Here is a 56,378-nt window from a genome sequence, read left to right as displayed (position 1 = left end):
GAGCCTGACCGAGCAGGACCCCTGGAACAATGTGGCCCGCACTTGCATCGAGGCCCTGGCGGCGGCGGGTGGCCACACCCAGAGCCTGCACACCAACGCCCTGGACGAGGCGATCGCCCTGCCCACTGATTTCAGCGCCCGCATCGCCCGCAACACCCAGCTCCTGTTGCAGGAGGAAAGCGGTCTCTGCCGCGTGGTGGACCCGTGGGGAGGCAGCCATCATGTGGAGCGCCTCACCCACGACCTGGTCCGGCGCGCCTGGCGCCTCATCCAGGAGGTGGAGGAGCTGGGCGGCATGGCCCGCGCCATCGAGAGCGGGCTGCCCAAACTGCGCATCGAGGAGGCGGCCGCCCGGCGCCAGGCGCGCATCGACGCGGGCAAGGACACCATCGTCGGCCTCAACCGCTTCCGCCTGGAGCGCGAGGACCCCATCGAGATTCTTGAAGTGGACAACAGCGCCGTGCGCGAGGCCCAGATCGAGCGGCTCAGGCGCCTGCGTGCCGGGCGCGACGAAGCCCGCTGCCAGGCCGCCCTCAAGGCCCTGACCCACGGCGCCGCCCACCCCGGCGGGGAGGTCAACCTGCTCGAGCTGGCGGTGAGGGCGGTGGAGGCCCAGGCCAGCCTGGGGGAGATCAGCCTCGCCCTCGAGGAGGTCTTCGGCCGGCACCAGGCGGTGGTGCGCAGCGTGTCGGGCGTCTATTCGCGGGAGGCGCAGGATATGGCCAACTTCCAGGAGGTGCGGCGACGCTGCGAAGCCTTCGCCGCGGCCACGGGCCGGCAGCCGCGCATCCTCATCGTCAAGCTGGGGCAGGACGGCCACGATCGCGGCGCCAAGGTGGTGGCCACCGCCTACGCCGACATGGGCTTCGACGTGGACGTCGGCCCGCTCTTCCAGACCCCGGCCGAGGCGGCGCGCCAGGCCGTGGAGAACGACGTGCACGTGGTGGGCATGAGCAGCCTGGCCGCCGGACACAAGACCCTCCTGCCCGAGCTGGCCGCCGAACTGAAGCGCAGGGATCGGGAGGACATCCTCCTCGTCGTGGGGGGAGTCATCCCCAAACAGGACTACGACTTCCTCCTGGCCAATGGTGCCGGGGCCATTTTCGGGCCGGGCACGGTCATTCCCGACGCGGCCCTGCGCATGCTGGAGCTGCTGGCGGAGCGTTTCGGTCCCGACCGCCCATGATCAGCCGGCCACCCGATCTGGCGACCCTCGCCGCCGGCATCCTCTCCGGCGATCGCAGCCTGCTGGCCCGCGCCATCACCCTGGCCGAGAGCCGCCGCCCGGAGGACGCCCGCCGTGCCGCCGAGCTGCTCCGCCGCCTGGCTCCCCACACGGGTGGCAGCCTGCGCCTGGGCATCTCCGGCCCGCCCGGCGCCGGCAAGAGCACTCTCATCGACGCCCTGGGCTGCCGGCTGATCGAGGCGGGGCACCGGGTGGCCGTCCTCGCGGTGGATCCCTCCAGCCGCGTCTCCGGCGGCAGCATCCTGGGGGACAAGACCCGCATGGCGAAGCTGGCGGCGCGGGAGGAGGCCTTCATCCGGCCCAGCCCCTCCGGCGGCAGCCTGGGCGGCGTGGCGCGGCGCACGCGCGAAAGCCTGCGGCTCTGCGAGGCGGCCGGCTTTGACGTGGTGCTGGTGGAGACAGTGGGCGTGGGCCAAAGCGAGGTGGCGGTGCGCGACCTGGTGGACGTTTTCCTGCTGCTCCTGCTGCCCTCCTCCGGTGACGACCTGCAGGGGATCAAACGAGGGGTGATGGAGCAGGCCGACATCATTGCCGTCAACAAGGCCGACGGCGACACGCGCCCCGCCGCCCTGCGCACCCAGGCCGACATGGCCGTCGCCCTGCATTTGTCCATGGGGGAGGGCCCGGCCGCCTGGACGCGGCAGGTCCTGGCCTGCAGCGCCGCCAGCGGCGAGGGCCTGGACGAGGTCTGGCGGCAGGTGCTGGCCTGCCGGGCGGCCCGTTCCGCCGACGGGGGCCTGCACGCCCTGCGTCTGGAGCAGGAGCGCCGCTGGTTCCGCCTGATGACCGAGGAGGCCGTGCTCGAGCGCGTCTTCGGACCCCGCCCCATGAGCGACCTGCGCCGCCGCCTGGAGGAGGAGGTGGCTTCAGGCCGCCTGCCCGCCGAGGCCGCCCTCCTGGACCTGTTGGACCAGTGGGACCATCCCGGCGGCCCGCTTCCCGCCTGAAGCCCGACCCGGCCCGCATTGGTTTTGCCGGGCCTTCTCTCTACCTTCCTACCCACGATAGAACAAGACAGGACTCCCCGCACCGGATGCGCCAACTCACCCTTCTGTTCTGGCTCCTCTGCGCGGCCGCCGGCGCCTTCGCCCAGGCCCGCGGCGAAGCCGGCGGACCCACCCTGCTGGGCCTCACCGTCACCGGCAACAGCACCACGGACGAACAACTCATCCGCATCAACAGCGGCTTGCGCGTGGGCTCCGCCCTGCGCGGGGAGGATGTGCAGCAAGCCATCCGCCAGCTGTGGAGCCTCAAGCGCTTCAGCTCCGTCGAGGTGCTGCTGGCCCGCGAGCTGAGCGAGGGCATCTACCTGGAAATCCAGGTGGAGGAGCTGCCCCGGCTGCGCAGCCTGGAGATCGTGGGCAACGACAAGCTGGGCAAGACCCGCCTGCGCGACGCCCTCAAGGGGGTGGTCACCGTCGGCCTGCCCGTGGGCGAGCTGGAGATGTTCAAAGCGCGGCGCACCCTGCAGGATCTGTATGAGAAGGAAGGCTTCCGCCTGGCCGAGGTGGAGGTGGCGGTGCGCAACATCGAAGAGGGGCAGGGCGATCTCCACGTGGTGGTCAAGGAAGGCCAGCGCATCCGCATCGACCAGGTGATCATCCAGGGCAACGAACAGGTGTCCGATGCCAAGCTGATCCGCCGCATGAAGAAGACCCGCCCCCGCATGATCTTCCGCAGCGGCAAGTTCGACCGCGAGGCCTTCGAGGTGGACAAGGGCCTGCTGGTCGCCTACCTGCACAACCTGGGCTACCGGGATGCCCGCGTCCTGTCCGACAGTGTCTGGGTGGACGAGCAGAGCCGGGACCTCAAGGTGCTGGTCCACCTCTATGAGGGCCGCCTTTACGAGGTGGGAGAGATCAGCTGGGCGGGGAACACGGTCTTCACGGTGGAGGAGCTGCAGCGCCAGATCTCGCTGCGGCCGGGGGATCCCTATTCCCGCAAGAAGCTGGAGCAGAGCGTGCAGGAGGGCTTGCACGACCTCTACTACAACCGGGGCTACATCCAAGCCCAGGTCCGCCCCGTGGAGCTGCCCCGGGACGAGGCCGTCATCGACATCCGCTTCGAGATCACCGAGAACAACGTCTTCTCGGTCAAGCGCGTGGATTTCGCCGGCAATGACAAGACCAAGGAGAAGGTCCTTCGGCGCGAGATGCACCTGCGTCCGGGCGACACCTTCGACGTGGGCAAGCTGCGCCGCAGCTTGCGCGATCTGACCATCCTCAACTACTTCGAGGCGGTCAACCCCGATGTGGACATCGCCAGCGCCGACCAGGTCAACTTGACGGTGGAGGTCAAGGAGAAGAACACCGACCAGATCATGATGAGCGCCGGCTACAGCGAGCGTGACAAGCTGGTCGGCTCCATCGGGTTCTCCCTCAACAACTTGATGGGCAACGGCCAGACCCTCTCCTTCGACTGGCAGTTCGCGCGCAGCTACCGCAGCCTCAACCTGGAGTTCCAGGAGCCCTTTCTCTTCGATCGGCCCATCCTCGCCGGCTTCCGCGTCTTCGACATCCAGCGGACCCGCACCTACAACTGGGATTTCGACCAGAAGAGCCGCGGCGGCAGCGTGACGCTGGGCAAGCGCCTCACCTGGCCGGACAACTACTTCCGCGTCTCCAGCACCTACCGCCTGGAGGAGACGGTCTACACCAACTTTGTCAGCAGCTCCCGCGCGGAGCTGAACCGCCGCGGCATCTACGAGGACGATCCCGAGCTGGCCTCCACCTTGTCCGTCTCCCTCGTGCGGGACAGCCGCGACCACCCGGAGTTCCCTCAGAACGGCTCCACCGTGCGCCTGGACAGCGAGATCGGTGGCGGCTACCTGGGGGGGGAGCGCGATTTCCAGCGCTACACCCTGGAGGCCCGCAGTTACAGTCCTTTCCTGGGCAAGTTCATCCACTACAACAGCCTGGAGGCGGGCATCGTGGACGGGCTGGGCGCCCGGGACGAGGTGCCCTGGATCAAGCGCTTCTTCATGGGCGGCAGCGGCCTTAGCCTGGGCACCCCTTTGCGCGGCTACAGCGACCGCAGCGTGGGCACGGGCGAGGACGGCGGTCGCATCAAGTTCAAGGCGGGAACGGAGATCCGCTTCCAGCTCATCCCCAACCCCACGGTCTACGGCCTGGTCTTCGGCGAAGCGGGCAAGGTCTGGAAGAACCTGAAGAGTTCATCCCTGAGCGATCTGGACAAGAGCGCGGGCCTGGGCCTGCGCCTGCACATGCCCATGATCGGCCTCATCGGCCTGGATTACGCGTATGGCTTCGACCGCGTCAGTTCCAGCACCGGCTTGCGCCAGGGCAAATGGGAGTTCCACTTCCAGTTCGGACGGGAGTTCTAGCCGGCAAGCAGCCCACCAACGGCGAGGGCCTCCCTGCCGCCCCCGCGCTTGCCATCCAAACGCAAACACCAACTCGGAAGGAGTCGTCATGAAGAAAGTCGCACTGCCCCTGCTGCTGGCCTTGCTGGTGGTCCTGCCGCCGGCCATGGCCAAGGACCTGCGTCTGGGTGTGATCAACTCCGAGCAGGTTCTGTCCAATTACTCGGAATACCAGACCAGCATGCGGGCCCTGCGGGAGGAGAAGGAGGACTGGGACCGCCAGATCATCGCCCGCGAGGCGGAGATCGAGGCGGAGGTGGGCGACTTCCGCCTGCAGGAGAACACGCTCTCCCCCGTCTCCCGCTCCGAGCGGCGCAGCAACATCGACCGCAAGATCGCCCAGCTGGACGAGTTCCGCAGCGAGATCTACGCCGAGCCGAACGGCCGTTTCTTCCGGCGGAACAAGGAGCTGATGGAACCCCTCGTCAACAAGGTGAACGATGCCATCCGCGTTGTCGCCGAGGAGGAGGGCTATGACATGATCCTCGACAATTCCATGCCCATCATCGTCTATGTGCGCGAGGAGAGCATCGACATCAATCTCAACCAGAAAGTGCTGGAAAAGCTCCAGGGCGGGGCCGGCGCGGCCAAGGGTGAGGGTGCCGCTCCGCGGACGCCCGTCGGCGGCAAGTGACATGCCCCGGTTCTCCCTGGCCGATCTGGCCGGTGAACTGAAAGCGGCCCTGGAAGGGGATGTCGGCCGGGTCATCCGCGGCGTGCGCGGCCTGGAGGAGGCCGGCCCGGAGCATCTCAGCTTCCTGGCCAGCCCCCGCTACCGGCCGCAATTGCCCGCCACCCGGGCGGGAGCGGTGCTGCTGCGCGAGGAGGACCGCGCCCTCTGCCCGGCGGGCTGCGCCGCGCTGGTGGTGCCCGATCCCTACCTCGCCTTCGCGCTGGCCATGCGCCTCTTCCATCCGGCGCCGCCCCACCCCGGGTGGGGACGCCACGACAGCGCCGTGGTCGCCCCGGACGCCCAGGTCCACGCCGAGAGCTGGCTGGGGCCGCAGGTCGTGGTGGAGGCGGGGGCGGTCATCGGGCGGGGCAGCCGGCTGCTGGGCCAGACCACGGTCTATGGCGGAGCCCACATCGGCGAGGACTGCCTCATCCACACCGGCTGCCAGGTGCGGGAGCATTGCGTCCTGGGCAACCGCGTGCTCCTGCAGAACGGCGTGATCGTGGGGGCCGAGGGCTTCGGCTTCGCCCCCCTGCCCGAGGGCGGCTCCCTGAAGATTCCCCAGGCCGGCCGCGTGGTGATCGAGGATGACGTGGAAATCGGGGCCAACTGCTGCCTGGACCGCGGCACGATGGGAGACACCATCATCCGGCACGGGGCGCGGCTGGACAACCTCATCCAGATCGCCCACAACGTGGAGGTGGGGCCGGGCACCCTCATCGCCGCCCAGTCCGGCGTGGCCGGCTCCACGCGCTTGGGGGCGGACTGCCGCATCGGCGGCGCCACGGCCATCAACGGACACATCCGCATCGGCGACCGCGTGCAGATCGGCGGCGGCAGCGGTGTGACCGGCTCCGTTCCCGACGACCGCATCTACGCCGGATTCCCGGCCCGTCCCCATCGCGAGTTCCTTCAGCAGCAAGCGGCCCTGGCCCACTTGCCGGAGCTGCAACGCCAGGCCCGCGAACTGGGACGGCGCCTGGCCGGGCTGGAGGAGCGTTTGTCCTCCCTTGAGGCAGAAGGCACGGAGGAAGGAGAGGCATGAACCTCAACCAGCGAAGCATCGAGGACTCCGCCACCATTGCGGGGCTGGGCCTGCATACGGGCGCCCCTTGCACGGTCACCTTCCTGCCCGCCCCGGCCGGACACGGGCTGGTCTTCCGCCGGCGGGAGGGGGAGCGCGTCGTGGACATCCCGGCCACCATCGAACACGTGGTGAGCACCGACCGCGGCACGGTCCTGGCGGTGGACGGCGTGCGTGTCCACACCGCCGAGCATCTGCTGGCGGCCCTGGCCGGGCTGGGCATCGACAACTGCCTGATCGAGATGGACGGGCCGGAGCCGCCCATTCTCGACGGCTCGGCGGCGGCCTTCATCGCCGTGCTGCAGCAGGCCGGCATCCGCGAGCTGGAGGAGCCGCGCGATTTCCTCAGCGTGGATCGCACGGTGGTCTACCATGACGACAGCGGCATCGACATCGTGGTCGTGCCCTCCGAGGAGTTCCGCGTCACTTACATGGTGGACTACGCCAACCCGGCCCTGGGCACCCAGTACACCAGCATGTACGGCTGGAGCGAATTCATCCAGGAGTTCGCCCCGGCGCGCACCTTCTGCTTCGCCAGCGAGCTGTTGGAGCTGCAGCGCCGCGGCCTCATCCAGGGCGGCAGCCTGGACGCCGCCCTTGTCTTTCTTGACGTGGCCGACCAGGACCTCAGGAGCCTGGAGCAGCATTTCTCCGTGACAATCGATCGCGAGCGGCTGGCCGCCGGCCGGCGCATCCTGGGCGATCAGGAGCCGCACTGGCCCAACGAACCGGTGCGGCACAAGGTGGTGGATCTGGCCGGCGACCTCTGCCTGCTGGGCCAGCCCCTCAAGGCCCATGTCCTCGTCGCCCGCGGCGGTCACACGGCCCATGTCGCCCTCGTCCGCCAGCTGAAGCAGGAGGCCGTGCGCAAGAGCCTGCAGAAGGAGTACCAGCAGCGCCTGAGCGAGGAGGTCTTCGACGCCGCCGCCATCGAGCGCATCCTGCCCCACCGCTATCCCTTCCTGCTGGTGGACCGCATCACCGAGTTGAAGCCCGGCGAGTTCGTGCGGGGCATCAAATGCGTGACCATCAACGAGCCCTTTTTCCCCGGCCATTTCCCGGGGCATCCCATCATGCCCGGCGTCCTCATTGTGGAGGCGATGGGACAGACGGGGGGCATCCTCCTCCTCAACAGCTACGACCGGCCGGAGGAGAAGGTGGTCTACTTCACCGGCCTGGACAAAGTGCGCTTCCGCAAGCCGGTGCGTCCGGGCGACCAGCTGGTGATGGAGTTGACCATGCTCAAGCAGAGGCGCGGCATGTGCCTGATGGAGGGCAAGGCCTACGTGGACGGGCAGCTGGTCACCAGCGCCGAGATGAGCGCCATGGTGGTGGACAAGTGAGCCCGCTCATCCATCCCAGCGCGGTGATCCATCCCGCGGCGCGGCTGGGCGCCGGCGTCGAGGTGGGTCCCTTCGCCTATGTCGAGGAGAACGTCGAGCTGGGGGAGGGCTGCCGCATCGGGCCCCACGCCGTCATCCATGCCGGTGCCCGCCTGGCCCGGGGCGTGGAGGTCCATCAGGGGGCCAGTGTCTCCTGCCTGCCCCAGGATCTCAAGTTCGAGGGGGAGGACAGCCTGCTCGAAGTAGGGGAGCGCACGGTCATCCGCGAGTTCGCCACCCTCTCCCGCGGCACGGCCGAATCCGGCGCCACGCGGGTGGGGGCGGGCTGCCTCATCATGGCCTACGTCCATCTGGCCCACGACTGCCAGGTGGGCGACGGCTGCATCCTGGTCAACGGCGTGCAGGTGGCGGGCCACGTCCACATCGGCCAGCGCGTCACCCTGGGGGGTCTGGTGGCCGTCCACCAGTTCGTCCACATCGGCGACCACGCCTTCGTGGGCGGCGGCATGGAAGTGACCAAGGACGTCCCGCCCTTCGTCCTGGCCAACGGCAAGCCGCTCAAGTACTGCGGCCTCAACCTGGTCGGGCTCAAGCGCCGCGGCTTCGATCCGGAGCGCCTGCGCCGCATCCGCGACCACTATCGCCTCTTCTTCGGCAAGGGAAGCCACAATGCAAGCCAGGCCCTGGCCCGCCTGCGCGAGGAAGCGGCCGGGGAAGCCGACGCGGACCTGATCATCCGCTTCGTGGAACAGTCCGAGCGGGGCATCCTGCCCGGATGAAAGGCCGCTGGCTGATTCATCCGGAAGGCGAAGGCCTCTGGAACATGGCGGTGGATGCCGTGCTGGCCCGCGGCGGCGGCGCGCCCCTCACCCTGCGCTGCTACTCCTGGCGTCCCGCCACCCTCTCGCTGGGCCACAGCCAGGCCTGGACGCCGGAGATGGCGCGCCGGGCGCGGGAGGCGGGCATTCCCGCCGTGCGGCGCGAGACCGGCGGCCGGGCCGTGCTCCATGACGAGGAGCTGACCTACTGCGTGGCCATCCCCGCCCACTCGCCCCTGCATTGCGGCAACCTGCCCCAGGCCTATCAGCGCATCAATGCCGCCCTCGCCACGGGCCTGGCCGGCCTGGGTCTGGAACTGAGCCAGGAGGCCCGCCGGGTGGACATCGCCGCCGCCTATCGGCGCGAGACGGGCGGCCTCTGTTTCGCCGCCACGGCCCAGAGCGAGGTGCTGTGGCAGAACCGGAAGCTGGTGGGAAGCGCCCAGCGGCAACTGCGCGAGGGCCTGCTGCAACACGGCAGCGTCATCATCGGGCCGGGACACCTGCGCATCGGCGCGCTCTTCTTCGATGAGCCGCGCCTGCGGGAGGCAGCCGCCGGCAAGCTGGCCCGCGAGACGACCTGCCTGGCCGAGGCGCTGGGTCGCCCTCCAGCCTTCCCGGAAGTGGCCGCCGCCTTGCGGGAGGGCTTTGCCGAGGTCTTCGGCTTGGACCTGGAGGACCGCGCCCTGGACGCCGGGGAGATGGAAGGGGCGGCCCGCTGGCGGGAGGCCTTCCGTCCGGAGCGCGAGGCGATGCGTCTGCCCTGAGATGATGCCGGAGGCGTGGTGGAACTGGCTGCCTTGCTGGAGGACATGGTCCGCCTGGAGGAGGGCGCCTGGAGTGATCGCCTCCTGCAGGATGGCTCCACCGCCGGCGCGGCCTCGGCGCGCCGCACGGCCCTCGTGCGCTATGGGCTGGAGGAGTGGCGCCGCCACGACTGGGTCCTGGCCGCCCGGCTGCGGCGGGCGCCCCGCCCGCGGGTGCAGGCCGCCCTGCGCCTGGGCCTGGTGCTGCTGGAGATGGGACATCCCGCCCATGCCGTGCTGGACAATCTGCTGGAAACACTGTCTGGGGTGTCGGCCACGGAGCGGGGACTGGTCAACGCCGTGTTGCGGGGACTGGTCCGGGACAACCAGCCGCTTGCCCCGCTGCCCGGACCCCAGACCGCCCGCAGCGCCGAGGAGCGCCGCCTGCTGGGCGTGGCCTTCTCGCTGCCCCCCTGGTTCCTGGACCTGATCGGGCGGCTGGAGGGTCCCGCCGCCTGGCAGCGCCCCTTTCTCCACCGGCTGCGGCAGGATCTCTACCGCGGCCGCGGCCTGTGGCTGCGGGTCAACCGGCAACGCTGGACGGCGGCGGAGGCGGAGGAGGATCTGGCGCGCCTTGGGCTGGAGCCCTCGGCCGCTCCTGAATGTCCCTTTTTCCTGCGCCTGGGCCGGATTCCCGCAGCGGGCCTGGCCCAGTTGCCGCCCCTGGCCGATGGCCGCCTGCACGTCCAGGACCTGAGCGCCTGGGGCGCGCTGGACCTCTTGGACCTGATGCCGGGCATGCGCGTGCTGGATCTGTGCGCGGCCCCCGGGGGCAAGTCCCTGGCCATGCTTGAGGCCTGTCCCGGAGTGGAGCTGACCGCGGTGGAGGCCCATCCCGGCCGCGCCCGCAGCCTGGAGCGGCGCCTGGCGGGCCGGGCCCGCCTGCGGCAGGAGGATGCCCGCGCCGTGACGGAGAAGGGTTGGGATCGCATCCTGTTGGACCTGCCCTGCTCGGGTTCGGGCACGGTGGGGCACCGCCCGGACATCCTGCGCAAGGAGGATCCGGTCAGTCCGGAGCTGCTGGAGCTGCAGGCGTCGCTCCTGTCCCACGCCACGGGGCTCCTGGCGCCGGGCGGGCGTCTGGTCTACAGCACCTGCAGCATGGACCCCCGCGAGAACGGCCAGCAGGTGCTGCCCCTGGCGGAACGGGAAGGGCTGCGGCCCAGGCCGGATCTGGTGCCCGCGGAGTCCCTGGTGGACATGGGGCGAGAATGGCGACCTTGGCGCAGTCTGCGTCCGGACCAGCCCGGACGCCCTGGCGCAGGCGGCGCCTGGGCCATCGCCCTCGACAAGCCGGCGCGAGGTGGGAGCTGAAGGCCGGAAGGAAGAGGTGTGATGCGGCCGGGAGAGGTGGACGATGAGGCGTGATCAGGTGGCGTCAGCGCCAGCGCGACGATGGCGGCGCCTGGGCCTGGCCCTGTTCGCCCTGCTGGCGGGATTTCTGCTTCTGCTCGTGGCCTTCGATCAACTGCTGATGCCGGCCCTGACCCGCCAGGGCGAGGTGGGGCAGTGTCCGCGCGTGCTGGGCCTGGAGTGGAACGAGGCGGAGATCCTGCTGCGGCAATCCGGATTCGAAGCGGTTCAGGCCGGCCGCCGGCCCGATCCCAGCGGCCTGTTCCCGGCCGGCGTGGTGATGGAGCAACATCCGCGCGCCGGTCGCATGACCAAGACAGGGCGGCGCATCCACGTGACGCTCAGCTCGGGCAGCCGCCAGGTGCCGATCCCAACCCTGCGGGGCGCGACCCAGCGCCAGGCCCAAAGCCTCCTGGCGGATGTCCAGCTGGACTTGGACACCCTGCGGTGTCAATGGCGCCACGACGCGCGCTTCGGCGAGGGAACCGTGCTCAGCCAGGTGCCGGCCGCCGGGGACAGCCTGCCGCCGGGAGGCCTGGTGGCCGTGGTGCTCAGCCTGGGCCCAGCCCCCGATTGGGTGCCCGTGCCCGACCTGACCGGCATGACCCTGCGACAAGCCAGGAGGACCCTGGCCCGCGTCGGTCTGGCCAGCGCCCAGGACAGCGGCCTGTCCGATGCCCAGGCGGTGGTCGGGCAGAATCCGCCGGCGGGCCTCCAGGTCCGGCCGGGCGCGACGGTGGACCTGCGACTGCAAGAAAGGAGCCTGCCATGATCCGCCTTGCCCCATCCCTGCTCGCCGCCGACCTCTTCCGCCTGGAAGTGCAGTTGGCGGCCTGTGCCGCCGGCGGCGCCGACCTGCTGCACCTGGATGTGATGGACGGCCACTTCGTGCCGAACCTGAGCTATGGACCGGATTTCGTGCGGGCCGTCCGCACGCGCAGCACCCTGCCGCTGGACATCCACTTGATGGTGGCCGAGCCGGCCGGCTTCATCGAGCCCTTCGCCGCGGCGGGAGCGGACTGGCTTTCGGTCCACCTCGAGGCGGGCCCCCATCCGGACCGCCTGCTCCAGCAAATCCGCGCCCACGGCTGCCGCGCCGGGCTGGCGCTCAATCCCGGCACCGACATCGCCCCGCTGCGCTGGTTGACGCCCCACCTCGATTTCGTCCTGCTCATGAGCGTCAATCCCGGCTATGGAGGACAGGCCTTCCACGCACCCGTGCTGGACAAGATCCGCCGCTTGGGCCAGTTGTGGCGGGAGCTGGGCGTGGCCATCCCCATCCAGGTGGACGGGGGTCTGGATGAGGTCCATGGCCCGGCCTGCGCCCGGGCGGGGGCGGAGATCCTGGTGGCCGGCTCCCACCTCTTCCGCCAGCCCGACCTGGCGGCGGCCATCACGCGCCTGCGCCGGGCCTGTGCATCCCACGAAGCGTGAAACGTGGCCCAGGCCGGGCTTGTGTTGCCTGCCCTTGGGCGAATCGCTACACTTTCGACCGTGCAAAGCAGAGAGCGGCACCCGACATGAACCTCATCCTTCTCGCCTTGCTGGTGGTTGCCACCGGCATGGATCCGGCTCTTGCCCAGGACTTCGAAAAAAGCCGCGCCGCCCAGGAAGCCGCTCCGGCGGCAGTCCAGGCCGCCCGCGTGCAGCTGGAGACCGGGCTGGGGCTTGTCAGCTTCCGCGAGGGTCTGCTGGCCCGCCGGCCGGGCGAGCTGCCCGATTGGTTGGACGCGCCACTGCGCAGCCGGGTGGAGGAGGGAGACCGAGTGCGCACAGGCAGCCAGGGCCGAGCCGAGATCGAGTTCCTGGACCGCAACGTGCTGCGCCTGGCGCCCGCCACCACCCTGCGCCTGGCCCGCCTGCTGGAGGAGGAGCGCGAGGCGGCCATCAAGGTGGACCTCGAGCTGGAGGAGGGGGACATCTGGGCCGAACTGGACGACCTGGACGAGGGGGACTCCTTCACCATCCGCTCCCAGGTCATGGGTGCCGCCATCACCGGCACGGCGCTCAAGATGAGCGTGGCGGAGGGACGTGAAACCGTGCTCACGGTGATGCGCGGCGAGGTGCGCGTCGCCTCCGACGCCGCCGGCCTGGTGGACCCGCGGCCGGCCATCGACATCGACTCGCTGGGCGCCCTCCTGGCCAGGCCCAAGGCGGCGCCCCCCACGCCCGGCGCTCCCGTGCCCGTGGCCGGACCGGTGCCCGTGGCCGGACCACGCGAGGTCAGCCTGGCCGAATGGCTGGTCATTGTGCGGGACATGCAGGAGATCCGGATCGGGGCCGACGGCCGGATCCAGACCGCCGGGCGCATCGAGTCTGCCGGCGATTCCGACTGGGTACGGTGGAACCTGGAGCGTAGCCGGGCACGCCAACCCCGCTAGTTTTTTTGGATCGATCAAGGCCCGCCACCCGGCGCGGGCCGTTCACACTGGCAGAGAAGGAGGACTCCATGCGTCGCTGGATTGGTCTGACCGTGCTGGCCACCCTGCTGGCTTCCTCGGCCATCCTGGCCCAGGTCATGCAGGAAAGCGAGAGCGGATCGGTGGACTGGCAGTCCCGCATCATCCGGGCCAAGGGAGTTGGCATCCCCAGCGCGGTGGGCGGCCGGCCCGGCCAGATCCGCGTGGCCCGCGCCGATGCCCTGCGCAAGATCCTCGAAACGGTGGAGGGCATGACCCTCACCTCGGAGACGACCGTGCAGGATTTCATGTTGGAGAACGACCGCATCATCACGGAGGTGCGTGGCGTCTGCCGCAACTTCCGCGAAGTGGGTGAGCCCATCTACATGAGCGACGGCTCCATCGAGTTGGTGGTGGAAATGGTGATCGGCCCCGACCTGAGCGATGTCCTGCTGGGCGGCATGCCCTTCCAGGACGGCATGCCCACGCCCATCCAGTACAGTGACATCAATCCCCTGGGGTCCGTCTACACCGGGTTGATCGTTGACTGCACGGGTCTCGAACTGCGCCCGGCCATGGCCCCGCGCATTCTCAACGACTCCGGGGAGGAAATCTACAGCAACGCCTGGGTGGATCGGGAGTGGGCCCTGCGCAACGGCATGGTGGGCTATGTCAAGAACCTGGAGCAGGCCCGCCAGCAACAGGACCGCATCGGTGCCAAGCCGCTGCTGGTCAAAGCGACGGACGTGCGCGGCAGCCACAAGGCGGACATCGTCATCCCGGACCGGGACGGCAAGATCCTGCACGCCCTGAGCGAGAATCTTTCCTTCCTCTCCGAGTGCCGCGTCCTCGTGGTGGTCAACTAAAGGTCGGAGGCAGACATGAACACCTTGCGTCGATGGTTGGCCCCCGCCCTGCTGGGAGCCATCCTGGTGGCGGGCCTTGGTGGGTGCGCCAAAGCTCCGCTCAAATCCGAGTCCCTCCTGGATACACCGCAAACCCATGTCGATCAGGGCCTTCGCCTGCTGGATCGGGGCGAGTTGGAGGCTGCCGGGCGGGAGTTCGACCGCGCCCTGGCCCTGGATCCCAAGTATTTCATGGCCCACGCCGCCCGCTCCCTGCTTATGGCGGAGTCGCCGGAGGCAGGGCGGGAGGCCTTGAAGACGGCCGCGAAAGCGGTGGACATGGCAGACAACCGCTGGCAGGCCTGGATGATCCAGGCCCGCGTGCTGACGCGCGTCCAGCCGGATGATTGGTACAACAAGTCCCTCAAAAGCCTGGAGAAGGCCGCCAAGCTGGGGGCGCCGGCCGAGCAGGTGCACTTCTGGCGGGGTCGCGCCGCCATGGTCAACCTGGATTTCCAGACGGCGGTGGGCGAGTTCGGCCAGGTGGTGGCCCAACGCGGGGATTGGTCGGCCCCGGCCGACCGGGCGCTGGAGACCTGCAACAAGATCATTCGCGCCAGGCCCGGCACGCGGGTCAGTTCCAAGATCGCGTTGGAGGACGCCATTGATCGCGCCGACATGGCCGTCTTGCTGGTGGAGGAGCTGAAGCTGCCCGAGATCCTGTCCAAGCGGGCCAAGGTGGACAAGCCCCGCTTCAACGAACCGGGCAGGGCCGACGACTCCCCCCAGCGCCTCAGTCCGGACGACATCCAGGACCACTGGGCCCGCACCTGGATCGAGGATGTGCTGCGCGAGGGCGGCATGGGCACTGGTCCGGGTGGCGCCTTCATGCCGGAAGAGCGGATCAGCCGCGGTGAATTCGCCTTGACCGTGGTGGACATCCTGGTCTCGGTCACGGGCGACGCCAAACTGGCCAGCCAGCACTTTGGTGAGACCAGCATCTTTCCCGACATGAACTCAAGTCATCCGTCCTACAGCGCGGCCGCCCTTTGCACGGCGCGGGGCATCCTGCAGGCCGACCTGCAAAGCGGGCGCTTCAACGCGACGGGGACGGTCAGCGGCGCCGATGCCCTGCTCAGCCTTAGGCAGTTCCAGAACATCTTGAGGCAGAACTTCTAAGGCGGCAGATCATGAAGAACGTCCATGCCTTGCTCACGGCCGGACTCTGCGGCGCAGTCTGCCTTCTGCATACCCACTGCGCGGGACCGCGGAGTGGTGGAGCGAAGAGGATCGACCAGCCGGCCTGGCTGGAGGCGCCGGCCCGGCGGTTGACCGATTCCTCTGCCGACCAGACCGCACCCAGTTTTTCCCCGGACGGCCTGCAGCTGGTGTATCAGAACAACGGCGATGGCAACTGGGAATTGTACACCATGCAGGTCTCCGACGGCCGTCCCACCCGCTTGACCGACACGCCCGAGGCGGAAGAGGATCCCAGCTGGTCGCCCGACGGGCGGTGGATCGTCTGCACCGTCCATGCCCCCAGCCTGGACGCCTCGCCCCCCCGGGACATCCTGGTCATGGCGGCGGATGGCCGCCAGCGGCGAATTGTCGCCGCCAGCGGCGCGGACGACTGGCACCCCCGCTTCAGCCCCGATGGAAAGTCCATCTATTTCGTCTCCGACCGGGTTGATGAGCGGCGGGACCTGGGGGACGCCGAGCGGAGGACTGCCGTTTTCCGCTTTGATCTTGAAAGCGACAATCTGGTCCAATTGACCGGGGCCGGCATCTACAGCAGCCCGCTGCCCACCAGCCAAGGCCTGGCGCTGCGCATGGGCAACCATCAGTTGGGCTGGCTGGAGAACCAGGATCCATCCGTGCTGATGGTCGACTCGCTGCGCATCCTGGGCCAGCCTGACTGGCATGCCGTCGCCGGCTGGGCGGTGAGCGAGATCACGGTGGAGCGGGACGGCCTCATCCTGGTGCGCCCGCCCCAATCAAACCAGTGGTTGCCCCTTGGTCCAGAGGGGCGTGAAGCCGATCAACTGCCCGCGTGGTCGCCCGATGGTCGACGCCTTGCCTTTGCCGGGCGGCAATCGCAGCAGTGGGACATCTATCTGAAGTCCATGGACGGACAGCCCTGATCACAGGTGGTGGATCGGCCACGCCGCGGCGGGCGGACGAGGTCGGATTCCAACCATATGAATGTCGGATAAGATGTATTATGTAAACTTATCTGAGGCTACAGCCCCAGCCAGGCCAGGCTCGCCCTCCGATGCGTGCCTGATGCGGATCCAGTGCCTGCCGCCAAAGTGCCCGGACATCGCCCATGAATTTCCAGACCTGCTTCAACAAGGAAGTCTGTTCCCGTTCACAATCAACGACTTGCCTCTGCAACGTGTCGGGCAGGATTTTGGCGTGGTCATGACCGACATGCTGCCGGGAAGTCGCCGGATGATCTTTAACCCTGCCACTTCCATACCTTGTGCCACAGACTCTGCAGTTGCCAGGAGCCAACGCGGCATGAACCCATCCCAGACGCCACCGGGCCGGTCCCTGTGGCTCAGCATGGTCCTGTTGGTCGTCCTGCTCATCCTGTTCTTTCTTGCCATCGAATGGATGTCCCAATCCTTCAAGCTGTTCGGGCAGGATTTGCCCCGCCTCTTGCTGAACTACACATCCAACCCCCTCGTCGCCTTGTTCATCGGAATTCTGGCCACCAGTCTTATGCAGAGTTCCAGCGCCACCACGTCCATGGTCGTGGCCATGGTGGCCTCAGGGTCCCTGCAGCTGGAACTGGCTGTTCCCATCATGATGGGAGCCAACATTGGCACCTCGGTGACCAACACCCTGGTCTCCATGGCCCACATCAACCGCAGTTCCGAGTTCCGTCGCGCCTTCTCCGCCTCCATTGTCCATGATTTCTTCAACGTGCTCTGCGTCCTGGTCTTTTTCCCCTTGGAGTACTTCACGGGCTTCTTCCACAATGCCGGGCAATGGCTGGCCGGCCTGGTCGCCGACGTTCATGGCATGGAGGTGCTGAGTCCGCTCAAGGCTCTGGTTGAACCGCTGGCCAGAGGTGTCATCACCCAGCTCACCAAGGTGCTGCCGACGGACGGGCCCTGGCACCTGCATGCCTGGTGTTCCCTGTTGTGCGCCTTCACCCTGCTCTTCCTGGCCATTGTCATGCTGACGCGGGTCTTGAAGGGCGTGGCCCTGTCCCGGGCGGAGAACTGGTTCGAGGCCAGCATCTTCCGCTCCTCCATCCGCTCCCTGCTGATCGGCGTCCTGCTCACCATCGCGGTGCAGTCCAGCAGCGTTTCCACCAGCCTCATCGTCCCCTTCGCAGGGGCCGGGCTGCTATCCCTCAAGCAAATCTTCCCCTACACCCTGGGGGCCAACCTCGGCACGACCATCACGGCCATGCTGGCCGCCCTCTCCACCCAGAACCCGGCGGCCGTGGCCATTGCCATGGTCCACACCTTGTTCAACGCGGCGGGGACGGCCCTCTTCCTCCCCCTTAGTCGCCTGCCCATCGGCCTGGCCTCGGGCATGGCCGAACTGGCCCTGCGCAGCCGATTGATCCCCATGCTCTACGTCCTGATGGCCTTTTTCGTCGTGCCCCTTGGCTTGATTTTTCTGCTGAAATAGGAGATCCCCCATGCTGAAGGGCTTCCTGTCCCTCTTCAACAAGGAAAGCCTGCTCGATCAGGCCCTCAAGGACACCCACACCATGCTGCTCCAGGCCGAGACGATGGTCCGGGTCGCGCGGCAGGCCCTGCGCGAGACGGAGCACGCCCCGGCGGAGCTTGACATCAGCAAGATGGACCAGGTGGTGAACCGCTACGAATCGGAGGTGCGGCGCAAGGTCTTCACCCACTTGACGGTGATGGGCAATGAGGAAGTCTATCCGGCCCTCGTCCTGATCAGCATCATCATCGACGTGGAGCGGGTGGGCGACTATGCCAAGAACATCGTTGAGCTGGCGCGGGAGCACGAGCCGCGCCTGCAAGCCGGGGAGTTCGAGACGGAGCTGTGCCGCATCGAGGAGCAGGTGATTGAGCGTCTGCTGCCGCAGGGGCGCCAGTGCTTCCAGCAGAATGACGAGAAGGCGGCCGCCACCCTCATCGCGGACCTCAACTGGGTCAACCCGGCCTGTGACCGCATCACCAACATCCTGGTGTCCGGCCGGCAGCCGGTGGACCTGCCCCCCTTCACCCAGGTGGCGCTGGCCCTCTATGTCCGCTATCTGAAGCGGATCAACTCCCACTGGTTGAACATCCTCACCAGTCTGGTCAATCCCTTCGACCGGATCGGCTTCCGCCGTGCCCCCCTGGATTGATCGTGGCGTGAAGCGGGGTCGACCTTGACATTGGAGGAGGCGGGCGCTACTTTCTTGGCCTGATTTTGCTGCCACTTTAGCTCAGCTGGTAGAGCAACGGACTGAAAATCCGTGTGTCCCCGGTTCGATTCCGGGAGGTGGCATGGACACCGCTGGGTTCGCCGAGGGCGAACCCTTTTTCTTGTGCCTGCTTTGAGCTTGGATGGGTGCGGGTGGGGCCCCTTCAAGGCGATGGCGGCTCCACCTGATCGCCATGCTCCCGCTTGACCAGCCAGGAACCGGCCCAGGCCAGGGGCCAGCCGGCCATGCGCAGGGCGACGCCACCCCAGGCCGGCATCCCCACGACCTCCTGTCGCGCAAAAAGTGCCCGCACCACGCGGTGGACCGGCGCGGGGGCGGGTCGTTGGCCGCCGGGGCACAATGAGGCTTCGAAGCGGCCGGCGCAGGCGCACAGGGTGACCCCCAATCCCTTGGCCCGCAGTCCCTGGCGCAGGGCGGCCAGATAGTTGCGCAGGCCGCCTCCCTGGGCCGAACCCGCCACTGCTCCGGCCGTGGGATGAAGGTGGGATGCCGGGGCCAGCACCAGCAGGTAGCCGTTGCCCTCCCGCAGCATGGCCGGCAGCAGGGCGTCGCGCAGCAGCTCATCCAGGGCGCGCAGGCCGCCCTCCTCCAGACGGCGGACCTGGGCAAGGGGCGCCGCCAATCCCGGATCCCGCAGAGAGCCACCGGCGATGAAGACGATGATGTCCGGCTTGGCGTCGGCCAGGCGGATGAAGGTGAGCAGATCGCTTCTGTCCTCCCGGCGGGCAAGATCGCCCTGGAAGAGGCTGGCACAGGCCCCGGCCGCCCTGCACTCGGAGTGCAGCGCGACCAGTCTGTTGCCCGAGGGGTCGACCAGAAGCAAATCACAGCCTCGTCCGGCCAAGACCAGGGCCAGCGCCCCGCCGGCGCCGCTGCCGGCTCCCAGGATGAGGGCCAGGGGTTTGACGGGCGGTTGAGTCATGGCGCCAACTTAGCACACTGCCCAAGGCCGTGACCCGGCGACAGTCAGCGTTATATTGTCGCATGCACACGTTCGCCCTGGCGCTGCTCAGCTGTGTTGTCTCCCTCCATGCGAGTCCCCCCGAGGTCCTGCGCCTGTGGGGCCAGGTCCGTGACGCGGGCGGCGGCGTGCCTTGCGCCCTGGTGGTGGCGGTTGGGCAGGACAGCTGCCTGACGGATGAACATGGCAACTACGCCTTCGACCGGCTGCCCATGGGTCCCTGCCATCTGCTGGTAAGGGCCCCTGGCCACGAGACGCTGCGCATGCGGTTCTGGCTGCGGCGTGAGGCCTTCCTCCCCATCGAACTGGCGGCGCGGGCCACGCTGGCCGCCGGCTTCGCCGAGGATTCCCTCCGGCTCATCCACCCGGTCACGGCGGGTGGAAGGGTCGACTTGGACGGGGATGGCCGCCCCGACCGGGCGGGGGACAGTCCCCTCCTCCACCCACGGCAGCGGCTGATCGACCTGCTGCCCGCCGAGGACGGCTGGGGCGGCGTCTGGCCGGCCCGGGTCGAGGGTGGGGTCCTGACGCCCGCCGGCGGCCTCCACGCCATGGGCCATCCCACTTTCTTCGGCGTGCGCGTGCGGGAGGGCGTGGACCTGACACCGGAACCGCCCACGGTCCGTCAAGCCGTGTGGATGGAGGCGGCGGGTGGCCGTGGCCGGGAAGGGGGCCTGCACCTGGGGCAATCCCTGGGCGCCTGGCATCGCCTGACACTGGACGCCTCGGTGCGGGCGCAGGAGCCAGTCCCCCATGGTGGCCGCGAACACCAGCACCACGACCTCGCCCTGGGACATCGCTGGCTGGCGGCCCCCCGTCTCACGCTGAATCAGCAGTTCCGCATTGCCCAGTCCCGGCGGGACGACATCACCACGACGCTGCCGGGCCTCTATCTGCCCCTGTGCTCCGCCGAGGAGTGGCGCCAGGTGGATCTCAGCTCCCGCGAGCTGTCCTGGAGCGGGCGGGCGGCCTGGGTGCCTTCCTTTCAGCATCGCAGCGAGGTTCTCCTCTGGGTCCGCCATCGTCGGCAGGAATCCGCAGGATTGGAGCTGGACCGCGTCCTGGACCGCCTGCTGCCCGCCGTCGGCCTCTCCTCCGGCCAGCGCCACCTCTTCTCCACTCGTCGGGAGGACGAGCGGAAAGCCTGGGGCCTGCGCGCCGCCCTGGAACAGCGGCATGTGCGCGGCCGCCTGCAGCTTGGCCTGGAGTTGGAACAACAGGCGCGCACCATGGCGGGCAGCATGTCCGCGGACAGCCTGTTGACCACCGGTCGCCATCCCTGGCTGCAGGTCGAGGAGCAGACAACCAATCTGGCGACCGGACTGCGTGACCGCTGGCATTGGTCCTCCGCCCTCGCCCTGGAGGGGGCGATGGATCTGCGCTACCGCTATTACGAGCTGAGGCGGCGACGAGTCGGCTTGTTCCAGCTGAGCGACGTGCCGGACATCGGCTTCAACCAGGATCTGCTCAGCCTCGACCCTCGTCTGGCCATCCTTGTGGGCGAGGGGGAGCCGCGCCTCGAGGTCTATTGGCAGCGCAGCCGACAGATGAGCACGGTGCCGGGTTGGTGGGACCCGGGCAAGAGCGTGGAATCTCTCTGGGACGGACCGCTCATCGCCGCCGTGGCGGGGGGCGAGATGGAGGGGCTTCTGCCCGCCCCGCTCGTCGACCAGGCCGGGCTGTGGGCCTGGCGTCCGGGTTCCACGCTGGATCTGCGGCTGGGCCTGTGGGGACGCCGTTGGGTGGATCTGCCCATGCCCTTCTGGACTGCCCGTGGCCAGGCCTTGCTGCCCGGCCAGCTCACACGTCCCCTGGACGCCCGAGAAGCCGGCGGCGATCTGCGGCTCGATTGGCGCCTGCCCCCGCTCAGAGGCGCGCTGCAGGGGTCGTGGCGGCGGACCTGGCTGGAGGGCCTGTGGTGGCAACCTGTTCCGGACAGCAGCCAGTGGATCAGCCGCCTGCGCCACCTGGACAAGCTGCCGGGCGTCCCCACCTTCTCCCTGATGGCCGAAGCGGGAGCATCCTGGTGCTGGGGAGGATGGCAGGTGGAGCCGGCCCTGACAGCGCGCTGGCAGGGGGAGCGTGACGCGGGGAACGCTCCCGGCTGGCCCGGTCGCCTGCCCGCCGCCCTGCGCCTGGACGGCGAGGCCGCCTGCCGGTGGCAGGCTTGGTCCGCCTGGCGTCTGACGCTGTGGGCGCGCAACCTGCTGGACGAGGATGCGCCGGAGGCGGCCTGGCTGACCTGGGCGGCGGATCAACGCGTCGGCCGCGTCGTGACCGTGCCTGCCGCCGGACGCGTGGCCGGTCTGCGGGTCGCCTGGAGCCGGCCATGAGCGAATCCGAGCTGCGCCAGGAGCTGGAGGCGGCCGCCCGCCTGCTTCACGCCCGGGGCCTGGTGGCCGCCTATGAGGGCAACCTGAGCGCCCGCCTCTCCCCCGTCGGCACCTCCCACCACCCGGCGCGATCGCTGATGCTGTGCAGTCCCGCCCGCTGCTGCAAGGGGGAATTGAGGGCCCGCGATTTCCTGCGGCTGGACGAGCAGGGCCGCCCATCGGGAGGTGGGAATCCCAGCACGGAGGTGGAGCTGCATCTGGGCATCTACCGCCACCTGCCGGAGGCGGTGGCCGTCGTCCACGCCCATCCGCCCCACGCCACGGCCTTTGCCTGCACGGCCGAGGGACTGGCGCCACTGCTGGTGCCGGAGCTGCACCTGCTGCTGGGGGGACCAGTGCCACTCGCCCCCTACGCCCCGCCCGGCAGTCCGGAGCTCTTTGCCTCGCTGCGGCCCTGGCTGGGCCGCTCGCCGGTCATCCTCCTGGCCAACCACGGCGCCGTGGCCATCTCCACGCGCTCGGCGCGCGATGCCGTCCATCTGCTGGACCAGGTGGAGCAGGTGGCGCGCCTCACCTGGCTGGCCAGGCAACTGGGCTCCCTGCGACTTCTGCCTGGAACGGCGCCATGAGCCGGCGGGCCCTCCCCCGCATCTTGGCCATGGCGCCAGGTCTGGCGGGCCTTCTGCTTGTCCTTTCATGCAGCGCCGCCCCCCGCTTCACCCGGCCTGACCAGCCCCTCCGCCGTCCAGGCCGCTCGGCGCATCTGGAGTCGCCGGCCCCGACAAGCGAAGTGGAGGCGCAGGCGGGGCAGGTCTGGCGGACGCGCGCCTCCTGGTACGGGGATGAGTTCCACGGCCGACCCACCGCCTCGGGCGAGCCCTTCAACCTGGGCGCGGTCAGCGCCGCCCACCGCGAGCTGCCCTTCGGCACCTGGCTGCAGGTGACGAACCTGGCCAACGGACGCAAGTTGGAGGTGCGGGTCAATGATCGCGGACCCTTCAAGGAGGGACGGGAATTGGATTTGAGCCGCGAGGCGGCCCGCCGGCTGGGCTTTCTCGAGGCCGGCACGGCCGAGGTGGAGGTGCGCGTGCTCTCCCTGCCCTGATCCCTACCAGGGCCGAAGGGCACCGATCAACTCCGCGGCGGTGGCCACGCCCTCGGCATCCAGCCACGCCTCGAATTCGGACAGGATCTCGCGGGCCCGCCGCGGCCGGGCGAAGGAGGCGGTGCCCACCTGGACGGCGCTCGCCCCGGCCAGCATGAACTCCACCACATCGCGGCCATGGTCGATGCCGCCGATGCCCACCACCGGAATGCGCACGGCCCGCGCCGCCTGCCAGACCTGGGCCACGGCCACGGGCTTGATGGCCGGGCCGCTGTAGCCGCTTGTGTTGGTGATGGTGCGGGGCCGGCGGCTGCCCAGGTCGATGGACATGCCGGGGATGGTGTTGATGAGGGTGAGGCCGTCGGCGCCGGCCTCCGCGGCGGCGCGGGCCATCTCGCCCACGTCGGCCACCTGGGGCGTCAGCTTGACCAGCAGGCGGCCGCTCCAGATCCGCCGCACACGGGCGACCAGGTCCGCGAGGGGGGCGGGACGGGCCCCGAAACTGATGCCGCCCTCCTTGACGTTGGGGCAGCTCACGTTCAGCTCGATGCCGGCCAGCCGCCGGGCGGCGGGCAGGTCCGCCTCCAACGCCTCCAGGCCGGCGACGACGGCCAGGTAATCCTCCGCCGTGCGCCCCGCCACGTTGACGAAGACGGCCGTGCCGCAGGCGCGCAACCAGGGCAGCTTGTCGCAAATGAAGACGTCCAGTCCCGGATTGGCCAGACCGATGGAGTTGAGCAGACCATGGGCCGTCTCCGCCAGCCGGGGCATGGCATTGCCCGCCCGCGGCTCGGGGGTGACGGCCTTGGTGAAGAGGCCGCCCAACTCGTGGATGGGCAGGAGACCGGCCAGCTCTTGTCCGAAGCCGCAGGTGCCGGAGGCGAGGCAGACGGGATTGCCCAGGCGCAGGTCGCCCAGGCTGACGCTCAGGCGGCTCATGCCAGGCCTCCCGGCACGAGCTCGGTTGAGGGAAAGACCGGACCAGTTTGGCAGGCGAGGGCGTAGCCCCCGTCGGGACGCGGCACGGCGCAACCCACGCAGATGCCGATGCCGCAGCCCATCAGGGTTTCCAGGCTGAGCAGGCAGGGCAGGTCGCGCTCCCGGGCCAGGGCGGCGACCGCCTCCATCATGGCGGCGGGACCGCAGCAGAAGAGTCGGGCCGGCCCCTCCTCCAGCACGTGCGACAATAACTCCGTCACGCGGCCGGGAAAGCCCAGGGAGCCGTCCTCGGTGGCCAGCAGGACCTCGAGGCCGGGATGCAGCCGGGCGGAGGCCTCCGCCGTGGCGCGATCCCGGTAGCCGAAGAGGAGACGCAGGCGCTCCCGGCGGCTCTCCTGCTCCTGCAGGGCGATGAGCGGCGCGATGCCCACGCCGCCTCCCACCAGCAACCAGGGAAGCGTTCTCCCGTCCTCCGCCAGGCGGTGGCGGAAACCGTGGCCCAGTGGCCAGAGGGTGGCCACCCTGTCCCCGGCGCGGCGGCCGGCCAGCCAGGCGGTGCCGGACCCCACCTGCTTCACCAGCAGCTCCAGCTTGCCGTTTCTGCTGCGCAGGATGGAGAAAGGGCGCGGCAGAGCGTGGCCCGGCACGGCCAATTGGGCGAACTGCCCCGCTTGGAACGCGGCGGCCTCATCCGGACCAGGCAGGATCAGGCGCAGCAGGAACAGCTCCGCTCCCAGCGCCTCGCAGGAGTCCACCACAAGGTCCTCATGGCATGGCCGGGCAGTGTCCACGAAGCTCCCCCTTACTCCAGGATCTGGTCCACGCGCAGGCGGCCCAGCTCCCCGAAGCGGCGCCTGAAGTCCTGCAGGCGATCCGCCAGCGGCTTGGCGGGTTCCGGATCGATGAAGCCCCCGCTTTCACTCAAGTGCGCCTCCTCCGTCTGCACAACCTGCCTCTCCTCGGCCACGGCCTTGGCCTTGGGCGCGGCCACCGCCACCTCCTGTCCCAGGCGCCGGCGCAGCTGGGCGGCGGCCGGATGGTCGGGGAAGTCCCGCAGGACACGGCGGAAGGTTGGCTCCCCCCACTCTGGGCGCTCCAGCTCATGCCAGGCGATGGTGCCGGCGGCCAGCAAGGCGGTGGCCGCCTGGGCCGTGGTGGGATGGCGGTCGGCCAGCTCCTGGTAAGCCGCCATCGCGCCCAGCAGGTCGCCTTCGCGCAGCCAAAGCTTCTCGGCCGATTCAAGCAGGACGGTGGCGCTGTCGGCCTCGGTCATGGCGCGGGGTAGACCCAGTCGGTCCCGTGCCGGGTTGGCGGCCGGAGTCTGCGGCCAGGTCTCGACCAGGCCGCGCAGCCAGGCGAGGCCGCTGGTGTCGGCGAACTGGTCCAGGCGCAGGCAGCCATAGGCATAGTGCAGGCGGGCCTGCTGCTCGCGGGTGGCGGCCTGGTCGGCCAGCAGATCGCGCATGAGACTGTCGGCGCGTTGGGGCCGGCTGAGGCGCTTGGCCTGGAACTCCGCCAGATAGAAGCGCTGGTCGAAGCGCAGCCCGGCCAGGCTGTCCGCCTCCGCCACCAGCCGCAGGCTGTCGATGGCCGGATGCCGGCTCAAGGTGTCCAGGACGGCGGTGACCAGCAGGGAGTCGTCCCAGCGCTGCCGGGCCCTCTCCTCCGCCAGGTGCAGGCTGTCTGCCAGCTGTGCGGCGCGCAGGCTGTCGGCCCGCTCCGCCTCCCGCTCCTTGCGCTGAAAATCGAAGAGGCGGACCCGGCCGCCGCGCCGGGCGTCGCGACCGCCCCGCGTGCCGTCCAGGGTGTCGGCGGCCACGACCGGCAAGCCTTCCCTCTCCTCGGTGGCCAGGGCCGGCGGATCCCGCTCCTCCTCCCCGCCAGCCACGACCAGGCTGTCCGACGGCGGCACCTCCAGCTGGCGGAGGGAATCGGCCCGCAGGCTGTCCCGTGTCGCTCGCAGGCGTGGCAGCAGGGCCCGTGCCGCCTCGTGGCGGGCGCTGTCCGGATCCAGCTTGACCAGGCGCACTCGAATGAGATCGTCCAGGCGCTTGATCTCCTTGTGCGTCTTGTCCAGCGACTCGAGCAAGGCCAAGGCGGTGGTGCTGGAGTCGGCCCAGACGCTGCCGGCCTTCTCGCTGGAGGCCCGCTTGAAGTAGGTGCGGGCGCTGTCCAACTGGTCGTCGGCGAAGAGGAAGATGCGGCCAAGCGAGTAGGCCGCCCCGGCCGAGCTCGCGGTGCGTGGGAAGTCCTTGAGAATGGCCGCCCATTCGCCCTTGGCCCGGCCCGGATCACCGCGCTGCTCGGCCAGCCAGCCCTGGCGCAGATCCAGGGCGTGCCGCTCCGCGTAGAAGCGCTCGTCCTTGCGCAGCTTGCGCAGGCGCCGCTCCACGGACTCCAGCCGCCCCAGGCGGAGGTTGTTGTCCAGGTTGCCCAACCAGGAGCGGAAAAGCAGGGAGAAGTTGGGCCGATGGCGCCGCACGGCGTTGTAATGCCCAAGAGCCGCCTCCCAGTTTCCCTCCTCCTCGTAGGTGGCGGCCATTTCCGCGTTGATCTCGGCCCGGTCGGCCTGGCGGCGGGCCGTCTTCAGCAACGCTTCCTGGGATTCGAGCAGGCGCTGGCGGGATCCCCGCTTCCGGTGAAGAGCGCTGGCCACGCGCAGCGCCTCCACCCGGTCGGCGCGATCCATCGTGGCCAGGTCCAGGCGGGCCAGCTCGAGCTGGCAGTCGTCCTCCCGCTCCAGGGCGAGCAGGGCCCGGGCGCGCCAGATGCGTCCCCGGGGGAGGAGGGGCGAGTCCGGGAAGCCGGCTTCCAGCTCGTCGAATTTGCGCAGGGCGCGGTGGTGCTGATCGAGCCGCACGTAGCATTGACCGATGAGCAGGATGGTGTCGTCCACCCAGCGCGACTCCGGGTAGAACTGCAGCAGCTTGGAACTGATGCGCAGGCAGTCGTCATAACTGGCGCGGGCGCTCTTGGCGCCGCTGAGGGCGTAGGTCTGCTCGCCCTTGCGGTAGGCCTTGTTGGCGTTGTAGTAGGTGTTGAAATAGGCCCCGCATCCCATCATGAGGGGAAGCAGGCCAAGGACAAGCAGCGGCCAGAGCAGGCGCCGCCGCCCGGAGGCGGGAGAAGGGGTCATGGGGTGGGGCCTCGCATCAGGGGGCTTCCAGCAAGCGGGGCAACCAGGCCGCGGCGCTGCCTTCCAGCCAGAGATCGCCGTCCACGGCCGCCGCGGGATCGGGATTGACGATGATGACGGGGCAGGCCCGGCGCCGCGCCGTCGCGAGGACGCCGGCCGCCGGCCAGACCAGGGCCGAGCTGCCCACGCCCAGGGCCAGGTCCGCCGCATGGGCGGTCCCATCCATGCGTAGCAGGTGCGCCGGGTCAAGCGACTCGCCGAACCAGACCACGGAGGGGCGCAGGCGGCCTCCACAGGAACAGGTCGGCACGGGATCCGGCGGGAGGGCGGCCATCGCCTGGGAGGCGCCGCAGCGCTGGCAGTGGGCCCGTCGGATGCTGCCGTGCACAGCCATGATGCAGTCCAGGTCCGCGCCCGCCTCGAAAAAGGCCTCCTCGAGCAGGCCGTCCACATTCTGGTTGACCACCGTCACCGATCGGGTCAGGGCCAGGCGGGCCAAGGCCTGGTGGCCGGCATGGGGGCGGGCCGGAGCCAGCTGTTCAAGACGCCAGCGGTACCAGGCCCAGACCTCCTCCGGCATGCGGGCGAAGGCCGTCGGCGTGGCCAGATCCTCCGGCCGGAAGCTCTTCCAGAGTCCCTGCGCCCCGCGGAAAACAGGCACGCCGGACTCCTGGGACAGGCCGGCGCCGACCAGCACGACCAGCCTCTTCGCCACGGACAACCTGGCCCGGGCCTCGGCCAGCACGCTCTCCTTCATCAGCGCAGCAGCAGCAGGCGGACATGGGTCCGGTCCCCGCCGCCGGTGCGCAGCTCGGCCAGGTAGAGGCCGGATGCGGCGCGTCCCAGGTCAAGGCGCAGGTCATGGGAGCCGGCCGCCAGGCGGCCCAGCTCCACCTCCCGCACCAGGGCGCCGGCCATGTTCCAGACCTGCAGCCGCGCCTCGTCCGCTTGCGCCAGGACGAAGCGCAGATGAGTGTCCGGATTGAAGGGATTGGGCCGGGCCTCAAGGGATAGGGCCTGGGGCAGGGCCAGGGGACGGGGCGCGACCCCCACCAGCGTGCCGTTCTCCAGCCAGCCCAGGAAACGCTCCAGGACTGTCGACAAGGGCAGCAGGCTGCCGCCGCCATGGACCGCCTCCAGGCTGACCCCCGCCACGATCAGGCGGCCACCCGCCCAAGCGGCATCCTCGCGGCGCAGGATGGCGCCCTGGTTGCCCGTGCCCCAGCGGGCCAGCAGGATGCTGCCGGCCCGCAGCTGCAGGCTGGTCGCGGGCAGTTGCTGGTTCCAGGCGCCACCGGCGCCGGCCAGCAGGATGGATTCCTGGTCGGCCAGGAGGCCACCCTCGCTCCAACCGCGCAGCAGGGCCGAGCCGCTCCAGGCGGAGCCGGGATCGGCCCCCAGCAGCGCGCGGCCGGCGGAGGACACGCCGTCCAGCAGCCTTTGCCCAGTGAGCAGCAGTTGTCCGCCCTGGGCCAGATAAGCGCCCATGGCGGCCAGGTCGGCGCTTGAGAGCGGCGAGGGCGATGCGGCGCAGGCCCAGATCACCAGGGGGTAGGCGGCCAGATCCTGGGGCGCCGCTGCGCCGGCGGCTTTGACACGCAGCTCCACGCTGTGGCTGCCGTTCAAGGCGGTCTCGTACCAGCTCCCGACGGAGGCGTCGGCGCCATCGAGCAGGAGGAGCAGCTCCTGGCGACCGACCTGGATGGCGCCGGTCGTCACCTGCTCCCAACCCGCCGCGTCCACACTGCGCAGGGTGAGGGGGTAGCGGCCGTTGGGCAGCGTCTCCGCCAGCGCCAGGCGGAAGGGCGGGGTGGCGAAGCCCTGGCCGTGGGCGACGGGGCCGGTGGTGACCAGGCCCTCCAGCACGGCGATGCCCGCCTCCTCCACCGCCAGTTCGATCCGCAGGCTGTCCAGGGAGGCGCCGTGATTGGTCAGGAGGAAGGAGACCTGCACCTCCTCCCCGGCGTCGGGCCAGTTGTCGCCGCCGCTGTCGGACTCGACCTGCCAGTCCACCCAGCGCAGGTCCTGGTGGGAAAAGTACTGGAAGAAGGTGGCGACCAGCGTGTCGGCCGCATCGCCGATGGCGGTCACGCTGACCGAGCTGGAACCGCCCCCATAGGGCAGGCTGGCCGGATTGCTCACGGCGTTGAACGTGCGGTTGCCGGTCTGGCCCGGGAAGATGTCGCCGGCGTCGGCGCCCATGCCCAGGTTGAGATGGCGCATGCCGTCGGCCTGCTCCAGATCGACCAGGAAATGGTCCTCGTCCGAATTGCCGCCCTGGTTCTCGTCCACGTGCCAGATGAAAAGACCTGCCGCGGGCTGGTGCAGGTCCCATCCGGCCAGGCGGCGGTTCTCGCAGAGGAAGAACTGCTGTGGCGAACCGTCCAGGTCGAGGCGGATGATCTCGTCGCTCAGATGGATGGCGGGCAGGCCGTAATCCACCAGCTCCGACGGGGTCGTGGTCACGCTGGACCAACCCAGGCGTTGGCGGCACCAGGCGCTCATGGCCGAGGGGACGTGCGCGTTGCCGCCGCTGCCGCCGCCGCCCCAGCTGCCCCCGCTCATCACACACCAGCTGCCGACGCCGCTGGAGCTGTAATCCGTGTCGTAAAGATCGGGCAGGTTGAGGGCGTGGCCGAACTCGTGGACATAGACGCCGATGGCCGACTGGGCCCCGCCCTGCAGCTCCGGCTGCATGGTGTAATCATTGATGGTGACGCCGTCCAGCACCAGGGACTGGCCCCACAGGCCCCAGCGATGGGACCAGATGTTGGTGGAGTTCCCCTCCTCCGCGCCATGGCCGCTATGCACGATGAGCAGGCCGTCCACCACGCCGTTGCCGTCGTTGTCGAACTGGCTGAAATCCACCTCCGGATCGGCGGCCAGCACCGCCTCGATCACCAGCTCCTGGCTGCGCTCCCAGCCCTGGTTGTAGCCGTAGTAGTCGTGCGGATGGGCCGCCTGGACCCAGGCCGTCACGGTGGAGAGAGTCGAGAAGCGGCCATAGGACATGTCGAGATAATAGTCGTTGAAGGAGCCGGTGCCGTGCCAACCTGGCTGGTTCATCATGTCGGCGAAGGAGCCTGGCGTCACAAGCGGGAGCTGGTTCGGATAGCGGATGAGGATCAGCAGCAGGTTCCATTGACCCTCCACCCGCGAAGTGCGGCTGGCGCCGGCAGCAGGCTCTTGCCGCCGGGCGGCCGCCTGGCGGGCCAACCAGGCCGGATCGGGCCGCAGGCCGCGGGAATCCTCGCGGGGGCGCGTCGGTTGATAGACCTCGCCGCGGGCCTCCAGACCGCCGTCCGCCGCGTGTCGCGCATGACGCCAGACCCCGGCCTCATCCATCAACACGGTGTGGCCGTCGCGGGCCACGGCCCAGTGGACGAACTCGTCCCCCGTCAGCTGAAACTGGAAGGGCTCGCCGCCGGCGCGGCCATCCAGCCATCCTGGTCGCGCGGGAACAGCCTGGGCCGGGAGCATGGCGATGAACAGACCGACAAGCAGTGCGGAGAGCGCGAGGGCGAAGCGAGGCATGAAGTCCCCCTGGAGTGTTGGCACAAAGCTAGAAAATGCCGGCCCGGCGCTCAATGCAGGCGCTGGGGAAGCGGTGCGGGGCCGGGACGGGGTCAGACGGGAGGCTGGGTTTCGGCCATGACCATCATCCACCCGACTCCCATGCGGGCGGCCAACAGGGGAGGCAGGCCCGGCCAGGCGGTGGCGGTCATCCGCTCGCCCACCGGCCGCAGACCCAGGGCTTCGCCCGCGGCGGGTGCCAGGGCGGCCGCCACGGGCACCCGCGTGCCGTGCAGGAGGCGCAGCAGGCGGCCTTCGCCGTCCACCACCAGGGCCAGCCGCGGATGGTGGCGTTCGAGCAGCTCCAGGTAGGTGGAGGCGGCGAAGTCGGCCAGCTCGATGGCGGGATCCCGGTTGGCCCCTGGCAGGGAGCGCCATTCATTGTAATAGCTGACGGCCCGCTGGAGCAGGATGTGCGCCAATGCGTCGCCACCCCCGGATTCCTCTGGTGAGGCGGCCTGGTCCAGCCTCTCCCTGAGGTCGTGCAGGCTGCGCTCGAGCCGGTGCAATTCGCCGCTCAGGTTGGACGGTTGGCGCTGATCGGCGGTGGCGGACCTGTCCGGCGCGGTCGGGATCCGTTCAGCGCGCAGGCGGCGCAGGGCGTCCAGAATGGGATCCGGCGCCAGCTCCGGCAGCGAGGGAAGATCCTCATCGAGGCAACGGAATTGACGCCGCCGGGCGGGAAAGGGAGAGCGGATTCCCGGGTCCTTTCCCTGCTCCTGCCCCATGCCTGGTCCTTCCCCTTGTTGTTCGAGGGCACGAAGCCGGCCACCGAATGGGCGCCGGATCGAGTGGCCGAACGCTATCAAACAATTCAGGAATTGTCAAGATGTCAATTCCTGAATGTTGAAATGTGTAGTTGGTACTTTGCGTGGAATGAATTTCGGAATCCTTCGCCCTGGGGGCAGGGAGAAGCCGGCCACAAGCAGTCTGTCGGGCTTGGACCTTCGATGGGATTCGCGCCCATGTCGCGGACCATTCGGCGGAGATTTCGCGTCGCGTAATGGCATTTACTCGCAAGAAATCTGCGTCGAAGGGGGCCGACAGGCCCGACGCGAGCGTCGGGTGGGGCGATGAAGACCGCGAAGCGGCCAAGTCCGACTAACTGCTACGGCGTGGCCGCAAACTCACCAGGGGGGCGGGGCCGCCTCCCGGTTGTGCGACGCTACAGGGCCTTCTTGAGACGCGCCATGAAGAGGCGCTTGAGCAGCTCCCGCTCGTCCGGCACGTTCTCCAGATCCACGTCAAGGGTTTGCATGAAGTCGATCAGGCAGCGGAAGATGCTGTTCTTGGTGATGCGCTCCCGCTTGTCCCGTCGATTGCGCATGATGGCCGCCACCATGTCCTCCAGCACCTTGTGTTGCTCGGAAGAGATGAGGATGGACAGCTTGGCTTCATAGGTCTGGTATTTGGGGATGTGATCGGGGGGCTTGCGCTCCGACTTCAAGCGCGAACGGACCAGTTCGTTCGGATAGAAATTCATGCCGCCTCCTTGCCGTTGCCGGCTCCAAGGCAAGCGCAATGCCAGAATCAGGATGTTGAGATCATCAAGTCCATCAAGGCCATCACTTGGTCGCTGCCGGACAGGGAGGCGGAACTTTGGAATTCCCGGACTTCCAGAGGGCAAAAGTTTCCGCTCCAGGCCTCGCAAGGGCCGGCCCGGCGCCGAGGCAGGCCCGCTCAGACCATCAGGAGCCGGCCCGCACCGTGGTCGTGATGCCGCCGCGGGGCAGGAAGACGGTGCAGACCTCCAGGCGGCGTGGCGCCAAGGCCCGGGCCAGGTCGTCGTGGATGCGGTTGGCCACGTTCTCGTGGAAGATGCCCACGTCGCGGAAGGCCTGCAGGTATTCCTTCAGGCTTTTCAACTCCACGCAGGAGGGACCGGGAACGTAGCGCAGCGTCAGACGGGCGAAATCCGGTTGGCCGGTCTTGGGGCAGCGGCAAGTGAATTCCGGCGTTTCAATCTCGATCCAATAGTCGCGGTCCTCGTACTGGTTGGGCCAGACCGCCAGCTCCGGCAGGGCCAGATCCTCCCGCCCGCCGCGGCGGGCGTGGTCGCCCGTGTAGCCTGTGCGCTGCTCCATCGCCTACTCCTTCTCTCCCAGTTCCTCCAGCAGATCCAGTTGGGCCGCCAGCCGTTCCACGGCGGCCTCCACCCGCAAGATGCGCTTTCCCAGGCTGAGGGGCAGAAAACCCCGCTCCCCAAGGGCGCGCAGCTCGCTCTCCACCCAGCCGCCCTCGGGACCCACCGCCAGGCACCAGGGCTGGCCGCGGCGCGGCCGAGGCAGCTCGACCAGGCTGGGCCAGGGGCCGGGATGGGGCAGCAAGCGCAAGCTCGAGGCGGGCAGCAGGCGCTCCAGCTCGTCCTCCACAAAGGGCCGGAAGCGATCAAAGACGTAGACTTCGGGCGCCCGGGTGCAGAGTGCCTGCTCCATGCCCAGTTCCAGATGGCGCCGCCAGTCGCCCCGATGCAGCAGGGGACTTTGGAAATAGGATTTCTCCACCCGGGCGCTGCGGATGAGCACAAGGCGGCCCAGGCCCAGCTGCGGCGCCAGTTCGAGCAAGCGCCGCAGGACGGGAGGCCGGGGCAGGGCCAGGATCACGGTGCGCGGCTCCCGGGCGGACGGGGCTGGAAGCAGTTCCTCCTCCAGGTCAAGCAGAAGCGGGCTGAGGGGATGAGGATCCGCGCAGAGGCGGGCCCAGCGCATGGCGCCCTCCACCCGACCCACGCGCAGCCGATCACCGGCCTTGAGCCCCAGCACAGTGGCGACATGGAGCAGGCGCCGGTCCCCCGGACCCAGGCGGAGGCGACCCTCCTCCACCTCGGATCCGCGATAGAGCAGCAGGTTCATGGGGGGCTCAGGTCAGCCCGATGAGGCTTTGGTGGCGGCGCAGCATGCAATCGTTCATGACCACGGCCAGCCCCGCCTCCCGGGCGCGCAGGGCCGCCGGCAGGCTGACCACCTGGTCCTGCATCCACACCAGGCGGGTGACCTTGCCGATGGCCGCCTCGATGATGGCGGGCGCCTCCTCCCCGCGCCGGAAGATGCAGACGCAGTCCACTGGTCCGGGCAGGGCCGCCAGGTCCGGCCAGGCCGGTTGTCCCAGCGCTTCGCGGATCATCGGGTTGATGGGCAGGATCTGGTAGCCGGCCGCCTGCAGGTAGGCCGCCACCCGGTGGCTGGGCCGGGCCGGATTGTCGCTCAGGCCCACCACGGCAATGCTGTGGATCGACTGGAGCAAAGTGCGGATCTCCGCCAGCGCTGGATTGCTGAAACCCGACATCAGCGTCCCTCCTCCCCTTCGTCGCCACCCAAGCCCATGGTGGCCGTCTCCAGGTCGAGAAAGTGGGGCAGGGTCAGGGTGAAGGTGGAACCCCGCCCCGCCTCGCTTTGCAGGACGATGTCGCCGCCCAGCAGCTGGGCCAGCCGCCGGCTGATGGCCAGGCCCAGGCCCGTGCCCGAGGCCTTCATCACCCCGTCGGTCTGCCGGCTGCGGCGGAAGCGCTCGAAGACCTGCTCCTGCTCATCGCGGGCGATGCCGATCCCCGTGTCCATCACATCCAGGCGGATGAGGCCCGCCTCCGCCCCTGCCCGCAAGCGGACCTCCCCTTTGGGCGTGAACTTGATGGCGTTGCCAAGGAGATTGATGAGCACCTGCTCCACCTTGGCCCTATCGCTCACAAAGGTCGACTCCACCTGTCCCGCGGGCAGCTCCAGAACGACGGTCAATCCCCGCTCCTGGGCCAGCGGCTCCACCTGGAGCACCACGTCGCGCAGGAGCTGCAAGAGATCAAGCTCCTCCAGCTCCAGGCGCATGCGTCCTGCCTCAAGCCTCGAGTAGTCAAGGATGTTGTTGATCAGCCTCAGCTGGTTCTGCGAGCTGGTTATGACGCGCTCCAGGCTGAGACGCTGGCGGTCGGAGAGATTCGATTCGCGCAGCACCATGCGCGTGTAGCCCTGGATGGCGTTGAGGGGGGTGCGCAGCTCGTGGCTGACGGAGGACAGGAACTCGTTCTTGGCCCGTTCCGCCTCGGACACGTGGCGGCGGGCCAGCTCCACCTCCCGCTCGGCCTGCTGACGGATCCGCTCCAGCTCGAAGCCCTTGACCATCTGGTGAGCCTGCGCCTCTTCCACCCGGCCGCGCTCCACTCCCAGCTCGCGGCGCAGGCGGTTGATCCAGAGCAGCCAGGCCAGCTCGTGGGCGACCGTGGCCGGCTCCCGCTCCGGGTCACCCGCTTGGCCCTGGCCCACCAGCAGCCAGGCGGGCAGCGGCGCCCAGTGCGGCACCGGCAACACCAGCAGCTCCCCGATCTCGCGGCGCCGGCATTGTTCGGCCAGCCCCGCGGGCGCCCCTTCCGTCTGATGGGTGGAAAGGCGGTGGCAGACGCCGCCCGGCTGGGCGTGGACCCACGTGGTCAGCGCTTGGATGAGTGTCTCGGGCAGGGGGTCGGCATCCTCGAAGCGGTCACGGGCGGCCCATTCCGGATCCGTTGGACAGATTAGCCAGGCTCCCCGGCAACCCGGTCGTCCCGCGCACCAGGCCAGGATGCTGCGCAACAGGGCGACGGCATCCAAGTCCGGCGGGAACTCCCAGGGCAGGCAGGGCGCCTGGTTGGCCGGTGGGGCGGGCGGGGGCGCGGATGAGGGGGAAGGACGCCAGAAGCGCCAGTTCATGAAGCGCCTCACCCTTGGGCCGGTTCGGGGAAGCCCGGAATGTTGCGCGCCTGCAGACGACGGACTGTGCCGGTCAGACCGTCCAGCTGGCAAGCGTACTCGGCCAGCAGGTCCGCCAGACCATCCGGACGCGCCTCCAGGCGTGCCAGGGAGGCCAGACAGTGATCAACCTTCTCCACGAAACCATCAAGCGCCCGGCGGCGGATGTCCTGGGCCGCGCCCAGGCTCTGCAGGCGGAGGTCGCCCAGGCGCAAGCGCTGCAGACGCACGCGGCTACGAATGCGGATTAACAGCTCCTCCAGGCGGAAGGGCCGCTGCAGGACATCGTCCACGCTGCTGCGCAGCAGCTCGACCCCGGGTGTTGCCCGGCCGATGGACTGGCCGGGCAGGAGGGCGAGCACGGGCGGACTGAGCAGGTGGGGCGTATCCCACAGAGTCGCCAGGCGCTCCAGGACAGGCTTGACATGATCCAGGCGGTCCAGGCAGCTGAGGAGGACGAGGTCGACCTCCGCCGCGTGCTCCGCCACCGTCTCCTCGCGCACCAGCTCGGCGCCGTGGAGCACCAGGTCGCGCTCGAGGGCGGCATCGCGTCCCACCCCCGCCTCCGCGGCCAGCAGGACCAGTCGTGGATCGTCAGGGTCGCGCGCCGTCTCAGGCCGGGCCGACTCTTGCAGGCTGATGATCTGGGCCCCGCAGGGATAATCCTCGAGGGCGACGCGCTCCAGTTGCTCCAGGCGCGTGGCGATGTCGCGGGTCTTGACCAGGCAGCTGTGGATGCGGCCCAGCCGTTCGGCGTAGGCGGCAGGATCAAGCGTCTGCCGTTCCAGGCCCGCCTGCAGCAGTTGCAGATAGCCGCTGGCTCCGGCCAGGGGCTGGGCCAGCTCATGGGCGGCGGCCCCCACCATGGCGATGCGGCTCAGGGCCTCGGCCTGGACCCGGCGGCGCTTGAGATAGCCGGCAATGCGCAGCTGGACCTCCACGCGGGCCACCACATCGTCAATGTGAAAGGGCTTCAGCACATAATCGTCGGCGCGGGCGGCGAAGCCCTCGGCCTTGTCCTCCAGCTCGCTCTTGGCGGTGAGGAGGATGATCGGCAACTGCTCCAGGCCCTCGAGGTGGCGGATCTCCCGCGTCAGGCCGAAGCCGTCCAGGCGGGGCATCATCACATCCAGCAAGGCCAGATCCGGGCGGGCGCCGTCCTTCAGCAGATCCAGTGCCTCCACCCCGTCCTCCGCCGTGACAACCTGGAAGCCCCGGTCCTCCAGCTCGAAACGCAGGAGATCCACATTGAAGGGCTCGTCGTCCACCACCAGGATCAGCCGGTCCCGGAAGAACTCGCCTTCCTGCCAGGCGGCGGACTGGCCCGCCGTCGTCTCCGTTCCACTCATGGCGACCTCCGCACGATCTTGACCGAGGCGGCGCTGAGGCGCAATTCGGCGGGACCGGGCTGGTCGCTTAGATCCAGGGGCCGTCCGTCGCGCCAGAGGCGCAGGTGCTCCAGGGCGTCAACCTCCACGATGACCTCGGTGGCGCTGTGGAACTGAATGAGAGAGTCGGCCGGACAGAGGCCGTGAAAGACGGGACCGGCCGAGGCGAGGACGCGCAGCCGGGCGGGGCGGACGGTCTCGAGGCTGACCAGGAAGGAGGTGGCGGGTCCCTCCTCCTCCAGCGGTGCGGTGACGGCGGGCAGGATGTCCGGCGCGTCGGCGGGCGTCAATCTGAACACAAGCAAGCTGGCGCCCCAGACCAGGGCGGCGGCCAACAGCAGGAGGAGCGACCCGAGGGCGACCTTGTGCCGCATGGGCATGGCGGACCAGAAGGAGGGCACGGCCGCCGGGCGGCCCGATGCAGCCGGCCGGGGCGAGTCCAGCTCCTCCGGTGGGCGTCGCGCCGCCGGGAGAGGAATGCGAATGGGCGTGGGGATGGGCGCCTCATCGGCGGCGGAACGCTGGGCGGGCGGGGGCGGCAGGTAGCCCAGCTCATCGAAGCGCTTGAGCACTTTCTCCCGCACCATGCCGATGCACTCGGCATAGGCCGTCAGGTAGCCGCGCAGATAGGGTCCGGGAATGCGCTCCCACTCACCGGACTCCAGGGCCTCCAGATAGATCAGCGCGATGTGGGTCTCCCCTGCCACCTGATCCAGCGCCACCAGCTGGTATTCGCGGGCCTTGAGCAATTCCTGGGTGAAGGCCCGCCGGGCCGAACTCTCCTCTGCCATGCGGCAAAGGTATCAAAGAGGCTGCCATTTGGGACCGGCCGGCGTCGGCCTCAGGTCGCGGGCGGCGGCCACCAGTTCGCGGCAGACCGTGGCCAGGGGCAGGCCCATCACACTGAAGTAGTCTCCGTCCAGGGCGGCCACCAGCAAGGCGCCTCCCTCCTGGATGCCGTAGGCGCCCGCCTTGTCCAGCGGTTCGCCCCCCGCCACATAGGCCAGGATCTGCTCGCGACCCAGCTCGTGGAAGAGGACGCGGGTGCGGACATGCCCTGTCCGTTCACCGCCTTCCCCCGCCGTCAGAATGGCCCAGCCCGTGTAGACCTCGTGCCAGCGGCCGGAGAGCTGCTGCAACATGTCGACGGCCTCCGCGGCGTCGCGGGGCTTGCCCAGCACCAGGTCGTCCAGCACGACCACCGTGTCGGCGCCCAGGATCAGGCCCTGCCGGTGGCGAAGGGCCACCTGGCGCGCCTTTGCCCAGGCCAGGCGCTCCACCTGGCGGGCGGGGGCTTCGCCGGCCAGCGGACGCTCGTCCATGTCGGCGCTGTCCACGGTGAATTGCAGCCCCACGCGGGTCAGCAACTCGCGCCGGCGCGGCGAGGCCGAAGCCAGGACAAGGGGCGGCAGCTCGGCCGGGGGACACAGCCAGAACATGGGATTCACCTCAGAATAGCCGCCACGGCGTAGACCAACAGGCCCGCCACCAGCAGCTGTTTGCAGAAGGCCGACAGCCGGGCCGCCCGGTCCCGCTTGGCCAGGCCGCCGCGCAGCACCTGCCGCAGGAGGAGCGGCGCCACGGCCAGGGCGATCAAATGCGCTGCCCGCAGCACAGGGTCGGGCGGCCCCAGAAGCAGGGCCAGCAAGGGCGGAAGCAGGGCCAGGACCGCCACCTGGGCCAGCAGCCGCTGGAGCGCCACCGGTCCGGCGGCCAGCACCCAGGTGCGTCGGCCCGCCTGGCGGTCGCCCGCCACGTCCTCGGCATCCTTGGCCAACTCCCGCGCCAGGTGCAGCAATCCAGCCAGCAGGGCCGGCACGAGGGCCGCCTCCGGCCTGGCGCCCAGGCCCGCCCAGACCTGCGACAACGCGCCGAAGCCGACACTGGCCGCGGCCAGGGAGGCGACGGCCATGTTGCCGGCCAGGCCGGCCTGCTTGCCCTGGCGGGCATACCAGCCAAGCAGGGCCAGGCAGGCGGCCACCAGCAGCAGGGCCTCCCAGGCGATGGCCAGGGCCAGGGCCAGGGCGCCCAGGGAGGCCCCCGCGGCGGCGCGGCGGGCCGCCCCCATGGACAGACGGCCGGAGGGAAGCGGCCGTCCGGGGCGGTTGATGCGATCCTCCGCCAGGTCGGCCAAATCGTTCCACAGGTTGCCGGCGGCCAGGGCCAGGGCCGTGCCCCCCGCCGCCAGCCAGGCCGCCCCATGAGCCAGGGCGTCGGCCTGGGCCAGCAGCGCCCCCACCAGGACGGCCAGGACCGCCATGAGCACGTTGAGCGGCCGGCAGGCCTCCAACAGGGCAGGAATCATGCCTGCTCCTTCCGTGGATTTGGACTGATCAGAATCGGTTGATCAGGCGCACATGCAGGAGGCCTTCCCGCCAGGCGGAGCCGGGAGGCAGGGCGTACTGCAGCTCGAGCTGGCCCTGCCGGATGGGCAGGACCAGCGCCGCGCCGCGGCCCTGCGTCTCGTGCCGGGTCAGGGCGTCGTCCCGCCACAACAGGCCGTCCCAGAAGAGGGCGGCCCGGGCGGCGGGACCCAGCAGCAGGCGCCACTCCAATTGGAGCAGGACCCACTCCCGGGCCCGGATCCCCTCGTCCCGCGTGCCGCGGGGACCGGCCAGGCCGCCCAGGAGGAACTGGTCCTCCCGGCCCGGCACGTCGCTTCCGCGGAAGCGCCCGGCCCCCACCGCGACGTGGGCCACCTGGCGCCGCCCGGCGGGCAGCCAGACGGCCCCCTCGAACCGTTGGCGATGCAGGTCCAGGTCGGCGCCGCGCGGGGGCAGGCCTCGCAAGGATTCGGTGCGACGCTGCACCAGCGCCTCCTCGGCCGCGGCCCGCCAGCCCAGGCGCGGGTTGCGCGGATCGTCCCGCCGGTCGATGCCGCCGCCCAGGCGCCACTCCAGCGCCCGGCTGGCGTCGATGCCCGCCCCATGATAGCCGTTGAGGCTGTCCGGCGCCAGGTCCCGGCGCAGCAGGGCTCCGGACAGACGCCAACCCGGCCGCGGTTCCCAGCCCAGGGCGAGGCCCAGCTCCTGCTCCACCCAGGTGGAGTCCTGCACGCGCTGGCCCAGGGAGAAGGCGGCGTCCACCGGCCAGCCCAGGACGAAGGGTTCGCGGTAGGCCACCCGCACCTGCTGCGACCAGCCTTCGGGTCGGCTGGCGAGGATTTCCATGGCGCGGCCCGTTCCCATCAGGTTGGCCAGGTCCAGGCTGAAGTGGTAGCCCAGGCGGCCCGCCTCGCCGCTGCGGCCCGGCAGCCAGGCCAGCAGGCCGTCGAAGCGGTAGGAGGGCAGCTCCTCGGCCCGCAACAGCCAGGCCAGGCCGTCGGGCGTGCGGCAGAGGGCGGGTCCTTCCAGGGTGCTGAACCAGCCGGTGGCGAGCAGGCGCCGCCGGGCGTCGGCCACGCGGGCCGGGTCATAGGGCGCGCCGGCTTTCAGGCGCGCCAGGCGTTCGAAGGTAAGCTGGCGGGTCAGCCCCGCATCCAGCACGACCAGCCGGCCCGGGCGGATCGTGTCGGCGTCGGCCAGGGCGGCGCGCAGGTCCAGGGACAGCTCGGATGCCTCGGCGCCCGGACCCGGCGCCAGGGTGATCTCGCGGATCTGCAACTGGGCGAGGGGCCGGCCGCGGGCCGCCAGGCGTTGCAGCCAGGCGCGCAGGCCCTCTTCCAGGCGACCGTCGCGCAGGACGGCGCCGGGCGGCAGGTCGAGGGCGGGATCGGGCAGCTCGGGCCGCGGCGGATCCAGCCAGAGCCGGCCCATCACCAGGCGCGGTCCCTCGTCCAATTCGAGGACGAGCAGGCGCGGGGGCGTGGCCGTGCTGTCCACCTGCAGGGTCCAGTCCAGGAAGGGCCGGCCCGCCTCGGCGTAGACAAGGGCGAGACTGTCCAGGCGCTCCTGCCAGCGGCGCGGATCCAGGGTCTGGCCGGCCCCAAGCAGGCGGCGCAGGCGCTGGGTGCTCCACTCGCGGTGTCCCCGCAACTCCAGGGTGGGAGACACTGCGAGCAGACTGTCGGCGGCGGCAGGCAGGACATGCGGCAGGAGAAGGGCCAGCAGGAAGGCCACCATGATCAGCCGGCGGCGCATCAGAAGAAGCTCTGGATCTGGAGCCGCCCCGTCTGCTGGGCGCGCCGCTCGGGCAGGGCGTCCAGTTGCCAGGAGAGGGTGAGGCGGGTCTGGCGGCCGATCTGGAAGCGTCCATCGAGGCCGGCCCGCCAGGTGCGGCCCACCCGGGCGCCGCCCAGCAGCTCGTAGGGGATGATCCGTTGATCAGCCCAGGCCTGCTGCCAGGAGAGGCGCGCCCCCAGGCTGCCTTTCAGGCCCAGGCGGCCGTCCAGGGCCGGCTCCAGGCGCAGGCGGCGCCCGGCCAGATCGCTGGGCGCGTCGCGGGCCGCCTCAAGTTCCGCCGTTGCCCGGCCCAGCCAGCCCGGCGCCACTTCGCGGGAGAACTCCCCCTCCAGGCGCAGGGCGCGGATCTCCCGGCGCTCCTGCGCTTGTCCCGGCATGAGTACCTCCTGACGGCGCGTTTCCACTTCAAGGGAGGCGCGCCCGCTGCCCAGGCGGTCCTGGGCGCGCAAGGCCAGCCGCCGCGTCCAGGCGCGACGCGCGGCGGCGATGCTGGGCTGCTCCAGGCTGCGCTCCTCCTGCCAGCGCAGCCGCCAACGCCGCTGGCCACCGGCCCCGCCCGGCGCCAGCTCCAGATCCTGCCGCGAGTGGATGCGCCCGCTCTGGGTGGAGTCTCCCTGGAAGGCGGCCGGCTGCAGGAGATAGAGTCGGGTGGGATCGGCCAGACGGCTGGTCTCCTCCGCCAGCAGGCGATGGTCGCCGGACCAGACGCCCCGCTCCCAGCGCCAGTCGCCCTCCAGGAGGAGGCGGGCGGCGCGGCGCTGTCGTCCGGTCTCCCAGGGAAGGGCGATGTAGTCGCCGTCCGGATCGGGCACGAAGAGGTCCGGGTTGAAGGGATCGCGGCTGTAGTCGCCCTGCAGGCTGTCCACTTGCAGGTACTGGGTCAGGCGCTCCGCCGCCAGGTTCTGCTCCACCTGGTAGCGCAGGGACCAGGCCGAGTGGTTGCCCCGCCGGCGGAGGTCGAGCAGGGCCAGGTCCCGCACGGCGTCGACGGAATCCGCCCCGGCATAGTCCAAGCGACGGTGGGTCCAGTCCACCTCCCCCTGCAAGTCGCCCGCCCAGCGCAGACGGCTGCGCCACTGGTCGGCCCGGCTGTGGGCGGCCCAGCCCTCGTCGTCCCGCCGCTCGCCCAGGCGCCTTTGCCGCTCCAGCGAGGCCTCGCCCGCGACGCCCAGGCGGCGCTCGAAGCGGATCAAGCCCTGGCGGAAAGCCTCGCCCGCCGCCCCGCTTCCCATCCGTTCGCGGCGCTCTCCTTCCCAGCCGCCGAGCAGACGGTGCCGCTCCCAGCCGTAGCCCTGTTCCAGCCTGAGGCCGTCCAGGCGGGAACGGCTGGCCGGAGCCTCCAGTCTCCGCTGGCGGGCCTCGCCCTCGCTGGTGGGGCCGCGGCGGGGCAGCCAGCGCCAAACGCCCTCCCACAGCCGGCTCTCCTCCTCGGCGCGGCGCAGCAGGGAGGCCCGCTGGCGCCAGAGCAGGGTGTCGCCGCCCCGCAGCCCCCAGGCCAGGTCGGCGCGCTCCAGGCCGCCGCCCCGGGCCAATCCATAGAGGCGCTCGAACTCGATCTCATCCACGTTCTGCAGCGGCCGGAAATCCGCCTGCTCGCGGATGCCCGCCACCTCCACCTCGCCGCGGCCCAGCGGCCGGGCGGCCGGCCAGGGCTGGGAACGCCAGCGCAGGCGACCCCGCAGGGCGGCGCCCTGGTTGTCCTCGTCGTCCCGGCCGGAGAGCAGGTTGAGGTCCTGGCGGGAGAGGGCGGCCTCCCCCTCCAGCTCGAAACCGCCCCGGCGCCAGGTGAGGCGCGTGTCCAGGACTTCGGCGGCGGTGGGCGCCGCCAGCGGGATGACGGGCGCCCAGGCGCCGCCCGCCTCGCCCTCGAAGCGGTACCAGACCCGGCCGCTGGAGCTGTACTGGCGCGAGTAGTCCCCCAGCCAAAGGCCCTGCTCGTCGCGCCCCAGCTCGCTGAAACGCAGCTCGTAGCGGTACTCGTCGGCGCCGCCGCCGGGGGGCAGCTCCGCCCACTCGTACCAACCCCAGCGGCCGGCCAGCGAATCCACCAGGCGCCACGAGCCCTGGCCCGCCACCACCCGCCGCACGCCGCTGCCCCAGGCCGCCGCCGCGCCGCCCAGGCCATCGCCCGCCTCGGCCAGCAGCCGCCGGTCCTGGGCGTCGAGGAAGGCGTCAAGGGGACGGTCGGCGTCATCCCGCTCCCCGGCCAGCCCCAGGCTCATCTCCACGCCCTGCCCCAATGGCGTGCGGGCCTCGACCCCATAAAGGGTGCGGGCGTAAAGGCGCTCGGAGTACTGGTACTCCACCTGGATGCGGCTGTGGGAGGTGATGGGGCGCCGCACGGTGAAGTGAAGCTGGCCCAGTCCGTAATCCATCGTGTAGTCCCGCTCCTCGCCGCGGCTCAGCGCGATGCCGTCCAGCCAGACGCGCTCGCTGCCGGCCAGCACCAGGATCAGGCCGCTGCCCTGATCGGAGCGCAACTGCCAGGGGCCCTGCACTCCCTCCTGTCCGGCGAATTCCATCCGGTGGAAGCGGCCCCGCGAACCGGCCAGGTGGGCTTGGACGAGGACCGGGCTCCCCCCCCCGGCGCCGCGGTTGTCGTAGCCCGCCCGCAAGCCGTCCACCGTGCGCCGGTAGTCCAGGTAGTCGCCGCTGCGCAGGTGGAGGTCGATGTCACCCAGCATGGCGCTCCAGTGCGGGCTGCGCACGGCCACGTGGATGCGGTCCACCTCTTCGAGGCTCTCGCTGCGGCCCTCGGGCTGGATGGGCGTGTTGCGGTCCGAGAGGAAGGCCTCGACCTCCACGTCGGGACCGATCTGGCCGTCCACCTGCAGGCGCAGGCCCGATTCCATGCCCACCTGGCCGCCCGTTCCCACCCGGATGCCGCGCAGGAAGGAGCCTGAGGTGCGCAGGCGGGAGCCGAACTCCTCCTCCCGCCCGGGCAGGCCGGCCAGTCCGGGCGGGGCGGCGAGGGAGTCCCCCGCCCGCCCCGGCACGACCCAGGGCAGATCTTCCCGCCGTTGGAGAGCAAGGTTGGCGGGCAGGGCCAGGCGCAGCACGCGGTAATCGATGCGGCAGGGGCGCCCCAACCAGCGCGGATGGAGCACCAGCACGCGCCCGGCCACCGCGTCCAGGCGATAGTCGATCCCTTCACGCAGCAGCTCCCCCTCCACGGCACAGGTGAGCGAGCCCGGCTCCACCGGCGCGTCGGGCAGCTGCATCTCCGCCTCGGCCGGACCTTGCCAGAGACGGTCGCGCGGATGGCCTCCTCCCGCCCGGATCGCCGCCGGGAGGGTCAGAAGCATGGCCAGGAACAGGGCCAGGAGAGAGGCTCGCGGCATCAGGGCGGGCCGTCCAGCGGGGTCAGCCAGAGGGCGGGTGCCCCCGAGCGGGCCAGGAGCAGGCCAGGGTCCTGCTCCCACGGGAGCCAGACGAAGTCCCGCGGCGGATGCGCCGCCAGGTCGGGCGGGGCGACGAAGGCCGCCAGCAGTGGCCCGCCCTGGGCGGGGAGGCGATCGAGGAAGGCCGCCTCGGGCCAGGACTCGAGCACCAGGCTGTCCGCCACGCTGCGCAACAGGAGCAGCTCCCGCGGGCCGCCGCGATGGAGCGCGAGCAGGCCCGGCTCCTCGCGCGACAGCAGCCAGCCGCCCTCGGTTCCTCCCATGAGCAGGCGGGGCGGGTCGCCGCTCTGGTCGAGCAGGTAGATGCGCTCGCCCACCGTCTCCAGCGAGCGCAGGCGTAGCGCCCCGCTGCGGGAATAGTCCAGCAGGAGGGACCAGCGTTCGCCGGGCCGCTTGACCGCGATCCGGCCCGCGCGGCTGTCCGCCGCCACCAAAGTGCGGCCGGCGCTGACGGCGAGCAGGTCGGGACGGGCCAGGTCCAGTCCGGCCGGCAGGTCCTCGCGGCCCAGGAAGGAGAGCTCCCGCGTGTACTGGCTGACGGCGCGGCGGCCGGTGTCGAGGATGAGCACCTGCAGGCCCAGGCGGGCGTCGGCCTCGCTGGGCCGGTCCACGCCCCCGGGTCCGGCCCCGGCGCCCACCACGGTGGTCCAGGTGAAGCGGGTCGGCGCTTCCGCGACTGGACGCAGGAGGAGGACCTCGCCCCGGCTGGGCGACAGGGCCAGCACGGCGCCGTCCGGGCCATGAGCCTCGAGGGCGTGGCACTCGGGCAGTTCCTGCGCCGTGGCGCGCCAGGATGTCGTCACCAGGGCCAGGGCAAGCAGGATCAGGATCGTCTTCGCGCACCGGAGCATGGTCGAATGTACCACGCGGGAGCCGCTCCCGGAGGCCGCCGGGCGACTGGTTTGCACATTGGCGGGGGAAGGGCTAAGTTTTGTCCGCGTCGCCTGTGGACGACGCCGCGGTCGCCCCGGCACGGGGCGGCTTGTGTAATGGGGCAGTAGCTCAGTTGGTAGAGCATCACGTTCGCAATGTGGGGGTCGTGGGTTCGAATCCCATCTGCTCCATCTCCCCACCGGCCCGGGGCGACCTGGGCCTTTTTCTTGACTGGTCGCCACAGACGCGGAGGTGATCCGTGGACGCTTACACCCGATTGGCGCAAGGCCTGCATCATGACCCCTTCGACCTGCTCGGCTTCCATCCTGAAGCGGGGCGCTGGCGCCTGCGGACCTGGGCGCCCGACTGCGCCGCCGTCCACCTGGAGGGGCCGGTGTCCCGCCCCCTGCAGGAGACGCGTCCCGGCCTCTTCGAGATCCTGCTGGATGAGCGTCTGCCCGCCGCCGCCTGCCGCTTGCGGCTGACCCATCTGAGCGGAGATTACTGGGAAGAGGGCTGCCCCTGGGTGCACCCGCCCCTCCTGGGCGAGCTTGACCTGCATCTCATCCACGAGGGCCGGCACCAGGAGTTGTGGAAAGTGCTGGGCAGCCGTCGGCGGCTGGTCGACGGCTGCGAGGGCGTCCATTTCGCCCTGTGGGCGCCGGGCGCCCGGCGCGTCTCGGTGGTGGGCGACTTCAATCGCTGGGATGGCCGCCGTCATCCCTGCCGCAACCGCGGCGCCAGCGGGGTTTGGGAGCTGTTCGTTCCCGGCCTGGAGCCGGGGGGGCGCTACAAGTACGAGATCCACGGGGCGGACGGACGGATCGCGCTCAAGGCCGATCCCCTCGGCCGCGAGGCGGAACTGCGTCCCGGCACCGCCTCGCTCGTGCCGGCGGACCCGCCCTACGCCTGGGGCGACGCCGCCTGGATGGAGGAACGGCGGCAGCGTCCGCAGCTGGACCGCCCGCTCAGCATCTACGAGCTGCATCCGGGCAGCTGGCGCAGGCCCTGGGACGGCCGGACCTTCCATGACTGGGGGCAGCTGGCCGACCAGTTGATCCCCTACCTGCTCGAGCAGGGCTTCACCCACGTCGAGCTCCTGCCCGTGATGGAGCACCCCCTGGACGCCTCGTGGGGCTACCAGGTGCTGGGCTACTACGCCCCCACCGCCCGCTTCGGCTCGCCCGACGCCTTCCGCGCCTTCGTCGACCGCCTGCACCAGGCCGGCCTGGGCGTCATCCTGGACTGGGTGCCCGCCCACTTCCCCAAGGATGGACACGGCCTCGCCCGTCTGGACGGCACGGCCCTCTACGAGCACGAGGATCCCCGCCAGGGCGAGCACCCGGACTGGGGCACCCTTGTCTTCAATTTCGGCCGCCGCGAGGTGCGCAACTTCCTCCTGGCCAACGCCCTCTATTGGATCGAGGAGTTCCACGCCGACGGCCTGCGCATCGATGCCGTCGCCTCCATGCTCTACCTGGACTACAGCCGAGGCGAGGGCGGGTGGGTGCCCAACATCCACGGCGGCCGCGAGAACCTGGAGGCGATCGACTTCCTGCGCGAGCTGAACATCCTGCTCTTCGGACGCTACCCGGGCCTGCTCTCCGTGGCCGAGGAGAGCACGAGCTGGCCGATGGTGAGCCGCCCCGTCCATCTGGGCGGGTTGGGCTTCAACCTGAAGTGGAACATGGGGTGGATGAACGACACCCTGCGCTACTTCGAGCTGGATCCCGTGCATCGCCGCTGGCACCACGACCTGATGAGCTTTTCCCTCATGTACGCCTGGCACGAGAACTTCATCCTCGTGCTCAGCCACGACGAGGTGGTGCACGGCAAGAAAAGCCTGCTCTCCCGCATGCCGGGGGATCCCTGGCAGCAGCGCGCCAACCTGCGCCTGCTGCTGGCCTGGATGTGGTGCCATCCCGGGCGCAAGCTCCTCTTCATGGGCGGCGAATGGGGCCAGACGGCGGAGTGGGACGAGGGCGCCCAGCTGGACTGGGCCGCCCTGGCACTGCCCGAGCACGCCGGCCTGCAACTGCTGGTGCGGCAGCTCAATGCCCTGCTCCGGGGGGAACCGGCGCTCTCCGAGCTGGATTTCGTGCCGGAGGGCTTCGAGTGGATCAACGTCCACGACGCCGAGCACAGCGTCTTCAGCTTCCTGCGCCGCAGCCGCGCCGGCGGGGAGCTGCTCGTCGTGGCCAACGCCACCCCCGTGCCGCGCCTGGGCTACCGGGTGGGCCTGCCGGTCCCGGGCTACTGGCGGGAGATCCTCAACACGGACGCCGCCTGCTACGGCGGCTCCAACCTGGGCAACGCGGGCGGCTCCCACAGCGAAGCCCAGGGTTGGGATGGCCGCGACCACAGCCTCGTGCTGACGCTGCCGCCGCTGGGCCTGCTGGTGCTCAAACAGGATGATCCGGCCTGAGCGCGCTGAAGTTGACCGGTCGGGATGCCGATCTACCGCCTGTCAACCAGGCTGGAGGGGCACCATGAGAATCCCGGCGGAATTTGTTCAGTACCGCGACCGTATTCGCAATTCAACCTTATGGAACCTGCGCCTGGAGGACATGGAGCGCGACGAGCTGCTGGCCGTGATCGGCTATCTGTGCGACCGCGCCGCCCGCAGCGCCCTTCACCTGATGCCGCCCGAGGTGGTCCGACCCCGCGTCAAGGCCCGCATCGGCTTGCGCCAGGGCTGAGACACCCCCGCTCAAGCCATGCTTCCGAAGCTGGCGCCCGCCCGGTGCCGGCTTCCACCGCTCTCCGCTCCGACCGGCTCAAGGCAGGAGCGGGGCGATGCTCCGCAGGATCTGGTTCTCGAGGGAGGCCATGGCGCGGCGGGTGAGGGGACCGGGCGCCTCGTCGAAGCTTCGCCCGCCCACCCGCGTCAAGGGCCGGATCCCCACCACCGAGTTGGTCAGAAAGGCTTCGCTGGCGCGCTCCAGATCGCCCAGCTTGAGGATGCGCACCTCCGCGGGCAGGCGCTCGTCGTCCAGCACCCGGCCGCGCACGATGCCCGGCAGGATGCCCACCTCCCGGGGCGGCGTCAGCGCGCAGCCGTCCACCACCAGGAAGATGTTGCTGACGGTGCCCTCGAGCAGGCGATCCAGCTCGTCCACCACCAGCACCTCCCGCTCGTCGGACTGGCAGGGGAAGAGCCAGGAGCGCCCCTCGCCCGGACCCGTCGCGTCCCAGTGGCGGAAGAGCCGGTAGAAGAGCCGGTTGCCTGTCTTGTGGCGGGCAAGGGGATCCAGGTGGCGGTTGTTGACCCGTGCCAGGCCGGCAGCGCAGGGGGCGCGGTCATCCAGGCCGGCCACCTGCATGAGCACGTGTTCGGTGACCTCGGCGCCGCGCAGGAGGGGGGCCAGTTCGGGATCTACCGCCGGGTCGCCGCTGGCGGGGGCCAAGGGCCTGCCACGGAAGAGGGTAATGCGCAGGCGGCCCTGTTCCAGCAGGTTGCCCGTGAGCAGGTGGTCCACCGCCACCCGCACCCGCCCCTCTTTCAACCGGGTGGCATAGCCCAGCGCGGCCGCGCTGAAGTTGAGCCGCGCCAGATGCTCCTCCAGGAAGACAGGGACCGTTTCCACGACGGGCAGGGTCTCGAAGAGGCTGTCGCCGTAGAGCAGGGCCGGGCTGAGGGCGCTGACCATCACCTCGTCCTGGTGGCGGATGCGGTAGTCCAGGATGCAGTAGCGCGGGTTCATGCCGGTTCCTTTCCGCCCCCGGCCACCGCCGCCAGGAGACGGTCCAAATGCTGCTCGGCGCTCTCGTCGGCGGGCAGGGGCACGGCCCGGCCGGCGCGCCGGTAGTGGGGGTCGCGCTCGGCGTGCAGCGCCCGCACGCGGCCGGCCCGCTCATCCGCCGGCAGATCCGCCAGGAGGGGGCGGGAGGCGGCCGCCGGTCCCGCCAAGCGCTGGATGATCAGGTCGAGGTCGGTGTCCAGGTAGAGGCAAAGCCCGGCCTCGCGCAGCCGCCGCGCCAGGCCCGGCCGGCAGGGCAGGCCGCCGCCCACGGCCAGCACACCCCGGACGGCGCCCGCCAGTCGACGGAAGGCCTCCTCCTCTCGTCGGCGGAAGCCTGCTTCGCCCTCGCGGCGGAAGATCTCTCCCACCGGGCAGCCCGCCACCCGCTCCACCTCGCGGTCCAGATCCTTGAAGGGGCGCCCCAGGCAGAGGGCGAGCAGGGAGCCCAGCATCGTCTTGCCGCAGGCCATGAAGCCCACCAGGATGATCATGCCGGCTCCGGCCCCGTGATGGAGGCCCAGCGCCGCTCGCCCTCCTGGAGGCGGCGACGCGTCTCCTCCCAGCTGTCGGCGCCGAAGACCTCCAGCAGGGCGCGGGCCGCCTCCCAGGCCAGCACGTGTCCGGCGATGACGGCCAGGGCGGGCAGGGCGCAGACGTCGCTCCGCTCACGGTGTGCGGAGTGGGGCGCCAGGCTGTCCAGCTGCACACTGGGCAAGGGGCGGCGCAGGGTCGAGAGCGGTTTCATGGCCAGGCGCAGCCAGAGGGTCTCGCCCGTCGTCATGCCGCCCTCCAGGCCGCCCTGGCGATTGCCGCCCCGACCCACCCGTCCCCCGGGCATGGGCAGGATGGGATCGAGAGCCGCCCGACCGCCCTGGGCGGCGGCGGCAAAGGCCTCGCCGATCTCCAGCCCCTTGACGGCGGGCAGGCTGAGCAGGGCGGCGGCCAGGCGTCCATCCAGCCGGCGGTCCCAGTGGACATGGCTGCCGAGACCGGCGGGCAGGCCGGTGGCGCGGCATTCCACCACGCCGCCCAGGGTGTCCCCCGCCTCGCGCGCCGCGTCGATGGCCGCCACCATGCGGGCCTCGGCTTCCGGATCCAGGCAGGCCACCGGACTGGCGTCGGCGCGGGCGGCCAACTCGCCCGCGGGCGTCTCGAGAGAGGGACGGCTGCCCGGCGCCGCTTCCAGGCCGCCCAGCGCCGTCACGAAGGCGCCGGTCTGCACGCCGAGCGGCTCCAGCAGCTGCACGGCCACCGCCCCGGCCAATACGCGGTTGACCGTCTCGCGGGCGCTGGCCCGCTCCAGGACGTTGCGCAGATCCCGATGCCCGTATTTGAGGGCGCCGGGCAGGTCGGCGTGGCCCGGCCGTGGCACGCGCACGGGCGCCCCGGCGGCGGCGCCATCGCCAGGCGGGGCCGGGGCCATGGCCTCGGCCCAGTTGGCGTGGTCCAGGTTGGGCACGACCAGAAGCAGGGGGCTGCCCAGGGTGAGGCCGTGGCGCAGCCCGGCCAGGATCTCCACCCGATCCTGCTCGATGCCCATGCGCCCGCCGCGGCCATGGCCCTGCTGGCGCCGCGCCAGTTCCCGATCGATGCGGTCCGCGCTGAGGGGGAGGCCCGCCGGCAGTCCCTCCAGCACGATGCCCATGGCGGGGCCATGGGACTCCCCGGCGGAAAGCCATCTCATGGGGTGGACTCCGCCGGTCCGCCGGGCGCGACCAGCTCCAGCTCGCGCCGCAGATCCTCCTCGGCGAAGGGGAGGCCGCTCCACGCCTCAAAGGCGCGCCGGGCCTGAGCCACCAGCATCTCCAGCCCCTCCACCGTCCGAGCGCCACGGTCCCGGGCGGCCGCGAGAAAGGCCGTCCGGCGAGGCCGGTAGACCAGATCGAAGCAGGCGGCGCCTGGCTGGATCCACTCCGGCGGACAGGGCAGCTCCGCCGCGAGGGGACCCTCCGTCCCCAGCGGCGTGGCATTGACGATGAGATCGGCCGGCGCGGGGAGGGGGTCCGCCCAGCCCAGGGCCGTCCAGCGGGCCCGGGCCGTGGAGAACTCCTCGACCAGGGCGCGGGCGGAGTCGCGCCGGCGGCTGCGCACGGTCACCGCCTCGACGAAGGGCATGGAGGCGAGGACGTGCAGCACGGCCCGCGCCGCGCCGCCGCCCCCCACCACCAGGGCGTGGCTGAAGGCCAGCCGACGGCGGGCCAGGGGTCGCAGGAAGCCCTCGCTGTCGCTGTTCTCGCCGATCCAGCCCTGCTCGGCCCGCAGCAGCAGGTTGACGCCGCCGATGGAGATGGCCTCCGGGCTCATCCCCAGCAGGTGGGGTTCAAGGGCCGTCTTCCAGGGCATGGTGACGGAGAGGCCCTGCCAGCCGGCCTCGTGCGCGCGGGCGAGGGCGGCTCCCAGCTCCTCGCGGCGGGACAGGTCCAGCAGGTCGAACTCCAGGTCGATGCCGGCCAGCTCGGCGGCGCGGCGATGGATGCGGGGCGAGAGGCTGCCGGCGATCCCGCGGCCCAGCAGGCCCACGCGCAGCCTGGCCTGGGGACTGGGGACGACGGGACGGGGAAAGTAATCGGGCATGGCCATCTCCTCCGCGGCCGCATCGGTGGAAGGGTGCTCAGCCCACCAGGCGGCGCAGGGTCTCCAGGAAGGCGGGAAAGCTGGAGTTCACCGCTTCGCCCCCCTCGATCACGCTCTCGTCATCCGCCGCCAGGGCCAGCACGGCGGCGGCCATGGCCATGCGGTGGTCGCCCCGGGCATCGAAGCGGCCGGCCCGGATGCGCTCCGGGGGTTGCAGGATGAAACCGTCGGCCCGCTCCTCCACCTGGCCGCCGAAAGCCGCCAGCATGCGGCAGACGCCGCTGATGCGGTCGCTCTCCTTGTGGCGGAGTTCACCGGCATCCTCCACCACGAAGGGTTCGTCGGTGGCCATGGCCACGGCGGCCAGCACGGGAATCTCGTCCAGCAGGCGGGGGATGAGGGGTCCACCCACCCGCCGGGCGCTGAGGGGCAACCCAGCCCTGACCCGCAGGTGGGCCACCGGCTCGGCGATGGGGCATTGCTCACCGGGATGGCAACCTTGCGCACCGCAGAAGGCGGGGCCGCAGAAGCCCTCGCCGGGGATCTCCTCCAGGTCGATGGCCGCCCCCCACTCCATCAGCTCGTCCAGGTACTGGCGGCGAAAGGGGTTGACCAGGAGGTCGGGGATGAGCAGTTCGCCTTCCTCCATCAGCAGCATGGCCGCCACGAAAAAAGCCGCGGTGGATGGGTCGGCGGGCAGCCGGACCTCGCTCCAGGGCTGGCGGGGCATGTCGCGGGACGACACGATCCACTCCCGCACGGCGCTCGTCCGGCCGTTGCTGGTGCAGGCGACCATCTCCGAGGTGAGCCCCAGCAACCGCTCCGTGTGGTCGCGGCTGGGCAGCGGCTCGCGGATGCGGCTTTCACCCTCGGCCTGGAGGGCGGCCAGGACGACGGCGCTCTTGAGCTGGGCCGACGGCACGGGCAGCTCATAGCTCAGGCCGCGCAGGGAACCGCCGCGCAGGCGCAGGGGCAAGCCGTCGCGCTGCAGCTCGATCTCCGCCCCCATCAGCCGCAGGGGGCGCGCCACCCGTTCCATGGGACGGCGGCTGAGCGACTCGTCGCCGCGCAGCTCCACCGGGAAGGGAGAGCCGGCCAGCAGACCCATCAGGAGACGGGCCGTCGTGCCGCTGTTGCCGCAATCGATCACGCCGGGAGCCCGCCAGCCACCGCGGCCGGGGCTGTCCAGGAGGATGTGGTCGCCCGTGCGCTCGACACGGACGCCCAGGGCCTGCACCGCATCCAGGCTGGCTCCCACGTCCTGGCCGTCGGGCAGCCCGATCAGTCCGCTGCGCCCCTCGACAAGAGCGGCGCGCAGAAGATGCCGGTGGCTGAGGGATTTGTCACCCGGCAGGCGCAACGTGCCGGAAATGCGGCGGGCGGGTTGGATGCGCATGAGTCCTTTCAGGGGATCAGCGGTCCCCGGAGTACTTTTCGATCCGCAAGACCTTGAATCGCTTGGTGCCGGCCGGCACCTGGATCTCCGCCACCTCGCCCACTTTCTTGCCCAGCAGTCCCTTGGCGACGGGACTGCCCACCGAGATGCGCCCGCTGGCGAAGTCCATCTCCTCGGGCTCCACCAGCTTGAAGACCACCTCGCGCTCCAGGCCCAGATCCATCAAGGTCACTTCCGTGAAGGCGCGCACGCTGGAGGTGTCCACGTCGTCCTCGTCCACGATGCGGCAGGCGGCGAGGCGCTCCTCCAACTTGGCGACCTTGTACATGAGCATGCTGAGTTCCTCGCGGGCGGCGTGGTACTCGGCGTTCTCCGACAAGTCGCCCAGGTCGCGGGCCGAGGCGATCCGATCTCGGATGGCCGGCTGCTCCACCTCGCGCATGGCCCGCAGCTCATCCTGGAGCCGCTGATAGGATTTGCGTGTGATGACCTGGCTCACCGGCGCTCCTTGATCCATTAAAAAGTGGCGCCGGCGGCGCCACTGGCGTGTCATGTCCCCACGGCGACTCCCTTTGCCGCCGCCCCGGCGGTCCGCGGACCTGTCGACGGGCCCCAACATAGGAATTGGCCTCCCTTCGGCCAACCCTTGCCCGGCCCCCCTGAAAGGGCCGGTCGGCTTCAGCCGGGAGTCACCATGCGACCCAGGGGGCGCCCACCGAAGATGTGCACGTGGAAATGCGGCACCTCCTGCCCGGCATCCGCCCCGTGATTGGCCAGGATGCGGTAGCCCCGCGGCGGCAGTCCCAATTCGCGCGCCGTGGCTCCCACCGCCCGCAGGAAGCCGGCCTGCAGCTCGGGCGGAGCCAGGCGGCTGAAATCATCCAGACTGCGGTAAGGCCCCTTGGGAATGACCAGCACGTGGACGGGGGCCTGCGGATGCAGGTCGTGGAAGGCAAGGGCGTACTCGTCCTCGTAGACCTTGCGGCAGGGGATTTCTCCGCGCAGGATGCGGGCGAAGATGTTGCTTTCGTCGTAATTCATGGCCGTCTCCGCTTGACCGGGACAACTTGCCGCCCGCGATCGGTTCGATCAAGTCCGCCGGTCGCTCCCGGTGGGCAGGGTGGGCAAGACCCGGGCCTGCAGCCACGTTTGGCCGGGGCGGCGCCGGCTGCGGACATGCAGGATGTAGAGAGGCAGGGCGGCCAGCAGCAGGCCGGCCAGGAAGGAGAGAGCCTCGCGGCCGGGCAGGCCGGCCGACAGATGCCAGCCCAGGCCCGTGCCCAGGCAAAGTCCCGCCAGGGGGTAGCCATAGCTCCAGAGGGAGGCGGAGAGCAGACGGCCCCCGGTCACGGCCACACGGACGCGCTGCCCCACCTGAAGCTCCACACCTTCCGCTTCGGCGAGCAGGGAGCGTCGCCCGGCATCCGCGGGCCGGCAGAAGAGGCGGGCGCCGCATTCCTCGCAGGCGGGACCGGCCGCCAGCTGGACCAGGGCCAGCAGGGGGGGTCCCGGCTGGATCTCCCGCACCACGCCCTCCTCGACCTGAAGCTCCCGGTCGGCGGACCTGTCCTTGGCTGGCATCCAGGCCATGGGCTTCTCCAGGTGGCTGCGCCGCTCAGGACGCGTCGACGGGCGGCTTCGGCGCGCCGTGCAAGAGACCGAGGGCGCCCGTGCGGCACTTGTCCAGCGGGATGAGGGCGGGATCCACCCGCTCATGGTCGATGACGGCCAGGTTCTCCCGCACCGTGATGGCGCCGTCCGATTTGCGGGCGCAGATGCCGCAGCCCAGGCAGGCCACCGCGCAGACTTTCTTGGCCGTGCGGGGATCGTCCTTGGATCGGCAGAAGACGAAGAGCTCGCGGTCCTCCGGGTGCAGCTCGATCACGTCCCGCGGGCAGGCCCGGGCGCAGACGCCGCAACCGGTGCAGAGGGCGTCGATCACCTCGGGCAGGCCCTCCTCGTTCATCACCAGGGCGTCGAACTGGCAGGCCACCACGCAATCGGCGCCGCCCAGGCAGCCGTGGAGGCAGGCCTTCTCGCCGCCCGCCACCAGGGCCTGTGCCGCACAGGAGGAGGGTCCACGGTAGTCGGCCTTGACGGCGGCCTTGCCCTCCCCGCCACGGCAGAGGACGCGGGCCACCAGGCGCGCGCTCTCCCCCGCCTCGACGCCCAGGACGCGGGCGATCTCGGCCGCCACCTCCGCCCCTCCCACCGGACAGCCGGTCACGGCCTTCTCCCCCGCCACCACCTTGACGGCGAAGTCCTGGCAGCCGGCCAGTCCGCAGGCGCCGCAGTTGGCGCCGGGCAGCTCGGCCGCCACCAGGGCGATGCGCGGATCCTCTTCCACGCGCAACTTGCGATCGGCCAGGGCCAGCGCCCCGGCGAACACGGCTCCCAGCCCCCCCATCGCCAGCAGGGCCGGCAGCACCGCCTGGTCCATCACTGTATCCTCCCCGCCACGGTACCCGGCCAGCCGGAGCTGGACAAGGCCTTGCCGTCGGCATCCACCACCAGCACCTCAAGCTCCGGCCGGGCCGCCGCCAATGCCATCGCCGCCGACGGCCCCGCCACGAACAGGGCGGTGGCCCAGGCGTCGGCCTCGGCGCAGGTGGGGGCCAGCACGGAGACGCTACGGCACCCGTCGGCCGGCCGGCCGGTGGCCGGATCCAGCAGGTGATGCCAGCGGCGTCCATCTTCAAAGAAGCAGTTCTCGTAGTCCCCCGAGGTGGCCACCGCCCGCCCCTCGTCCAGCGTGAAGCTGGCGAGCAGGGCGCCCTCGTCGCGCGGATGCTGGACGCCCACTGTCCAGCCCCGGCCCAGGACGCCCACTTCCCCGCCGGCGTTGACCAGGGCCCGTGTCACGCCGCCCTCGCGCAGGACGGCCAGGGCGCGGTCCACGGCCAGGCCCTTGGCCAGGGCGCCAAAGGCATAGTCGGCCAGATCGCCTCCGGCGTCTCGCACCGTGCGCGTGGCCAGCAAGGAATCCAGCTCCCGCTCGGTGGGGCGGCGCGGCTCGGACTCCCAGCCCCACAGGTCGATCAGGTCGCGGAGGCGAAGATCCAGCGCCCCGCCGCTGGCCTGGCCGATGCGGCGGCCCAACTCGACCAGCTGCGCCACCTCCAGCGATTCGGCGGTGTCGGCCGGCCCTTCCTCCACCTGCCGGGGATTGTAGATCCGTTCCAGGCGGGCCATTTCGGCGAAGGCCCGCTCCAGCGCGGCCTCCCCGGCCATATCCAGCGGCCCGGGCAGGCGGATCTCCACCAGGGTCCCCATCAGCGGCCGGGTGCGCGAGACCGGCTCCGGGCTGCGCGCTCCCAGGCAGCGACCGATCAGCAGGCCGATCCCCGCCGCCAGCAGGGCAAGCAGGAGATCGCGCCGCCAGCGGCGCCATGCCCCGGCCTGGCGCCGGAAGGGCTCGCTGGTGCGGCGCAGCATCTCAGGCCTCCAGCTCCACCAGCAGACCGGCCGGGGCGCACACCAGACGCTCCCCCGCCAGGCTGACGCGACCCTGCCTCAAACAGTGCCGGTGCCGGCAGGCGGCTTCCACCACGGCCAATCCGCCGTCCTGCACGGACAACGCCACCCGTCGGCCGTCGCGCCCATGGAAGACGTGCTCGCCGTTCCGCCCCAGGTCCAGGCTGGCCACATGGCCCTGCGGTCCCAGGATGAGGGCGCGGCGCGCCTGGCTTCCCTCCTGGCGCAGGTCGACCCACTGGGTGGCCGGCCGCCCCGCCCAGCGCCGGCGCAGGGC

At 70.5% G+C, this 56,378-nt stretch carries 52 protein-coding genes and 2 tRNA genes (1 of these 54 running past the window's edge); 24 read left to right on the top strand and 30 right to left on the bottom strand.

Annotation, left to right across the window (positions count from 1 at the left end; translation table 11 throughout):
- From scpA to Q8O14_05405, 18 genes are all read left to right on the top strand, one after another.
- Window positions 1–1,186, top strand: partial view of a methylmalonyl-CoA mutase gene (gene scpA, locus Q8O14_05490; GenBank protein MDP2360189.1) — the 3' portion only. The gene continues 977 nt to the left of window position 1, outside the view; only the last 1,186 of its 2,163 coding nucleotides appear in the window; its start codon lies beyond the left edge, outside the window; its stop codon occupies window positions 1,184–1,186.
- Window positions 1,183–2,193 (top strand): methylmalonyl Co-A mutase-associated GTPase MeaB, encoded by a 1,011-nt coding sequence (meaB, locus tag Q8O14_05485; protein ID MDP2360188.1) that lies wholly within the window; start codon window positions 1,183–1,185, stop codon window positions 2,191–2,193. Before scpA ends, meaB begins: the two co-directional genes overlap by 4 nt.
- An 86-nt stretch (window positions 2,194–2,279) precedes the next feature.
- The gene (bamA, locus tag Q8O14_05480) at window positions 2,280–4,589 is read left to right on the top strand and encodes an outer membrane protein assembly factor BamA (protein ID MDP2360187.1); all 2,310 of its coding nucleotides are present in this window, start codon (window positions 2,280–2,282) and stop codon (window positions 4,587–4,589) included.
- 88 nt (window positions 4,590–4,677) lie between these two features.
- Entirely contained in the window at window positions 4,678–5,262 is a 585-nt protein-coding gene (locus tag Q8O14_05475; GenBank protein MDP2360186.1) for an OmpH family outer membrane protein, read from the top strand.
- 1 nt (window position 5,263) lies between these two features.
- On the top strand, window positions 5,264–6,346 hold the full coding sequence (gene lpxD, locus Q8O14_05470; protein MDP2360185.1) for a UDP-3-O-(3-hydroxymyristoyl)glucosamine N-acyltransferase: 1,083 nt from the start codon (window positions 5,264–5,266) through the stop codon (window positions 6,344–6,346).
- Complete coding sequence (locus Q8O14_05465; GenBank protein ID MDP2360184.1) at window positions 6,343–7,728, top strand: bifunctional UDP-3-O-[3-hydroxymyristoyl] N-acetylglucosamine deacetylase/3-hydroxyacyl-ACP dehydratase; 1,386 nt, start codon at window positions 6,343–6,345, stop codon at window positions 7,726–7,728. The genes lpxD and Q8O14_05465 overlap by 4 nt, the downstream gene beginning before the upstream one ends.
- Window positions 7,725–8,507, top strand: a complete 783-nt coding sequence (gene lpxA, locus Q8O14_05460; protein MDP2360183.1) for an acyl-ACP--UDP-N-acetylglucosamine O-acyltransferase — start codon at window positions 7,725–7,727, stop codon at window positions 8,505–8,507. Before Q8O14_05465 ends, lpxA begins: the two co-directional genes overlap by 4 nt.
- Window positions 8,504–9,313 (top strand): hypothetical protein, encoded by an 810-nt coding sequence (locus Q8O14_05455; GenBank protein MDP2360182.1) that lies wholly within the window; start codon window positions 8,504–8,506, stop codon window positions 9,311–9,313. Before lpxA ends, Q8O14_05455 begins: the two co-directional genes overlap by 4 nt.
- Before the next feature lie 18 nt (window positions 9,314–9,331).
- Window positions 9,332–10,666, top strand: coding sequence for an RsmB/NOP family class I SAM-dependent RNA methyltransferase (locus Q8O14_05450; GenBank protein ID MDP2360181.1), 1,335 nt, complete (start codon window positions 9,332–9,334; stop codon window positions 10,664–10,666).
- A gap of 43 nt (window positions 10,667–10,709) precedes the next feature.
- Complete coding sequence (locus tag Q8O14_05445) at window positions 10,710–11,477, top strand: PASTA domain-containing protein (GenBank protein MDP2360180.1); 768 nt, start codon at window positions 10,710–10,712, stop codon at window positions 11,475–11,477.
- A complete protein-coding gene (rpe, locus tag Q8O14_05440) occupies window positions 11,474–12,139 on the top strand; it encodes a ribulose-phosphate 3-epimerase (protein MDP2360179.1) in 666 nt (221 codons plus the stop codon). The genes Q8O14_05445 and rpe overlap by 4 nt, the downstream gene beginning before the upstream one ends.
- An 86-nt stretch (window positions 12,140–12,225) precedes the next feature.
- Window positions 12,226–13,086, top strand: coding sequence for a FecR family protein (locus Q8O14_05435; protein ID MDP2360178.1), 861 nt, complete (start codon window positions 12,226–12,228; stop codon window positions 13,084–13,086).
- 68 nt (window positions 13,087–13,154) lie between these two features.
- Window positions 13,155–13,970: a hypothetical protein gene (locus tag Q8O14_05430; GenBank protein MDP2360177.1), complete on the top strand. Its 816-nt coding sequence runs from the start codon at window positions 13,155–13,157 to the stop codon at window positions 13,968–13,970.
- 15 nt (window positions 13,971–13,985) lie between these two features.
- Window positions 13,986–15,128: a hypothetical protein gene (locus tag Q8O14_05425; protein ID MDP2360176.1), complete on the top strand. Its 1,143-nt coding sequence runs from the start codon at window positions 13,986–13,988 to the stop codon at window positions 15,126–15,128.
- A gap of 11 nt (window positions 15,129–15,139) precedes the next feature.
- Complete coding sequence (locus tag Q8O14_05420; GenBank protein ID MDP2360175.1) at window positions 15,140–16,090, top strand: hypothetical protein; 951 nt, start codon at window positions 15,140–15,142, stop codon at window positions 16,088–16,090.
- Between the two features lie 379 nt (window positions 16,091–16,469).
- Complete coding sequence (locus Q8O14_05415; protein MDP2360174.1) at window positions 16,470–17,597, top strand: Na/Pi symporter; 1,128 nt, start codon at window positions 16,470–16,472, stop codon at window positions 17,595–17,597.
- A gap of 10 nt (window positions 17,598–17,607) precedes the next feature.
- Window positions 17,608–18,288, top strand: coding sequence for a PhoU domain-containing protein (locus Q8O14_05410; GenBank protein MDP2360173.1), 681 nt, complete (start codon window positions 17,608–17,610; stop codon window positions 18,286–18,288).
- A gap of 70 nt (window positions 18,289–18,358) precedes the next feature.
- Window positions 18,359–18,431: transfer RNA gene (locus Q8O14_05405), tRNA-Phe, on the top strand.
- 80 nt (window positions 18,432–18,511) lie between these two features.
- Here Q8O14_05405 and Q8O14_05400 read toward each other — a convergent pair.
- Window positions 18,512–19,291: an SDR family NAD(P)-dependent oxidoreductase gene (locus Q8O14_05400; protein ID MDP2360172.1), complete on the bottom strand. Its 780-nt coding sequence runs from the start codon at window positions 19,289–19,291 to the stop codon at window positions 18,512–18,514.
- A 62-nt stretch (window positions 19,292–19,353) separates the two neighbouring features.
- On the opposite strand from Q8O14_05400, the gene Q8O14_05395 reads away from it, so the two are divergent.
- From Q8O14_05395 to Q8O14_05385, 3 genes are read left to right on the top strand one after another with little or no spacing between them, the layout of a single operon-like run.
- Complete coding sequence (locus tag Q8O14_05395; protein ID MDP2360171.1) at window positions 19,354–21,663, top strand: TonB-dependent receptor; 2,310 nt, start codon at window positions 19,354–19,356, stop codon at window positions 21,661–21,663.
- A complete protein-coding gene (locus Q8O14_05390) occupies window positions 21,660–22,292 on the top strand; it encodes a class II aldolase/adducin family protein (protein ID MDP2360170.1) in 633 nt (210 codons plus the stop codon). Before Q8O14_05395 ends, Q8O14_05390 begins: the two co-directional genes overlap by 4 nt.
- On the top strand, window positions 22,289–22,768 hold the full coding sequence (locus Q8O14_05385; GenBank protein MDP2360169.1) for a septal ring lytic transglycosylase RlpA family protein: 480 nt from the start codon (window positions 22,289–22,291) through the stop codon (window positions 22,766–22,768). Before Q8O14_05390 ends, Q8O14_05385 begins: the two co-directional genes overlap by 4 nt.
- Window positions 22,769–22,771: 3 nt before the next feature.
- Here the strand turns inward: Q8O14_05385 and Q8O14_05380 are convergent, their stop codons facing one another.
- From Q8O14_05380 to Q8O14_05295, 18 genes are all read right to left on the bottom strand, one after another.
- Entirely contained in the window at window positions 22,772–23,707 is a 936-nt protein-coding gene (locus tag Q8O14_05380) for a dihydroorotate dehydrogenase (GenBank protein ID MDP2360168.1), read from the bottom strand.
- A complete protein-coding gene (locus Q8O14_05375) occupies window positions 23,704–24,498 on the bottom strand; it encodes an FAD-binding oxidoreductase (protein MDP2360167.1) in 795 nt (264 codons plus the stop codon). The genes Q8O14_05380 and Q8O14_05375 overlap by 4 nt, the downstream gene beginning before the upstream one ends.
- Window positions 24,499–24,509: 11 nt before the next feature.
- Complete coding sequence (locus Q8O14_05370; GenBank protein ID MDP2360166.1) at window positions 24,510–26,843, bottom strand: tetratricopeptide repeat protein; 2,334 nt, start codon at window positions 26,841–26,843, stop codon at window positions 24,510–24,512.
- Between the two features lie 16 nt (window positions 26,844–26,859).
- On the bottom strand, window positions 26,860–27,600 hold the full coding sequence (locus tag Q8O14_05365; protein MDP2360165.1) for a Sir2 family NAD-dependent protein deacetylase: 741 nt from the start codon (window positions 27,598–27,600) through the stop codon (window positions 26,860–26,862).
- Window positions 27,600–30,377, bottom strand: a complete 2,778-nt coding sequence (locus Q8O14_05360; protein MDP2360164.1) for a M6 family metalloprotease domain-containing protein — start codon at window positions 30,375–30,377, stop codon at window positions 27,600–27,602. The genes Q8O14_05365 and Q8O14_05360 overlap by 1 nt, the downstream gene beginning before the upstream one ends.
- A 92-nt stretch (window positions 30,378–30,469) precedes the next feature.
- A complete protein-coding gene (locus Q8O14_05355; GenBank protein MDP2360163.1) occupies window positions 30,470–31,144 on the bottom strand; it encodes a hypothetical protein in 675 nt (224 codons plus the stop codon).
- Between the two features lie 437 nt (window positions 31,145–31,581).
- Window positions 31,582–31,899 carry a hypothetical protein gene (locus tag Q8O14_05350; GenBank protein MDP2360162.1) on the bottom strand — a complete coding sequence of 106 codons (318 nt, stop codon included), beginning with the start codon at window positions 31,897–31,899 and terminating at the stop codon, window positions 31,582–31,584.
- A 205-nt stretch (window positions 31,900–32,104) separates the two neighbouring features.
- Window positions 32,105–32,500 (bottom strand): preQ(1) synthase, encoded by a 396-nt coding sequence (gene queF / locus Q8O14_05345; GenBank protein ID MDP2360161.1) that lies wholly within the window; start codon window positions 32,498–32,500, stop codon window positions 32,105–32,107.
- 3 nt (window positions 32,501–32,503) lie between these two features.
- The gene (locus tag Q8O14_05340) at window positions 32,504–33,268 is read right to left on the bottom strand and encodes an RsmE family RNA methyltransferase (protein ID MDP2360160.1); all 765 of its coding nucleotides are present in this window, start codon (window positions 33,266–33,268) and stop codon (window positions 32,504–32,506) included.
- Window positions 33,269–33,275: 7 nt separating this feature from the next.
- Window positions 33,276–33,701 (bottom strand): CoA-binding protein, encoded by a 426-nt coding sequence (locus Q8O14_05335; GenBank protein MDP2360159.1) that lies wholly within the window; start codon window positions 33,699–33,701, stop codon window positions 33,276–33,278.
- Window positions 33,701–35,092, bottom strand: coding sequence for an ATP-binding protein (locus tag Q8O14_05330; protein MDP2360158.1), 1,392 nt, complete (start codon window positions 35,090–35,092; stop codon window positions 33,701–33,703). Before Q8O14_05330 ends, Q8O14_05335 begins: the two co-directional genes overlap by 1 nt.
- 8 nt (window positions 35,093–35,100) lie before the next feature.
- Complete coding sequence (locus Q8O14_05325) at window positions 35,101–36,480, bottom strand: response regulator (protein MDP2360157.1); 1,380 nt, start codon at window positions 36,478–36,480, stop codon at window positions 35,101–35,103.
- A complete protein-coding gene (locus tag Q8O14_05320) occupies window positions 36,477–37,310 on the bottom strand; it encodes a helix-turn-helix transcriptional regulator (protein ID MDP2360156.1) in 834 nt (277 codons plus the stop codon). Before Q8O14_05320 ends, Q8O14_05325 begins: the two co-directional genes overlap by 4 nt.
- A gap of 12 nt (window positions 37,311–37,322) precedes the next feature.
- Window positions 37,323–37,958: a Maf family protein gene (locus tag Q8O14_05315; GenBank protein ID MDP2360155.1), complete on the bottom strand. Its 636-nt coding sequence runs from the start codon at window positions 37,956–37,958 to the stop codon at window positions 37,323–37,325.
- A 5-nt stretch (window positions 37,959–37,963) separates the two neighbouring features.
- Window positions 37,964–38,824, bottom strand: coding sequence for a UbiA family prenyltransferase (locus tag Q8O14_05310; GenBank protein ID MDP2360154.1), 861 nt, complete (start codon window positions 38,822–38,824; stop codon window positions 37,964–37,966).
- A 28-nt stretch (window positions 38,825–38,852) separates the two neighbouring features.
- Window positions 38,853–40,598 carry a hypothetical protein gene (locus tag Q8O14_05305; protein ID MDP2360153.1) on the bottom strand — a complete coding sequence of 582 codons (1,746 nt, stop codon included), beginning with the start codon at window positions 40,596–40,598 and terminating at the stop codon, window positions 38,853–38,855.
- Window positions 40,598–43,981 carry a hypothetical protein gene (locus tag Q8O14_05300; GenBank protein MDP2360152.1) on the bottom strand — a complete coding sequence of 1,128 codons (3,384 nt, stop codon included), beginning with the start codon at window positions 43,979–43,981 and terminating at the stop codon, window positions 40,598–40,600. The genes Q8O14_05305 and Q8O14_05300 overlap by 1 nt, the downstream gene beginning before the upstream one ends.
- Window positions 43,981–44,892, bottom strand: a complete 912-nt coding sequence (locus Q8O14_05295; protein MDP2360151.1) for a hypothetical protein — start codon at window positions 44,890–44,892, stop codon at window positions 43,981–43,983. The genes Q8O14_05300 and Q8O14_05295 overlap by 1 nt, the downstream gene beginning before the upstream one ends.
- A 140-nt stretch (window positions 44,893–45,032) precedes the next feature.
- Between Q8O14_05295 and Q8O14_05290 the strand changes: the two genes are divergently transcribed.
- From Q8O14_05290 to Q8O14_05280, 3 genes are all read left to right on the top strand, one after another.
- Window positions 45,033–45,105: transfer RNA gene (locus Q8O14_05290), tRNA-Ala, on the top strand.
- Between the two features lie 68 nt (window positions 45,106–45,173).
- Window positions 45,174–47,339, top strand: coding sequence for a 1,4-alpha-glucan branching protein GlgB (glgB, locus tag Q8O14_05285; protein MDP2360150.1), 2,166 nt, complete (start codon window positions 45,174–45,176; stop codon window positions 47,337–47,339).
- A 64-nt stretch (window positions 47,340–47,403) separates the two neighbouring features.
- Entirely contained in the window at window positions 47,404–47,613 is a 210-nt protein-coding gene (locus Q8O14_05280; GenBank protein ID MDP2360149.1) for a hypothetical protein, read from the top strand.
- A gap of 78 nt (window positions 47,614–47,691) precedes the next feature.
- On the opposite strand, the gene Q8O14_05275 is transcribed toward Q8O14_05280, so the two are convergent.
- From Q8O14_05275 to Q8O14_05225, 11 genes are all read right to left on the bottom strand, one after another.
- The gene (locus Q8O14_05275; protein ID MDP2360148.1) at window positions 47,692–48,618 is read right to left on the bottom strand and encodes an aminotransferase class IV; all 927 of its coding nucleotides are present in this window, start codon (window positions 48,616–48,618) and stop codon (window positions 47,692–47,694) included.
- A complete protein-coding gene (locus Q8O14_05270; GenBank protein MDP2360147.1) occupies window positions 48,615–49,148 on the bottom strand; it encodes a shikimate kinase in 534 nt (177 codons plus the stop codon). Before Q8O14_05270 ends, Q8O14_05275 begins: the two co-directional genes overlap by 4 nt.
- A complete protein-coding gene (aroC, locus tag Q8O14_05265) occupies window positions 49,145–50,341 on the bottom strand; it encodes a chorismate synthase (GenBank protein ID MDP2360146.1) in 1,197 nt (398 codons plus the stop codon). The genes Q8O14_05270 and aroC overlap by 4 nt, the downstream gene beginning before the upstream one ends.
- Entirely contained in the window at window positions 50,338–51,231 is an 894-nt protein-coding gene (locus Q8O14_05260) for a shikimate dehydrogenase (protein ID MDP2360145.1), read from the bottom strand. The genes aroC and Q8O14_05260 overlap by 4 nt, the downstream gene beginning before the upstream one ends.
- Before the next feature lie 37 nt (window positions 51,232–51,268).
- The gene (gene aroA, locus Q8O14_05255) at window positions 51,269–52,627 is read right to left on the bottom strand and encodes a 3-phosphoshikimate 1-carboxyvinyltransferase (protein ID MDP2360144.1); all 1,359 of its coding nucleotides are present in this window, start codon (window positions 52,625–52,627) and stop codon (window positions 51,269–51,271) included.
- 16 nt (window positions 52,628–52,643) lie between these two features.
- Window positions 52,644–53,126: a transcription elongation factor GreA gene (greA, locus tag Q8O14_05250; protein MDP2360143.1), complete on the bottom strand. Its 483-nt coding sequence runs from the start codon at window positions 53,124–53,126 to the stop codon at window positions 52,644–52,646.
- Between the two features lie 179 nt (window positions 53,127–53,305).
- Window positions 53,306–53,668: a histidine triad nucleotide-binding protein gene (locus tag Q8O14_05245; GenBank protein ID MDP2360142.1), complete on the bottom strand. Its 363-nt coding sequence runs from the start codon at window positions 53,666–53,668 to the stop codon at window positions 53,306–53,308.
- A 48-nt stretch (window positions 53,669–53,716) separates the two neighbouring features.
- The gene (locus tag Q8O14_05240; protein MDP2360141.1) at window positions 53,717–54,217 is read right to left on the bottom strand and encodes a SoxR reducing system RseC family protein; all 501 of its coding nucleotides are present in this window, start codon (window positions 54,215–54,217) and stop codon (window positions 53,717–53,719) included.
- 25 nt (window positions 54,218–54,242) lie between these two features.
- Entirely contained in the window at window positions 54,243–55,067 is an 825-nt protein-coding gene (locus tag Q8O14_05235; protein MDP2360140.1) for an RnfABCDGE type electron transport complex subunit B, read from the bottom strand.
- Window positions 55,067–56,062, bottom strand: a complete 996-nt coding sequence (locus Q8O14_05230; GenBank protein ID MDP2360139.1) for an FAD:protein FMN transferase — start codon at window positions 56,060–56,062, stop codon at window positions 55,067–55,069. Before Q8O14_05230 ends, Q8O14_05235 begins: the two co-directional genes overlap by 1 nt.
- Window position 56,063: 1 nt before the next feature.
- Window positions 56,064–56,378, bottom strand: a 315-nt coding sequence (locus Q8O14_05225; protein MDP2360138.1) for a NusG domain II-containing protein, incomplete at its 5' end; no start/stop codon positions are given.

The sequence above is a fragment of the bacterium genome (assembly GCA_030685015.1).
GTDB lineage: Bacteria > CAIWAD01 > CAIWAD01 > CAIWAD01 > CAIWAD01 > CAIWAD01.
Note: the sequence above shows the minus strand (reverse complement) of the source record. Positions and strands in the feature narration are given on the sequence as shown.

Coding starts and splice junctions, on each gene's coding strand:
- Q8O14_05340 (MDP2360160.1), bottom strand. CDS start 33,268: ATGAACCTGCTGCTCTATCGCGGATCCGAGGTGGAGGAGGGTCGCCTC.
- Q8O14_05245 (MDP2360142.1), bottom strand. CDS start 53,668: ATGAATTACGACGAAAGCAACATCTTCGCCCGCATCCTGCGCGGAGAA.
- Q8O14_05260 (MDP2360145.1), bottom strand. CDS start 51,231: ATGCCCGATTACTTTCCCCGTCCCGTCGTCCCCAGTCCCCAGGCCAGG.
- bamA (MDP2360187.1), top strand. CDS start 2,280: ATGCGCCAACTCACCCTTCTGTTCTGGCTCCTCTGCGCGGCCGCCGGC.
- Q8O14_05315 (MDP2360155.1), bottom strand. CDS start 37,958: ATGTTCTGGCTGTGTCCCCCGGCCGAGCTGCCGCCCCTTGTCCTGGCT.
- Q8O14_05395 (MDP2360171.1), top strand. CDS start 19,354: ATGCACACGTTCGCCCTGGCGCTGCTCAGCTGTGTTGTCTCCCTCCAT.
- Q8O14_05365 (MDP2360165.1), bottom strand. CDS start 27,600: ATGAAGGAGAGCGTGCTGGCCGAGGCCCGGGCCAGGTTGTCCGTGGCG.
- Q8O14_05425 (MDP2360176.1), top strand. CDS start 13,986: ATGAACACCTTGCGTCGATGGTTGGCCCCCGCCCTGCTGGGAGCCATC.
- Q8O14_05400 (MDP2360172.1), bottom strand. CDS start 19,291: ATGACTCAACCGCCCGTCAAACCCCTGGCCCTCATCCTGGGAGCCGGC.
- aroA (MDP2360144.1), bottom strand. CDS start 52,627: ATGCGCATCCAACCCGCCCGCCGCATTTCCGGCACGTTGCGCCTGCCG.
- Q8O14_05350 (MDP2360162.1), bottom strand. CDS start 31,899: ATGAATTTCTATCCGAACGAACTGGTCCGTTCGCGCTTGAAGTCGGAG.
- Q8O14_05295 (MDP2360151.1), bottom strand. CDS start 44,892: ATGCTCCGGTGCGCGAAGACGATCCTGATCCTGCTTGCCCTGGCCCTG.
- Q8O14_05300 (MDP2360152.1), bottom strand. CDS start 43,981: ATGCCGCGAGCCTCTCTCCTGGCCCTGTTCCTGGCCATGCTTCTGACC.
- Q8O14_05235 (MDP2360140.1), bottom strand. CDS start 55,067: ATGGACCAGGCGGTGCTGCCGGCCCTGCTGGCGATGGGGGGGCTGGGA.
- lpxD (MDP2360185.1), top strand. CDS start 5,264: ATGCCCCGGTTCTCCCTGGCCGATCTGGCCGGTGAACTGAAAGCGGCC.
- Q8O14_05230 (MDP2360139.1), bottom strand. CDS start 56,062: ATGCTGCGCCGCACCAGCGAGCCCTTCCGGCGCCAGGCCGGGGCATGG.
- Q8O14_05475 (MDP2360186.1), top strand. CDS start 4,678: ATGAAGAAAGTCGCACTGCCCCTGCTGCTGGCCTTGCTGGTGGTCCTG.
- Q8O14_05415 (MDP2360174.1), top strand. CDS start 16,470: ATGAACCCATCCCAGACGCCACCGGGCCGGTCCCTGTGGCTCAGCATG.
- Q8O14_05325 (MDP2360157.1), bottom strand. CDS start 36,480: ATGAGTGGAACGGAGACGACGGCGGGCCAGTCCGCCGCCTGGCAGGAA.
- Q8O14_05305 (MDP2360153.1), bottom strand. CDS start 40,598: ATGCGCCGCCGGCTGATCATGGTGGCCTTCCTGCTGGCCCTTCTCCTG.
- Q8O14_05320 (MDP2360156.1), bottom strand. CDS start 37,310: ATGGCAGAGGAGAGTTCGGCCCGGCGGGCCTTCACCCAGGAATTGCTC.
- Q8O14_05360 (MDP2360164.1), bottom strand. CDS start 30,377: ATGCCTCGCTTCGCCCTCGCGCTCTCCGCACTGCTTGTCGGTCTGTTC.
- Q8O14_05445 (MDP2360180.1), top strand. CDS start 10,710: ATGAGGCGTGATCAGGTGGCGTCAGCGCCAGCGCGACGATGGCGGCGC.
- Q8O14_05330 (MDP2360158.1), bottom strand. CDS start 35,092: ATGAACTGGCGCTTCTGGCGTCCTTCCCCCTCATCCGCGCCCCCGCCC.
- Q8O14_05455 (MDP2360182.1), top strand. CDS start 8,504: ATGAAAGGCCGCTGGCTGATTCATCCGGAAGGCGAAGGCCTCTGGAAC.
- Q8O14_05310 (MDP2360154.1), bottom strand. CDS start 38,824: ATGATTCCTGCCCTGTTGGAGGCCTGCCGGCCGCTCAACGTGCTCATG.
- Q8O14_05275 (MDP2360148.1), bottom strand. CDS start 48,618: ATGAACCCGCGCTACTGCATCCTGGACTACCGCATCCGCCACCAGGAC.
- Q8O14_05355 (MDP2360163.1), bottom strand. CDS start 31,144: ATGGGGCAGGAGCAGGGAAAGGACCCGGGAATCCGCTCTCCCTTTCCC.
- Q8O14_05380 (MDP2360168.1), bottom strand. CDS start 23,707: ATGAGCCGCCTGAGCGTCAGCCTGGGCGACCTGCGCCTGGGCAATCCC.
- Q8O14_05430 (MDP2360177.1), top strand. CDS start 13,155: ATGCGTCGCTGGATTGGTCTGACCGTGCTGGCCACCCTGCTGGCTTCC.
- Q8O14_05270 (MDP2360147.1), bottom strand. CDS start 49,148: ATGATCATCCTGGTGGGCTTCATGGCCTGCGGCAAGACGATGCTGGGC.
- Q8O14_05335 (MDP2360159.1), bottom strand. CDS start 33,701: ATGTCGGGTTTCAGCAATCCAGCGCTGGCGGAGATCCGCACTTTGCTC.
- Q8O14_05390 (MDP2360170.1), top strand. CDS start 21,660: ATGAGCGAATCCGAGCTGCGCCAGGAGCTGGAGGCGGCCGCCCGCCTG.
- Q8O14_05240 (MDP2360141.1), bottom strand. CDS start 54,217: ATGGCCTGGATGCCAGCCAAGGACAGGTCCGCCGACCGGGAGCTTCAG.
- queF (MDP2360161.1), bottom strand. CDS start 32,500: ATGGAGCAGCGCACAGGCTACACGGGCGACCACGCCCGCCGCGGCGGG.
- Q8O14_05465 (MDP2360184.1), top strand. CDS start 6,343: ATGAACCTCAACCAGCGAAGCATCGAGGACTCCGCCACCATTGCGGGG.
- aroC (MDP2360146.1), bottom strand. CDS start 50,341: ATGAGATGGCTTTCCGCCGGGGAGTCCCATGGCCCCGCCATGGGCATC.
- rpe (MDP2360179.1), top strand. CDS start 11,474: ATGATCCGCCTTGCCCCATCCCTGCTCGCCGCCGACCTCTTCCGCCTG.
- Q8O14_05435 (MDP2360178.1), top strand. CDS start 12,226: ATGAACCTCATCCTTCTCGCCTTGCTGGTGGTTGCCACCGGCATGGAT.
- Q8O14_05410 (MDP2360173.1), top strand. CDS start 17,608: ATGCTGAAGGGCTTCCTGTCCCTCTTCAACAAGGAAAGCCTGCTCGAT.
- Q8O14_05385 (MDP2360169.1), top strand. CDS start 22,289: ATGAGCCGGCGGGCCCTCCCCCGCATCTTGGCCATGGCGCCAGGTCTG.
- meaB (MDP2360188.1), top strand. CDS start 1,183: ATGATCAGCCGGCCACCCGATCTGGCGACCCTCGCCGCCGGCATCCTC.
- Q8O14_05370 (MDP2360166.1), bottom strand. CDS start 26,843: ATGACCCCTTCTCCCGCCTCCGGGCGGCGGCGCCTGCTCTGGCCGCTG.
- Q8O14_05280 (MDP2360149.1), top strand. CDS start 47,404: ATGAGAATCCCGGCGGAATTTGTTCAGTACCGCGACCGTATTCGCAAT.
- Q8O14_05420 (MDP2360175.1), top strand. CDS start 15,140: ATGAAGAACGTCCATGCCTTGCTCACGGCCGGACTCTGCGGCGCAGTC.